Origin of the sequence: Paraburkholderia sp. RL18-085-BIA-A (assembly GCF_046027075.1) — a bacterium.
Taxonomy (GTDB): Bacteria; Pseudomonadota; Gammaproteobacteria; order Burkholderiales; family Burkholderiaceae; genus Paraburkholderia.
Genome location: NZ_JARESU010000021.1, coordinates 1 through 57,671, shown reverse-complemented (window position 1 = coordinate 57,671; position 57,671 = coordinate 1). Strand labels below are relative to the sequence as shown.

The following is a 57,671-nucleotide window of genomic DNA, read 5'->3' as shown; positions in this document are numbered from 1 at the left end:
CACAGTTGCAGGAAACGCTCGATACGCGCCGACGAGTGCTCCGGACCCTGGCCTTCGTAGCCGTGCGGCAGCAGCATCGTCAGACCCGAGACGCGGCCCCACTTCACTTCGCCCGACGAGATGAACTGGTCGATCACGACTTGCGCGCCGTTCACGAAGTCGCCGAACTGCGCTTCCCATGCGACGAACGTATTCGGTTCAGCGGTCGAGTAACCGTATTCGAAGCCCAGCACCGCTTCTTCCGACAGCACCGAGTCGATCACCGTGAACTTCGCCTGACCTTCGGCGATGTTCTGCAGCGGCACGTAGGTGCCGTCGTTCCAGCGCTCACGGTTCTGATCGTGCAGCACCGCGTGGCGGTGCGTGAACGTGCCGCGGCCCGAGTCCTGACCGGTCAGGCGCACGGCATAGCCGGACGCGACCAGCGACGCGAATGCCAGGTGTTCGCCCATGCCCCAGTCGAGCTTCGCTTCGCCACGGCCCATCGCGCGACGGTCGTTGATGACGCGCTCGACCAGCGGGTGAACCTTGAAGTTTTCCGGGATCGTGGTGATGCGCTCAGCAAGGCGCTTCAGTTCCGCGAGCGGCACGGCCGTGTCTGCTGCGTCGGTCCACTTGCGGTTCAGGAACGGCACCCAGTCCACCGCGTACTTGCTCTTGTAGTTCGAGAGCACCGGATCGACCGTGTGATGGCCTTCGTCCATTGCCTTGCGGTAGGCCTTGACGTATTCGTCCGCGTCGTCGGCCTTGATCACGCCCTGTTGCACCAGCTTTTCAGCGTACAGCGCGCGCGTGCCGGGGTGCTTCGCAATCGTCTTGTACATCAGCGGCTGCGTGACAGCCGGCGTGTCCTGCTCGTTGTGGCCCAGCTTGCGGAAGCAGACGATGTCGACGACGACGTCCTTGTGGAACTGCATCCGGAAGTCGATTGCCATCTGCGTAGCCAGAACGACCGCTTCGGGATCGTCACCGTTCACGTGCAGCACCGGCGCTTCGATCATCTTGACGACGTCCGAGCAGTACAACGTGGAGCGCGAGTCGCGCGGGTCCGACGTCGTGAAGCCGATCTGGTTGTTGATGACGATGTGCAGCGTGCCGTGCGTGCCGTAACCGCGCGTTTGCGCGAGGTTTAGCGTTTCCATCACGACGCCCTGGCCTGCGAAGGCCGCGTCGCCGTGGATCTGCACCGGCAGCACTTGCAGGCCGCTATCGTCGCCGCGACGGTCCATACGGGCCTTCGCCGAACCTTCGACCACCGGGTTGACGATTTCGAGGTGCGACGGGTTGAACGCGAGCGACAGGTGAACCGGGCCGCCATCGGTCGAGACGTCCGACGAGAAACCCTTGTGGTACTTCACGTCGCCGGCCGGCAGATCGTCGACGTGCTTGCCTTCGAATTCGGCGAACAGGTCGGCCGGCATCTTGCCGAGCGTATTGACCAGCACGTTCAGACGGCCACGGTGAGCCATTGCGATGACGATTTCCTGAACGCCGCGTGCGCCGCCATGACGCACGACTTCGTCCATCGACGCGATGAAGCTTTCGCCGCCTTCGAGCGAGAAGCGCTTCTGACCGACGTACTTGGTGTGCAGGAAGCGCTCGAGGCCTTCAGCGGCCGTCAGCCGGTTCAGAATGTGCTTCTTCTTGTCGTTGCTGAAGTTCGGCGTCGAACGGATTGATTCGAGCCGCTCCTTCCACCAGCGCTTCTGTTCCGGATCGCTGATGTACATGTACTCGGCGCCGATCTGGCCGCAGTACGTGTCGCGCAATGCCTTGACGATCTCGCGCAGCGTGGCCCGTTCGAATCCGAAATACAGATTCGTTGCGCTGAACTCCTGGTCCATGTCGGCTTCGGTGAAGTCGTAGAACGCGGGTTCGAGTTCGGGAATAGCGGGACGTTCGCGGCGCTTCAGAGGATCGAGATTGGCCCATTGCGAGCCGAGGAAACGATATGCGCCGATGAGGGACTGGACATAAACCTGCTTGCGGGCAGTAGCGAGATCTTCGCCGCCGGCAGCCGTGCGCGGGATGAAGGCGTTTGCCTTGGCCCGTTGAGCAAACGATTCGACGATCGGGCCATGGGCCACGTCGTTGGCATTGCTGCCATCCGATGCAGGAACGTTCTGCAATGCGTCGAAATAGCTGCGCCAGTTCTCGGGCACTGACGCCGGATTATCGAGATACGCTTCGTACATTTCTTCTACGTACGGAGCATTGCCGCCGAACAGGTAAGAGTTCGACTGGAATTGCTTCATCATTTTTACGCTCACCTTTCTTCGAGTTTCTCGAGAAATAGCGGGTTACAGAACCTTCCGCGACACGGCCTGACCGTTTAGCGGATTGCGCGAATCAAGTCTTGCTTGGAAGGACCTAAAACTTTGCACCCGGGGAGCATAGCACAGAACGGATACTGCAGATAGCAGGCGAAATGGCGCTCGAGCCCGTTGCGACGGGCTTTCGCCGCTCTTTTCAGGACGCGCAACACACTTCTGTGAAAAACGCGAACGGACGAATGATGAACCACCGGGCACGGCCACCGCGTGCAGCGTTCCCAAAGCCCAGAAACAGCAAAAGCCACCCGAAGGTGGCTTCTGCTTGGCTTCTGTTTGCAGCGTGCTACGGCAGCTCGCCGCGAACTACGTCAGGCCGCTGCCTGCTTAGTCCACCGCGCCCTTGCGGCTTGCGCTACGGCGCTCGTGTTCCTTCAGGTAACGCTTGCGCAGACGGATCGACTGCGGCGTAACTTCGACCAGCTCGTCGTCGTCGATGAACTCGACCGCGTATTCCAGCGACATCTGGATCGGGGGCACGAGACGCACGGCTTCGTCGGTACCCGACGAACGCACGTTGGTCAGCTGCTTGCCCTTGATCGGGTTCACGACCAGGTCGTTGTCGCGGCTGTGGATGCCGATGATCATGCCTTCGTACAGCGGCTCACCCGGCGACACGAACATGCGGCCGCGATCCTGCAGCTTCCACAATGCGTATGCAACCGCTGCGCCATCGTCCTGCGAAATCAGCACGCCATTGCGGCGCTCGCCGACCGCGCCTTCCTTGACCGGCTGGTACGAGTCGAACGTGTGGCTCATCAGGCCCGTGCCGCGCGTGAGCGTCAGGAACTCCGACTGGAAGCCGATCAGGCCACGCGCCGAGATACGGTACTCGAGACGCGTGCGGCCACGGCCGTCCGATGCCATGTCGAGCATTTCGCCCTTGCGGCGGCCCAGCTCTTCCATCACGCCGCCTTGATGGCCGTCTTCCATGTCGACGGTCAGGTTTTCGTACGGCTCGTGCTTCACGCCATCGACTTCCGTCATCACCACGCGCGGACGCGATACGGCCAACTCATAACCTTCGCGGCGCATGTTTTCCACGAGAATGGTCAGGTGCAGTTCGCCGCGGCCCGCCACTTCGAACGTGGTTTCGTCGCCGGTTTCCTTCACACGCAGCGCGACGTTGTGGTTCAGTTCCTTCATCAGGCGGTCACGAATCTGACGGCTCGTGACGAACTTGCCTTCGCGGCCAGCCAGCGGCGACGAATTGACGAGGAAGTTCATCGTCAGCGTGGGTTCGTCGACGGTGATCATCGGCAGCGCGTCCGGTTGCTCCGGTGCGCAGATGGTCACGCCGATACCGATTTCCTCGATACCATTGATCAGCACGATGTCGCCGGCTTCAGCCGAGTCGACCTGTACGCGCTCGAGACCCTTGAACGACAGCACCTGGTTGATCTTGCGATTCAGGATCGCGCCGTCCGGGCCCGAACGCACGGCGACAGCCATGCCCGGCTTGATACGGCCACGCGTGATGCGGCCCACGCCGATACGGCCGACGTACGACGAGTAGTCCAGCGAGGTGATCTGCAGCTGCAGCGGCGCATCCGGATCGGCCGGGCGAACCGGCACGTGCTGAAGCACGGCTTCGAACAGCGGGCGCATGTCGCCTTCGCGCACGTCCGAGGTCAGGCCGGCGTAGCCGTTCAGGCCCGACGCATAGACGATCGGGAAGTCGAGCTGTTCGTCGGTTGCGCCCAGCTTGTCGAACAGGTCGAACGTCTGGTTGATCACCCAGTCGATTCGCGCGCCCGGACGGTCCACCTTGTTGATCACGACGATCGGCTTCAAGCCGAGCGCCAGCGCCTTCTTGGTCACGAAGCGCGTTTGCGGCATCGGCCCTTCGACGGCGTCGACCAGCAGCAGCACCGAGTCGACCATCGACAGCACGCGCTCCACTTCGCCGCCAAAGTCGGCGTGGCCCGGGGTGTCGACGATGTTGATGTGGGTGCCTTCGTACTCGACCGCGCAATTCTTCGAAAGGATCGTGATGCCGCGTTCCTTTTCGATGTCGTTCGAGTCCATCACGCGCTCGGCGATCTGCTGGTTGTCACGGAACGTGGCGGTCTGGCGGAGGAGCTGGTCGACGAGCGTAGTCTTGCCGTGGTCGACGTGGGCAATGATGGCGATGTTGCGTAGGGCGCGAGTCATAGGAAACCTGGAGACAGTTGGAGTGCGCCGCTTGCTTACCGCTTGCTTATGCCGGTTACGTTACTGGTACCAACCACGACAAGCCCAAAGCGCACTTTTGGGAACCCAACATTGTAGCATGCCGGGATGAAGCTTTCTGGGTATTCCCTGATAGACCGTACGCCGCTCCTGTCGCCACGCGCCTGTTTGCAGCCCGAATCCGCCCGCGTAGCCTACGCAAGATCGCACCCTATTATCTGTCGATAAGCAGAAAGATCCTTGCCTGAGCTGTAATAACGCTTGCCGCGTCAATCAACCGCACCCTATAATCATGCCTAGTCAACCATTGCATTCGCACGAGAATCATGTCGGAGCCGTCCCCTACCCCAACGTCGGATCCCCGCGAGTATCAGTTAGGTGAAAGCGTCGGCTACCTGATCTCGCGAGTGAAATCGACCCTCTCAAATCTCGTCACGCAGCGGAGCATGGCCGAACTGGGCATCACCAGTCAGCAGGGCAGCATCCTGTTCATGGTGGCGAGCGGAAAGTGCCTGCTAGCCGCCGAACTGGCACGTGAATACGGGATCGATGCGAGCGCGGTCACGCGGTTGATCGACCGACTCGAGAAGCGCGGCCTGCTGACCCGGGTGCGCAGCAATGAAGACCGGCGCGTCGTGCGCCTCGCGCTGACTCCGGAAGGCGAGGCGGTCGCAGCCAGGATGCCGGCGATTTTCAACGGCGTGCTGGACAGCCTGCTGGGCGGCTTCACCCCCGAGGAAGTGGGCTTCCTGAAGAGCATGCTGCGCCGCGTACTCGTCAATGCCGGCGAACAAACGGGGCTAACCCGTGATGCAGCAAGCAATCTCGACAGCAAATCGTAAGAAATTGCTTGCTGGGTCCATCATTACATTCCACTCAAAGAGTCGAGCGATGAAATCCCTTTCCCTGTCCGCGCCCGTGCTTCCGAGCCGGGCCGCTGTCGCCGCCGCGGTGACGGCGCTCGCCCTCGCGGGGTGCGCGAACTACTTCGGCGTGAAGAGCGACAAGCAGATATCGTCGCCGACGCAGTACGAATCCGCGCAGAGTCTGCCCGGCGAAGGCGGTCAATGGCCGTCGCTCGACTGGGCCAACGAGTTCGGCGATCCGCAACTGCCCAAGCTGATCGCCGAAGCGCTCGACGGCAGCCCGTCGATCGCGCAGGCGCAGGCGCGGCTCGCGAAGGCGTCATCGTATATCGAGACTTCGCGCGCGGCGTTGTTCCCAAAAGTCAACGCCAGCTATTCGTGGACTCGCGAGATATTCTCCGAGAACTCGATCTACCCGCCTCCGTTTGGCGGCACCTGGTATAACGAGAACAACGTACTCGCGAGCGCGTCGTGGGATCTCGACCTGTGGGGCAAGAACCGCCAGCGCCTCGGCCAGGCCGTGTCGCAGGAAAGAGCTGCGCAAGCCGACATGCAGCAGGCGCGCGTGACGCTCGCCGCGTCCGTGGCAAGCACCTACAACCAGCTCGCGCAGCTGTATGCGTTCCGTGAAATCGCCGAGCACGAAATCGCCAACCGCCAGGACGTCGGCCGCATCACCGACGGCCGCGTGACGGCCGGCCTCGACACCAACGTCGAGCGGCAAACCGCGGCCGGCAACATCGCGACCAGCCAGTCGAACCTGACCGACCTCGACGGCCAGATCACCGTCGTGCGCTACCAGTTGGGCGCGCTGCTCGGCAAGGGCCCGGATCGTGGCCTGGAAATCGCCAAGCCGACGCTGACCGGCGGCGAACCGGTGGCGCTGCCGAACAATATTCCGGCCGACCTCGTCGCACGGCGCGCGGATATCGTCGCTGCGCGCTGGCAGGTCGAAGCTGCGATGCACGACGTGAAGGAAGCGAAAGCGGAGTTCTTCCCGGACGTCAACCTCGCAGCCGGCTTCGGTTTCGACGCATTCGGCTGGGGCCGCTTCCTCACCGCGTCAAGCCGTCAGATCCAGTTCGGCCCGGCGATCCACCTGCCGATTTTCGACGCCGGCGCGCTGCGCTCGCAGTTGAAGGGCCGCTATGCCGACTTCGACCTGGACGTGGCGAACTACAACCAGACGCTGATCAGCGCTCTCCAGGACGTCTCGACGCAAGTTGCGTCGATCCGTTCGATCGACCGGCAAGAGGGCGACGCACAACGCGCGCTCGACGCGTCGAGCAAGGCATATCAGCTGGCGGTGATCCGCTATAAGGCCGGCCTGTCGCCGCAGTTGCAGGTGCTAACCGCCGACGATAACCGCCTCGCCGCCGAACAGACGGTGACGAGCTTGAAGATGCGCCGCCGCAATATGCAGATCGGCCTCATCAAGGCGCTGGGCGGCGGTTTCGATGCAACGCAGACCGGCCTCGTGGTGCCGACCGACGCCCCGGCGTCGGCCCCCGCCGCAACCGCCGCTGCGAACTGACCCGTGCGCAGCGCTGCCCGCCCGACCACCCGCGCCAACGCATCCAAATCCGAATAAACGACGACGTTCAAGAGAATCCGGAGCACATCAATGAGCACCCCCCAGCAGCCCGCGGCTAACCCACAGCCGTCGCAACCGGCGAACAACGGCAAACGCAAGCGCATGATGACGCTACTCGTCATCGTGATCCTGATCGCGGCCGTCGCCTACGGCCTGTACTACTTCCTCGTCGCGCGCTTCCATGAAGACACCGACGACGCCTACGTGAGCGGCAACGTCGTGCAGATCACGCCGCAAGTCACAGGCACCGTGATCGCGGTGAACGCGGACGACACGCAAGTCGTCAAGGCGGGCGATCCGCTCGTCGTGCTCGATCCGGCCGACGCCCGCGTCGCGCTGGAACAGGCCGAGGCGAATCTCGCGCAAACGGTGCGCCAGGTGCGCGGCCTGTTCGCCGACGACAACCAGTACCAGGCGCAAGTCGAACTGCGTCAGTCCGATTTGTCGCGCGCGCAGGACGACCTGAAGCGCCGCCTGACGGTCGCGCAAACCGGCGCGGTGTCGCAGGAAGAAATCTCGCACGCTCGCGACGCAGTGAAGAGCGCGCAAGCCGCCGTCGACGCCGCCAAGCAGCAACTCGCGTCGAACCGCGCGCTGACCGCCAACACCACGATCGCGAACCATCCGAACGTGCAGGCCGCCGCCGCGAAGGTCCGCGACGCGTACCTGAACCACGCGCGTAATGTCCTGCCGGCGCCCGTGACCGGCTACGTCGCCAAGCGCTCGGTGCAGGTCGGCCAGCGCGTGTCGCCGGGCACCCCGCTGATGGCGATCGTGCCGCTTCACGACGTGTGGGTCGACGCCAATTTCAAGGAAGTGCAACTCAAACATATGCGCATCGGCCAGCCGGTGGAACTGACGGCCGACGTGTACGGTTCGTCGGTGCCGTATCACGGCAAGGTGGTCGGCTTCTCGGCAGGTACGGGTTCGGCGTTCTCGCTGCTGCCCGCTCAGAACGCCACCGGCAACTGGATCAAGGTGGTGCAGCGTCTGCCGGTGCGTATTGCGCTCGATCCGCAGGAGCTTGACAAGCACCCGCTGCGCATCGGCTTGTCGATGCAAGCCGACGTGAACATCAAGGACGAAAACGGCGGCCAGCTCGGCCAGGCGCCGAACACCGCCTACCAGACCAACGTCTTCGATAAATACGGCGATGAAGCCGACGCGGAAATCGCTCGCATCATCGCGGAAAACGCCGGCCCGAACGGCGGCTCGCAGAAGTCGGTGCAGACCGGCGCGACGAAGTCCGGCGCGAAAAGCTGATACAGGCCGAACGACGATTCATAGAAGGCTTCCTTAATGGCTCAGGTTCAGGCGCAAGTCCCTCATCCGCCGCTCGAGGGTGCGCAACTGGTGATCGGCACCATCGCGGTGTCGCTCGCCGTGTTCATGAACGTGCTCGACACGTCGATCGCGAACGTGTCGATCCCGTCGATTTCCGGCGACCTCGGCGTGTCGGCCGACCAGGGCACATGGGTGATCACCTCGTTCGCGGTCGCGAACGCAATCTCCGTGCCGCTGACCGGCTGGCTCACCGACCGCATCGGCCAGGTGCGCCTGTTCATGGCGTCGATCGTGCTGTTCGTGATCTCGTCATGGATGTGCGGCCTCGCGCCGACGCTGCCGTTCCTGCTGGCTTCACGCGTGTTGCAAGGCGCGGTGGCCGGCCCGATGATTCCGCTGTCGCAAACGCTGCTGCTCGCCAGCTATCCCCGCGCGAAGGCGCCGATGGCGTTATCGATGTGGGCGATGACCACGCTGATCGCACCGGTGGCCGGTCCGATTCTCGGCGGCTGGATCTCGGACAACATCTCGTGGCCGTGGATTTTCTACGTCAACATCCCGGTCGGCGCGATCGCCGCCGTGGCGACGTGGATGATCTTCCGCAATCGCGATTCGATGATCAGAAAAGCGCCGATCGACGGCGTCGGCCTTGGCCTGCTGATCGTCTGGGTCGGCTCGTTGCAGGTGATGCTCGACAAGGGCAAGGACCTCGACTGGTTCTCGTCGACGACCGTCGTCGTCCTGGCGCTGGTCTCGGTGATCGCGCTTGCGTTCTTCATCGTGTGGGAATTGACGGCCGAGCATCCGGTGGTGGACCTGTCGCTGTTTAGCCGACGCAATTTCACGGGCGGCACCATCGCGCTGTCGATAGGCTACGGGCTCTACTTCGGCAATCTCGTGTTGCTGCCGTTGTGGCTGCAAACCGATATCGGCTACACAGCGACCGAAGCCGGTCTGGTGATGGCGCCCGTCGGCCTGTTCGCCGTCCTGCTGTCGCCGATCACAGGCAAGATTTTGCCGCGCACCGACCCACGCTATATCGCGACGCTGTCGTTCCTCGTGTTCGCGTTGTGTTTCTGGATGCGCTCGCGTTATACGACCGGGGTCGACACCTATTCGCTGCTGATGCCCACCTTGATCCAGGGGATCGGCATGGCCGGGTTTTTCATCCCGCTCGTATCGATCACGCTGTCGGGGTTGCCGGGCAACCGGATTCCGGCGGCGTCGGGCTTGTCGAATTTCGTGCGGATCATGTGCGGCGGTATCGGCACCTCGGTCTTCCAGACCGCGTGGGATCACCGCACGATCATGCATCACGCGCAACTGGCCGAGCAGGCCAATGCGTACAACCCTGTGTTCGATCAATCGATTCGCCAGATGGGCGCGGCGGGGTTCAGTCAGCCGCAGGCCTATGGTCTGTTCAACACGATGGCCACGCAGCAGGCCGCGCAGTTGGGCGTGAACGATCTGTTCTTTGTGTCCGCGGGGATTTTCGTCGCGCTGATCGCGCTGATCTGGATCACACGGCCGGAACGCGCCGGTGGCGATGCGGGTGCGGCGGCTGCGGCCGCGCATTGAGGCACCGCTTCAGTCCGACGAACCGTGCGATATGAAAAAAGGCGGGACCGTTCGATAGCGGTCCCGCCTTTTTTCGTCCGAGTGTCGAGGCTGAGGGCGCGTTGGCGAATGCGTGGCCGCCCTCGCGCCTTGGCCTGAGATATTGAGGCGAGCGATCTAGCTCGCCGTCGTCACCACCAGGCGCTCGGGCGCGAGCACGCCCTCGCCTTGCTTCGCGACACCCAGCAGGCGGCCTTGCCCGGCATACACCCTGACACGCGGCGCATTCACGGCGTCGCCGGGAATGTCCAGTTCGGAGAGCTTCAGACGCTGGCCATGCAGAAAGCGACGCGTCTGTTCTTCGTTCAACCGCACGAGCGGGAACGTCGACAGCAACGCGTCCACCGGTTGCAGCCACGCATCGCGTTCGCTCTCGTTTGCGTCGGACAACGCGTCGAGCGTCACCGAATTCGCGAGCGTCAACGCGCCGACGCCGGTGCGCCGCAGCGCGACCAGATGCGCGCCGCACCCCAGCGCTTCGCCGATATCCTCGGCCAGCGTGCGCACATACGTGCCCTTGCTGCACGTCACGCGAAACGTCACGTCCGGCAGCGCGCAGGCGAGCAATTCAAGCTCGTGAATCGTCACTTGACGCCCTTCCCGCTCGACCGTCTGGCCCGCGCGTGCGTATTCGTACAATGGCTTGCCGTCGCGCTTGAGCGCCGAATACATCGGCGGAACCTGAACGATATCGCCAAGGAACTGCGGCAACACGGCCTGCACCGCCGTCTCGTCGCACCTTACGTCGCGCGTGTCGAGCGCTTCGCCTTCGGCGTCGCCGGTGGTCGTGCGAATGCCGAGGCGCATGGTGGCCTCGTAGGTCTTGTCGGCTTCGAGCAGGTCTTGCGAAAACTTCGTGGCTTCGCCGAAACACAGCGGCAGCAGGCCGGTCGCCAGCGGATCGAGGGTGCCGGTGTGGCCCGCCTTCTTTGCCAGATAGAGACGCTTCGCGCGAATCAGCGCGTCGTTGCTCGACAGTCCGAGCGGCTTGTCGAGTAGCAGCACGCCGTCGAGCGCGCGACGCGGCACGCGGGGGCGTTGAGGTGCGGTCATGTCAGAAAGGCGAGAGACGTCAAGGAATACGGGAAACAGCACGGGACGCAGCGCAACGCGGCATTGCGGCAAGCGCCACAGCTCACGGCGCTCAATCTTCTTTCGCGCGATTGGCGTTCGCCTCGTCGATCAGACGCGACATTTCAACAGCCCGTTCGATCGTTTTGTCGTAGTGGAAATGTAGCGTCGGCACCGTATGGATATGCAGCCGCTTGAACAACTGATTGTGCAGATGGCCCGCTGCATGCATGAGCGCGTCGAGCGTTTGCTGCGGATCGCCGGTCAGCGTCGTGAAATAGACTTTCGCGTGAGCGTAGTCCGGCGTCAACTCGACGCTCTGAATCGTGACGATGCCGATGCGCGGGTCTTTGACCTCGCGCAGCAACTCGGACAGATCGCGCTGGATCTGATCGGCGATCTGCACGTTGCGATTGGGAGAAGAACGTTTCTTAGGCATGGTGTTGTGTGATCCGCTCTGACGGATGCAAAAAATGGTTCGCGCGAGCCATGGCTCGTCATGCGGGCGGCCGGCAAGCAGCGCGGTTTGGCAGAAGCTGACCGCGGGCTTGTTCGCGGGCGCCCAACCCGTGGGTGCGAACCGGTTGGCCCAAAAACAACGGGCGGAGCGGGCGTTGAAGCCCGCTCCGCCCGTTGAGCCGTGCCGCGTGAATTACAGCGAACGCGCGACTTCGGTGACCTCGAAGACCTCGAACTGATCGCCTTCGACGATATCGTTGAAGTTCTTGATCGACATACCGCATTCGAAGCCCTGACGGACTTCCTTCACGTCGTCCTTGAAGCGCTTGAGCGAATCGAGCTCGCCCGTGAAGATGACGACGTTGTTGCGCAGCACGCGCACCGACGACGAGCGCTTGACGAAACCGTCCGTGACCATACAGCCTGCCACCGCGCCGATCTTCGGCACCTTGAAGACCTGACGCACTTCGACCGTACCCGTCACGACTTCGCGCTTCTCCGGCGCCAGCATGCCCGACATCGCCGCCTTCACGTCATCCACTGCGTCGTAGATGATGTTGTAGTAGCGGATATCGACGCCGTTGGCTTCCGCCAGCTTGCGAGCCTGCGCATCCGCGCGGGTGTTGAAGCCGATGATGACCGCCTTCGAAGCCGTTGCCAGGTTGACGTCGGATTCGCTGATGCCGCCCACGGCGCCGTGCACGATCTGCACGCGCACTTCGTCGGTCGACAGCTTGAGCAGCGACTGCACCAAAGCTTCCTGCGAACCTTGCACGTCGGCCTTGACGATGAGCGGCATGTACTGCACTTCGCCTTCGCCCATCTGTTCCAGCATGTTCTCGAGCTTCGCGGCCTGTTGCTTGGCCAGCTTGACGTCGCGGAACTTGCCTTGACGGAACAGCGCGACTTCACGCGCCTTGCGGTCGTCCGGCATGACGATGACTTCTTCGCCTGCTTGCGGGACTTCCGACAGACCCTGGATTTCGACCGGGATCGACGGACCGGCGGACTTGGTCGGCTTGCCGGTCTCGTCGAGCATGGCTCTCACACGACCGTAAGCGCTACCTGCCAGCACCACGTCGCCGCGGTTCAGCGTGCCCGACTGGACCAGGATCGTTGCAACTGGACCCTTACCCTTGTCGAGCTTGGCTTCGATGACGAGACCCTTGGCCGGTGCGTCGACCGGAGCCTTCAGTTCCAGCACTTCGGCTTGCAGCAACACGTTTTCGAGCAGATCGTCGATGCCCGCGCCGGTCTTGGCCGACACCGACACGAACGGCGAATCGCCACCGTACTCTTCCGGCACGACGCCTTCCGCGACGAGTTCCTGCTTCACGCGCTCCGGATTCGCATCCGGCTTGTCGATCTTGTTGATCGCGACGACCAGCGGCACGCCGCCTGCCTTCGCATGCGCAATCGCTTCCTTCGTCTGCGGCATCACGCCGTCGTCGGCGGCGACCACCAGAATCACGATGTCAGTTGCCTTCGCACCGCGGGCACGCATGGCCGTAAAGGCTTCGTGACCCGGCGTGTCGAGGAACGTGATCACGCCACGCGGCGTTTCGACGTGGTAAGCGCCGATGTGCTGCGTAATGCCGCCCGCTTCGCCCGCTGCGACCTTCGCCCGGCGGATGTAGTCGAGCAGCGAAGTCTTGCCGTGGTCGACGTGACCCATGACCGTGACGACCGGCGGACGCGGCAGTGCTTCCGCATCGGACGCTTCGCCTTCGACCAGCATCGCTTCCGGATCGTCCAGCTTGGCCGCAACCGCGTGGTGGCCCAGTTCCTCGACGATGATCATCGCCGTTTCCTGGTCCAGCATCTGGTTGATCGTGACCATCTGGCCGAGCTTCATCATCGACTTGATGACTTCCGAAGCCTTCACCGCCATCTTGTGCGCCAGATCGGCGACGGTAATGGTTTCCGGCACGTGCACTTCACGCACGATCGGTTCGGTCGGCGCCTGGAACGTGGTGCTTTGATCCTGATGCTTGCCGCGGCCCTTCGGGCCACCGCGCCAGCCACGATCGACCCCGCCGCTCGTATCGCCGCGCGTCTTGATGCCGCGGCGCTTCGCTGCGTCATCCTGCCAGCCGCCCTTGCCGCCGCCCGGCTTCTTCTTGTCGCCGACGGACGGCGTGGTGGTGGCAGCCGGAGCTGCAGCAGCCGGCTTGCGGGCTGCCGCCGGACGCGCCGCTGCTTCACCAGCCGGACGTGCCGGCTTGTGCAGCGTGCCCTTGGCTTCCGCAGCCTTGGCCGGCTCGGCGGGCTTCGGTGCCGGTTCCGGCGCCTTCACCTGCGCCTTGCGCGGCGTACTCATCATTTCGCGAATGGCGCGCGCTTCGGCTTCCGCCGCAGCACGGCGCTTGGCGATTTCTTCCTGCTCGGCACGCGCTTTCTCGGCAGCCTGACGCGCTGCGTCTTCTGCCTTCTTCGCGGCTTCGCGTTGCGCAGCACGTTCAGCCGCTGCGCGTTCGTCGTCCTGCTCGCTTTCCTTGGCGACCACTGGCTCCGCCGCCTTGGCAGGCGCCGGCTCGGCCTTCGCGGCCACCGCCTGCGCAGCTTGCACCGTCTGCTGGGCATTCTCGCGGGCTGCCGCTTCGGCCGCAGCCGCAGCGCGCTTTTTCGCCGCTTCTTCTTCAGCGCGACGACGCTCGGCTTCAGCAGCCTGCTCGCGCGCCTGACGCTCGGCTTCTTCGCGTTCCAGTTGTTCCTGGCGCGCTTTCAGCTCCTGAGCCTGCTTCTCGAGCAGTTCGGCTTCGTGGCGTGCTTCCTCTTCACGGCGCTGCAACTCCAGGTCGTCGACCTCGGCGCCTTCAGCCGCATGATTCGATGCATCCCCGCCTTCAGCGGAGGTTTCGTCGCGGCGGACGAAAGTACGCTTCTTGCGCACCTCGACCTGAATGGTGCGAGCTTTGCCCGTCGCATCGGACTGCTTGATTTCCGATGTATGCCGGCGCGTCAGCGTGATCTTGCGCTTGTCGGCATCGTTCGAGCCATGCGACTTGCGCAAGTGGTCGAGCAGACGCGCCTTGTCCGCCTCGGACAGGTTGTCGTCTTCGCTCGCTTTCTGGACGCCCGCCGCCTGCAGCTGCTCGAGCAGCACGCCTGCAGGCATTTTCAGTTCCGCGGCAAATTGGGCTACGTTGTTACTCGCCATTCATTCCTCTTAATGCAAGGACCGATTCCTTGCGGTTAGCATCGGGTCATGCGGCCTGACGGCCGCGTTCAATTTAGTGCGCCATGGTCATTTCTCACTGGAACCAGTGTTCACGTGCTTTCATGATCAACGCCTTAGCGGCATCCTCTTCCATTCCGGTCATCTCGACCAGTTCATCCACGGCCAGCTCGGCGAGTTCGTCGCGCGTCTGGACCTGGTGTTCGGCCAGCTTCGCGAGCAGGTCGGCGTCCATGCCGTCCAGGCTCTTCAGGTCGAGCGCCACATTTTCGACCTTTTCTTCATTCGCGATTGCCAACGTCAACAGCGCGTCGCGCGAGCGATTACGCAGTTCGTGAACGGTGTCTTCGTCGAATGCTTCGATTTCGAGCATTTCGTTGAGCGGCACATAAGCGATCTCTTCGAGGCTCGTGAAGCCTTCGTCGATCAGGATGTCGGCGACTTCTTCGTCGACATCGAGACGCGCCATGAACAGGTCACGCAGTACACCGCGCTCCTGATTCTGCTTTTGCGCAGATTCGTCCGGCGTCATGATGTTGATCTGCCAGCCGGTGAGTTCGCTGGCAAGACGCACGTTCTGGCCGCTGCGGCCGATCGCGACCGCCAGTTCGTTTTCGTCTACGACGACGTCCATCGAGTGCTTTTCTTCATCGACGACGATCGACTGGACGGCTGCCGGCGCGAGCGCGCCGATCACGAACTGTGCGGGATCCTCCGACCATAGCACGATGTCGACGTTTTCGCCACCGAGCTCGTTACGCACCGCCTGCACGCGCGAACCGCGAATGCCGACGCAGGTGCCGATCGGATCAATGCGCTTGTCGTACGCGACCACGCCGATCTTCGCGCGCACGCCCGGATCGCGGGCGGCCGCCTTGATTTCGAGCAGACCCTGTTCGATTTCCGGCACTTCCATCTCGAACAGTTTCATCAGGAATTCGGGCGCCGTGCGCGACAGCTCGATCTGCGGACCGCGCGCGGTGCGATCGACCTTCGCGATGTAGGCGCGCACGCGATCGCCCACGCGCAGGTTTTCCTTCGGAATCAGCTGGTCGCGGCGCAGCAGCGCTTCGACACGGCCGGTTTCGACGATGAAGTTGCCCTTGTCGAGACGCTTCACCGAGCCGGTCATGATGTGCTCGCCGCGCTCGAGGAAGTCGTTCAGGATCTGCTCGCGCTCGGCGTCGCGCACCTTCTGCAGGATCACCTGCTTGGCGGCCTGCGCGCCGATACGGCCGAATTCGATCGACGGCACCGGTTCTTCGATGAACTCGTCGAGCTGGATTTCGGGCTTCTGCTCGCGGGCTTCGAACAGCAGGATTTCCTGATCCGGCTCCTGCAAACCGGCTTCGTCCGGCACCACTTTCCAGCGGCGAAACGTTTCGTGCTCGCCGCTTTCACGGTCGATATGGACGCGGATGTCCGCATCTTCTTCGAAGAGTTTCTTGGAGGCCGAAGCGAGAGCCGCTTCGAGCGCGGCAAATACCACGTCTTTGTCGACATTCTTCTCGCGTGCCAGCGCATCCACCAGCATCAACACTTCGCGACTCATTGTTTGCGGCTCCTAAAGTCAACTTTCGGAACGAGGCGTGCTTTGTCCATGTCCGCGAGCGTGAAATCGAGCATCGCGGCGCCTTCCTTCCCTTCAAATTCCAGACCGATCGTTTCGCCTTGCGGAGCATGCAGGATGCCCCGGTACGATTTCCGTCCGTCCAATGGCTTTTTCAATGTGATTACCACTTCGCTGCCTGCGAAGCGTTCGAAATCCGCCAGTTTTTTCAGCGGGCGGTCGAGACCCGGCGACGACACTTCAAGCCGCTCGTATTCGATATTTTCGACCGTCAGAACGTGCTGGAGCTGACGCGTGACTTTCTCGCAGTCTTCGATCGCGATGCCGGCCGGCTGGTCGATATAGATACACAACATGCCGCGCCCGGTGCGCTCGAGATCGACGAGCTCGTAGCCGAGTCCCACGACCGTGGTTTCAATCAGTTCCGTCAGTTGCACAGTGCCCTCTTAGATGTTCGCGCAGCGAGCCTGCCGCCTGTTTTGCAAACAACCAATGCGGGCCGCGCGCCAAGCCGGCGCACGTTAGTGCGAACCCGAGATGCCGAACCACGATGAACTGAGCGGCAAAAAAAAATGGGCTAAACGCCCATCATCTTATTACCGGTGGTCGCACCTGAGCCGCATGTGAAAAGCCGCACGCCCAGCGACTTCGCGATTGTAGCCATTTTTCGGGACAAACGCAAACCGCAGAACCCGTGCGAAGCGCATTTCCGCTTGATTTCATGGGAATCTTTCGACAATTTGGGGGCGTTTCAGGCCTTTTGCAAGGCGGCCTTCCCCGCTGAAGCCGACGTTCGGCAAGCACGGACGAATAAGCCCTGCCCCATTTTTGCGTACACCGCGGTTGATGCGTTGTCTGAAACGCGCGGCGAGCGTCGATCGATTCGGACGGCGACCGTGAAACCGTTAAAGAACGATTCGCGGCCGCTGTCATGCGCGGCTAAGCTCGCGGCTTACCGCCCCCGCGAACGGCCACGCGGCGCGCCGCCGCCACGATTGGCGCCGCCCGGGTTGGCATTGCCGCCGCCCGCGCGATTGGCGTTGCCGCCGCGGTTGCCGCCGGGTCCGCGATTGCCGCCCGGATTTGCACCGCTGCCACCGGCACGCTTGCCGCCGGCGGCGCGATTGCCGTTAGGGGGCGGCGCGCGATTGCCGTCGACCTCACGGCCACCCCGCGGGCCACCCGTGCCGCCGCCCAGCGCGCTGCCGAAACCACCGGCGCCGCGGCCCGCGCCACGATTGCCGTAGCCGCCGCCGAGACCCGCGCCCGAGCCCGCGCCGCCGCCGAAGCCACCGCCCGCCGCGCCGCGCCGGCCCTGGCCGCGCGGTTGCTGCTCGAAACGGCTATGCGACATCAACACGGGTTCACGGCCGATGAAACCCATCGAGGTTTGCATCGGGTCCGGCTGCTTGCGCTCCGGCGCCGAACTGCGGCCGCCGCGCTCTTCCGCCGGCGCCTTCAGGCCGACCGAGGCCATCAGCGCACGCACCTGATTGTCCTCGAGCTCTTCCCAACGGCCGCGTTTCAGACCCTTGGGCAGCGAGATCGGGCCGTGACGCGTGCGGATCAGGCGGCTGACCATCAGGCCGGCTGCCTCGAACATACGACGAACTTCGCGGTTACGCCCTTCGGCAAGCGCGACGTGATACCAGTGGTTGGTGCCTTCGCCACCGCCGTCGCGGATGCGCAGGAAGTTCGCCGGACCATCGTCCAGCTCGACGCCGTGCAGCAGCTTCTGACGCATACCTTCGGCCAGTTCGCCGACCACGCGCACTGCATATTCACGCTCGACGCTGTAACGCGGGTGCATGAAGCGGTTCGCCAGATCGCCCGACGTGGTCAGCATCAGCAGACCTTCGGTATTGAAGTCGAGGCGGCCGACCGCGAGCCATTTGGCGGTTTTCATCGGCGGCAGGTTATCGAACACCGACGGACGGCCTTCCGGATCCGCGTGACTGACGATTTCGCCGGTCGGTTTGTGATACAGCAGCACGCGCGGAGGCTTGTTGGCCAGCTTGCGCTTGACCGGCTTGCCGTTGATGCGGACCTGGTCGGTCGGCATGATGCGCTGGCCAATGTGAGCCGGCTCTCCATTCACAGAAACCCGTCCGGCGACGATCAGTTCTTCCATGTCACGGCGCGAACCCATGCCCGCTTCGGCCAGCACCTTGTGCAGTTTCGGCGCGTCGTCGTCGGCCGCGAGCACGCGCTTGGGCGCAACCGGCTTGCCACGACGCAGCATCGGCGCGCGCACGCCACCGGTGGCGCTGTTGTCCGCGTCGAACGCGGGCGAGGTCACGTACGAGAACAGATCGTCCTGGCCCGCGTCGGGGGCCGCCGCCGCTTCGCCGCCCCGGCGATTCTGCTGGCGCTGACCGCCTTCGCGCGGCTGGCGCTCACGCTGACCTTCACGTTGACCTTCGCGCGGCGCGGCGTCGCGTTGACCACCCTCCCGCTTCGCGCCGCCCGCCTGGGCGTTGCGTCGCGAGCCCTGGCTCTTGGCACCCGCTTCCTTGCGCGGCATGCGCACTTGCGCGACCACCTCGCCGTCCGGCGGCGCCTCGGTGGCGACCGGCGCGCCTTGCGCGGGCGCCCCTTCGGCGCCCTTCGCCTTCGCCCCGGCGCGGCGCCGCGCGATCAGGCTGCGCGGTCCGCGACGCAGGCCGCGGCGCGGACGGTCTTCGCCGTCTGCTTCCGCGCTCTGTGCCGGGCGCTCGCCCTCGCCTGCCGACGCTTGCGTGGTGCGCGCTTCGTCGGCCCGCGCCGACGGCACGGCGCGCTCGGATTCGGACGAATCGGTGTCGTGGGTATGTGTCAAAACAACCTCAAAATGTCAGGTCGCGCACGCCCGTTGCGGGCGTGGCAAAAAAGTTCGGTTACGTCAGGCGCTGCGCGACTCGGGTTCGTCGTCGGTCAGCACGCCTGCGTCCTGTGCGGCATCGCGACGATCTTCAGGATCGCCGTGCGCCGCCGTGGTCGGGTTCGGCTCGGCGGCGCGCTCCGTATTGCGGAGTACGCCCGAGTCGTGCGCGGGTATTGCCGGATCGGCCTGGGAGACCGGATCGTGGTTCTGTGCGGATCCGGCGATACCGGCCCGCGATGCTGCATGTGCCGTTTCGGCATGTTCTTGCGCGGCCGGCGCGTCCGGCTGCGACTCCACCGCCGGAGCGGCTTCGGCGGCGTTGCCGGCTGCTTCGGCTTCGCGCAACTCGGCCACCGTTGCGTCTGCTACAGGCGCTTGGGCTGGCTGCACCGATTCCGCGTGCTCGCCAACCTCGGCCTCGCCTTGTTCGCCCACCGCCGGCTCCTGCACGGCCTCGCCAGCCTCGCTATCGGCAAACTCGATCGCATGCTGGCCGAGCAGATCCGCGTTCAACTGCGCCGACGGATCGGCCAGCGGCGGCAACTCGTCGAGCGCGGTCAGTCCCAGATCGTCGAGGAATTGCCGCGTGGTCGCATACAACGCCGGACGGCCTGGCACATCACGATGACCGATCACTTCGATCCAGCTTCGATCTTCGAGCTGCTTGACGACCTGAGTATTCACCGTCACGCCGCGAATCTCTTCGATATCGCCACGCGTCACCGGCTGCCGGTAGGCAATGATCGCGAGCGTTTCGAGCACCGCGCGCGAATATTTCGGCGGCTTCTCAGGATGCAAACGATCCAGATACGAACGCATCGCGGGCTTGCTTTGAAACCGCCAGCCCGACGCCAGCCCGACCAGCTCCACACCGCGCCCAGACCAGTCCTGCTTGAGGTCTTCGAGCAAAGTCCGAACGGTGTCTGCCGACACGCCGTCGGCAAAGAGCTTGCGCAACTCGCCGAGCTTTAACGGCTCCTGCGCGCAGATCAAGGCAGTCTCGAGGACGATCTTCGCCTCTTGGGTATTCATGCAGCTAGGTCAGACCCTGTGGTCAAAGAACCGGATCAAACAGACGATGTGGAACTGAAGACGCGCTCGCCCGATTCTGATCGGTCATATTGATGGGAGCACGCACCGGGGGGAGGCGAAACAGACTATCGAGCCAAACCCAGCCGGACGGAGCAGCGATATTCCTGAAAAGGAATCGCGTGACTGAGCGCCATATTACGCAAAAACAATCAGTGCGTAAAGACGAAATCCCCGGCGCATTTTCTGGCAGCGCTTCAGCCGGCGAAGCTGAGCGGAAAAACGGGGGAAAACCCGCGAAAAATCCGCCCTTTTACTAGGCATTTTCAGTTGCCCGACCCGCTATTTCTCCGTCAGACTCATTAACAGGTCCCGTGACGCGCCAGGAACCGCTGCAGACGCTCCACACCTGCGTCGAGCCGCGCCGTGTCGCACGCGTAGCACCAGCGCACGAAACCTTCGCCCTGCGCACCGAACGCACTGCCGGGCGCCACGCCCAGCCCCACTTCGCGCACCAGCGCCTTGCATAGCTCGAGGCTGCGCGACGCGCCCGGCATCGAGAAAAACAGGTACATCGCGCCGGGCGGCGCCTTGACGTCGACACCCGGCACGGCGGATAGCGCGCGCACCAGATGGTCGCGCGACGCCTTCAGGTCGTGCACCAGTTCCCGGGTGAAGCGCTCGCCCTGCTCAACGGCCGCAATGCCCGCCTGCTGAACAAACGAAGGCGCGCACGAGGTGTTGTACTCGACCAGCTTGGCCAGATCGTCCATCAATTCGGACGGCGCAACGATCCAGCCAAGCCGCCAGCCGGTCATCAGCCACGCCTTCGAGAACGAGTTCACGCAGATCACACGCTCGTTGCGCGCGGCGAGATCGAGGAACGACGGTGCCGTACGCGCCTGCGCGCTGCTCGCCGCCGAGTTAGCCGACTCGGCGTCCCCATAGAAGAGACGCTCGTAGACTTCGTCGGCGACGATCCAGATGCCGTGGCGCCGGCAATGAGCGAGCACGGTGCGCTGGTCTTCACGGCTCATCACCCAGCCGGTCGGATTGTTCGGCGAGTTGATCAGCAGCATTTTCGTGTTGGGTGTCAGCGCCGCCAGCAACTGCTCGACGTCGAACTGCCAGCCGCGCTCGCCATAGTCCAGCGCGACCGTCTCGACATGCGCGCCAAGAATCTTGGGAATCTCAACCAGATTCGGCCACAGCGGGGTCACCGCGACGACTCGATCGCCAGCGCCCACGACCAGTTGCGCCGCAAGCATCAACGCATTGACGCCGGCGCTCGTGACCGCGACGTGGTCCGGCGAGGTGGCGCCGTGCAGTTCGCTGACGTAGTTCGCGAGTACCGCGCGCAACGGCGCGATTCCCAGGTTATGCGTGTAGAACGTCGCGCCGGCGGCCAGCGCGGAGCTGGCGGCGTCGCGAATGAAAGCCGGCGTGACCCGGTCGGATTCGCCGAACCAGAACGGCAGCACGTTGTCGACGCCGAAACCGGCGTTGGCGACTTCACGAATTTGCGAAGGACGCAGCGCGCGCACAGCGTCGCGCGCATTCGGGATGGACGGCACAGACAGATCCAATTCGCTCATCGAGACTTCCGGACGGAGAAATATAAAGGGTGATACTCAGGGAAGGCGATAGTTTAGCCCGACGCATCTCTTGAAAGCAGCGAGGCCGGCAGCCGGCCCGGCACCGAGGAAAGGACAGCTACCGCACGGTTTGCGTGCGCGGCGACGCTCGCCTCGCCGGGTAGATTTTCGACATCCGTTACGGCTCAGGACCTGGAGACGCGTTTCACCGCGCAGCCGAAACTAGCTCAGGTCCTCCGCCCGCGCTGGCAATTGACGGATCAAGCCCCACACCGCCTCCGCCGCGGGCGACAGCGAGCGATCGCGCCGCCGCACAAGTTCGACCGTGCGCTCCGCACGCGGCACGAGCGGTCGCGCCACCATCGAAGCGCCAGCCGGCAGCGGCAACGCCAGCCACGGCAGCACGCTCACCCCGACGCCCGCCTCGACGAGCCCAAAAACAGTCGCAGAATGCCCCAGCTCCTGCACCACCGTGGCGCTCACCCCGTATTCCTGCATCGCGGCGTCGATGATCGGCCGGCTGCCCGACGCGTAATCGAGCAGTACGAGCTGCTGGCCTTCGAGGTCCGTCCACGCCACCTGCTCAAGCGCCGCCAAGGGGTGGTCGTCACGCGAGACGAGGCAGAACGAGTCAGTCATGAGCGCTTCGTTGAGCAGGTCGTCGGCGGAAAGCGGGCCGATGACCACGCCGAAATCGACCTCGCCGGACTTGACCTTGCGCACCACGTCGCTCTGCACGTCGTCGCGCAGGCCCAGTGCAATGTACGGGAATTGCCGCCCGCACGACGCCACCACGCGCGGCATCAGCCGGCACGCGACAGTCGGACTGGCGGCCACCACCACGCGCCCGCGCCGCTGCTCGCCGATTTCGCGGATTTCGCGCAGCGCGTCGTCGAGATCCGACAAAAGACGCGACACGCTCGACACGAGGTTGCCGCCCACATCGGTGAGTTGTACGTCACGCGTGGTGCGATCGATCAGCTTGAGGCCGATTTCGCCCTCGAGTTCGCGCACACAGCGGCTCACTGCCGATTGCGTCAGGCCGATTTCATCGCCGGCCCGGCTGAAGCTTTGCAGGCGGGCGACCTCGATGAAAACCCTGAGTTGACGCAGCGTTACATTCATTTATCAGCCTCATCAATAACGCCATTTGATGCGAATTGTAAGGCCAAAAAGCCGCCGCGCCCCTTATGGGGATTTTCGCTGCAATGCAGCAATGCGGCGCAAACGCACGTTGGTCGGGCCTCGGTGCACAAGATTGGTGATTGTCCCGATTTGCGAGATAGGTTTTTTGGATTCTTATACGCCCCTAGCTAGCGCCCGCGCTGGCCCGCCGTCACAGGGCTTTGAGGCAGTCGGAATCAACTTGGCACACTTCCTGCATTTACATGCACACAGGATCGGCGCCATGACTGCTGGCTCAATAGCAGACCGTGGCAAGCCCGACCCCCTTGGCACTCGCCTATCGAGTGCATGGAGAGTGCGCGGCGCGGGGCAGCGCACCGGAGTTAGCTTCGCTGAGGTGAAACATGATGCTGTTCGACGATTTGAGAGACAACGAGTGGGCGCTGGTCGAGGCTTTGTTCTGTGCTGAACCGGCACGGAGCGAACGGCGCGGTCGGCCGCGCGTGGAAGCGCGCGCGGTTGTCAACGCTGTGCTTTGGGTGCTGTCGACCGGCGAAGGCTGGTCGAAACTGCCGGGCCGTTACCCGTCGCCGCCGACTTGCCGCCGTCGCTTCGACGAATGGCAAGCCGATGGTACGCTCGCCGAAATAGTTAAGCGACTCGGCACGAGCGGCCGTGAAATCTCGCTGCGCGGCCGGATCGGCGCAACCGCTGCCAAACCGCCGGCACCGCCGAGCCGTGACCGCCTGCGCGGCGCGTTCTGGACCAATCCGGAATCGTGGCGCGCGCCGGTCAAGATGGCCTGACGCCAGCGCCGTTTCACCTCCGGGCGCCTGCGGGCGCCCGGCATGCATCTGGGCCGCCCGACCGCATGTCGGCATCCGCTGGCCCCGCTATGGGCACCGCCACCGGGCGCGCCCAATCCTGTCGTCCCTACCCTGTGCCTGGCCATACGCAAGGCCAGTCGCCCCAAGAGCAGCGCGCGGGCAGGCGATGAAACATCCATTTACTATTACTTACAGCGTGCTTTCGCGCCCCGGCATACCTTTATACGTATGCAAACAGGCCTTGAGTCGAATGGGCTTGACGGGAGCTCCGCATGAAACCAATGTCACTGCTTCTGTGCGGCATTGTGATTTCATCAATGGCCGCACCAACGCTTGCACAACAGCGCCCACAGGCTTGGAACTGGCGGCCGGATCGTTCGGCGGCACTCGAAGCCTGGCAGCAAAGCGAAACGCGCAACCGCGATTTCACGCCTCCGGCGCCGCGCGGAGACTTGCGCGGGGATATTGCCAGTAACGTACGGGCGCGGCCTGATACGCCTCGAGAAGATGGGGGGCGCCATCGTTAAAACGAGTGGTTGCCGGAGATCCGATCGCCTGATGTCGGTGGCCGCAGGCGGTGTAGTCGGCTCCGGTGTAGTCGGCCCTCCTGCGTCGGTTGATCCCCATATTTGGCGGACATCGGCTCTATCGGCAGAGCCTTGAATCATGCTCGGCAATACCATTTTGAATAATCAGGGAACCACACCGCGCCGGACCAGTCTCATTTAACGCCATTAGCACAGCGTGGCAGTAGTAATTCCGGTACGCCCGTATCCTCGCGATACGGGCTTTTTTTTCGCGCAAGCACCCGTTAGGACGCCAGCCGGCGGTCCGTTTCCATAAATGAAGAGAGCGAAAACACCACATGCCGCCAGGCAGCGGGGCAACCCGCGTCACGCGCCCCGCGGCTTAAGATCGGACTTCGAGAGCAGCGGTGGAGCGCGCCTCGAACGGGGCGACGACGTAGTCGTTCATCCGCTGTGCAGTCCAGCTGAGGAGGCGTTCGTCATGTGCGAGCCGCGCGAACTCGGCTTTTCCCCGCTCGGTGAGCACAGCGATGTCGACAGGTGCATGAAAGCCCGGTGCCGGAGCGACGGTGCGCTGGCGAACGGTGTCCATCAGGCCCAGCGCGCGAAGATATTGGAAAACGCCCGGCCTTCTGGCCCATGGGACCTGACGATATTGCGCCCGCCGCAGCGCTTCAAGTACCGCTTCGTTGGAATACGTGGTCATCTCACTTCTTTCTTAAAGTGCAGCTATGACACATCTATGCCCAACGCGTCACCGCGCCACCAGTGACGCGCGTAGCACCCGCCCTTGGCTGGAAACTGGCCGCACTTCATACAGCCGATTCCGCCAGGTGCTGCCTGGTCTCGTTTCGGAACCCCCGTCGAACGGCATGGTAGCGTTCTGTCCAAGAGCCGGCGATGCAACCGCTGCGGCGCGATAGCAGGCCCGTAGATTTGTCCCGAAAGACATACGTTACCCCATTTAAATTGATTCTATTCACTTTATTAGCGCTTTTTTTTGCAGCAATCGTGCGATGGAAGAGCGCCCGTCGCCCCCTCATCCTGCTCACGGTCGTCCTGTTCTGGCTGCTGGCCACCGGCTGGCTGACCGCGCCGTTGCTGGATCTCGTGCAGCCGCGAGAGCCGAGCACCGCGTCCGCCACCTTTGCGCCGCGCACCGCGATCATCCTGCTGGGCGGCGGCACAATTTATGACCGCGACAACATGCTCGTGCCGCCACGCGACGTCCTCGCCCGCATCAAGATGAGCGCGGACAACTATGCCGCCTGCAAACGAACGGAAGCCACATGTCAGGTTATCGTAAGCGGCGGTAATCCACAGCGGCATGACGCGACCGAGGCCGACACCTATCTGCCCTACCTGTTGCGCCAGCGCGTGCCGCGCGCGGACATCGTGCTGGAAAACAGCAGCCGCACGACGTATGAAAACGCGCGCAATGTCTCGGCCATCCTGTCGCAATCGCATTACGACGCCCTGATACTCGTCACCTCCGCCTACCACATGCGGCGCGCGTTGCTCGACTTTCACTGTTTCGGCGTTGCGCCGCAGCCGCTCATTTCGAGCGCGCGGCACGCACGTCTCGGTGTACTGCCGCGCTATGTCAATCTCGTGAACGCAGAGATCGCTCTACATGAACTCGGGGGGATCGCGCAATTTCATCTATATCGCGCAATTGGATGGTTCTGAAAATCCCAGGCATCAGTCGGCGGGATTTTTGTTCCGACACGCGAATGCTTGATGCGTATGGAATTGCCCCGTTTCGCGACCCAGCGCAAACGAAAAGGACGAGTTGTAACAAATCGTTAAGGAAGTTACAAAACCGTCTGCTGGAGCGGAGATTGCTGGCTAGAATGCATTGTCTTTCCACTGGACAGGCAATATTCGAATCCACAACCAACTGCGGAGGTAACGATGAAAAAAGTGTCCGTGGCAATCCTGGTTTCCCTCACTGCCATCACAGGCGCGGCTTACGCGCAGGACAACGGCATCACCATGAGCACCGATCCGGCCAAGGCCGCCGACGTCGAACAGCGCGCGCAGGATTTGCAGAACCGCCAGCAAGCCATGCAAAGCGCGCCAGCGCCCGAGAAACATCACAAGACGGCTCCGCATCATCACAAGAAGGCCGACGCTTCGAGTTCGTAAGCGCAGCCCGGGGCGCGCGCCGCACCCTCGCCGCCAAGACGTACAACCGAAGCCGGCACTGCCGGCTTCGGCTTTTTTGCTGTCTAATGGACTTCCAGGAGCACGCGCAAAAGACCCGCGAGCACGCGCCGCAACGCGCGGCGGAGAGCCGGCGCCAGATCTCGAAGCGCGGCGTGAACTTTGCCCCGCCGGCCCGCGCCCGGCGTTCGGCGCCCGGCTGTCGGTGTGCTAAAGTCGCGCACCAACCGGCACCCGGCCGGAATCCCCTAACCCGTGCGCACCCTGGTGCGGAGGACAGCATGAGCAACATCCAGCTAGACATCGAATGGACCGAAGCAGCATCTCGCAAGATTGAAAAACTGATGCCGCGCGGCGGTCAGGAAGCGTTCCTCGCGCTGCCGCCCGTCGAGTGCCTGCCGATGGAAGGCGACGTGCTATTTCTCGGCCCGGACGGCAAGCAGCAACCGTTTATCGTCGCGGAACGCCAGTACCATCACGACGGCGATGCCGACTGGACCATCATCCTGATCCTCGACGTCCCGCAAGCCACCCACTAAAATAAACGGCGAGTGAAGCGCGAGCCGGCACCGGCCATGCACGTCACTCGCCCTTATGCGGCTCGCCTGAGTCTGAGTCTGACCGCTCAGGCGATCTTCGACACGACGCGAATTTCCGCGTGTTCGACCCAATCCGCCACTACCTTCCTGTAAGCCGCGATGTGCGCGGATTTCGCGTGCGCCGCGAGCGCCTCCTGACTTTCCCACCGCTCGACGAACACAAACCGGCGTGGCTCCTGCACGTCGCGATGCAGGTCGTACTGAAGCGCGCCCGGCTCCTTGCGCGTCGGCCCGACAATACCTTCGAGCGCCTGACGCAACTGCTCCTCATAGCCCGGCTTGGCCACCGAGATTGCCACCACCGCGATTTCCGACATGCTTGCCCTCCCGTTCACGAAAAACAGCAGCATACCCGCCGTCCAGCCAACCTGCTGGCGAGCGCCCAATGTGCGCCTGGCAACACATGGCGAAACATGGCAAAACGTGCGTAACGTCTGAGCACCGTCCGCGCCTGGAGTTTGGCGGGCGGCCACTTGCCGCCCTGCTACGCTCGCCTTCATGCAGGCAACTGATTGCGATTGAGAATCGGTCTCACACCCGGTACGCACGCGCGAACCTCTGGCGCAAGTTCGCGCGACGCCGTGCCGGACAGGCCCTCGGCGACCGGTTTGCTTAGCCAGTTGGCCAGTTCAGAGTTTGTGATTACCCGCACATTCATGCGAATTGCAAACTGCTAGACTGGTCTTGATTTTTTGACTAATTCCGCCGGAGTCCAGCATGGCTGGCATCGCTCTCCGCGTTCCTGGGCATCACCGGATTCGCCCTGCAGACGCGCGGGCCGTGCATCCATTGCGCGCCGAATCGATTTGCGCGCCCCTTCATCCGCTAGCCGCGAAGTCTCCATGTCTACTCTCGTGCCCGCATCTATGCCATCCGTCAGCGAATTGACCCTGAGCGGCCTGCTTCCGCATCTGGTGCGCGGCGAGTCCGGCTGGACCGCGACGTGGCGCGCGCTGACTTTGCACAGCGTGTTCCAGCCGGTGGTGTCGGTCACGCATCAATGCGTGGTCGGCTACGAGGGGCTGCTGCGCGCGTTCGATCCGGTCGGTCTGCCGGTGTCGCCCGAAGTGCTCTTTTCCGGCACCCGCTCGGCCGCCGATGCGCGCGAACTCGACCGCATCGCCCGCTGCCTGCATGTGGCGAATTTCATGGAGCAGGGCATCACCACCGGCTGGCTGTTCCTGAACACGCGCCCGCAGGTGTTCGAAACCGGCTGGCCGCAACGCGCTTTCATCGACGAACTGTCCGCGCATTTCGGGCTGCCGCAGGAGCGCATCGTGATCGAGGTGCTGGAGCAGCCCGCCGACGACGAGTCCGCGGTCGCCAGCATGCTCGCCGCGTCGCAGCCGCGCGACTTCCTGATCGCGATCGACGACTTCGGCACCGGCTTTTCGAATTTCGACCGGGTGTGGCGGTTTCGCCCCGACATCGTCAAGCTCGACCGCTCGCTGGTGGCGCGCGCAGGCAAGCGCGAGGGCGACGATTCGATGATCAGCCACCTGATCGCGATGCTCCATCAATCCGGCACGCTGGTGCTGGCCGAGGGCGTCGAGACCGATGAGGAACTGATGATCCTGATGGAGGCCGACGTCGATTTCGTGCAGGGTTTCTGGCTTGGCCAGCCGAAGGGTTCGGTGCAGGCGGCATGCACGCAGGTGCCGGCGCTGATCGAGTCGATCTGGAGCAAGTTCGCCGACTACGAACGCGCGCACGCCGGCCACCAGCGGCTCGGCTTCGAAGGATTCGCGGAGGCGGTGCTGAGTGCCGCCGACACCTTCAAGGCAACCGGCGATCTGCGTCAGGCCGCGCAAAAAATGTGGCATCTGCGCGAAGCGCGCCGGGTGTTCATCACCGACGGCCTGGGTGAGCAGACCCAGCCGTCGGTGACGGCCGCGTCGGTGCCGCCGACGCCGCTGCGGCTCGCCCCGCTCTACTCCGAGACGCGCAGCAACTGGTCGCGGCGCGCCTATTTCAAGCATGCGCTCGCCGCGCCGGGACGCGTCGCGATGATGGGGCCGCATTATTCGCTCGCGGATGGTCAGGACTGCTACACCGCGGCCATCGCGTTCGAACGTGACGGCACGCATGTGCTGTGCGTCGATTTCGTGCCGGCCGCATCGAACACGGATGCGCGTCCCGCCGGCCGCGGCGGCAAGCGTTAAGCGCTAGTCGTCCACCCGGCCACGGCCGGTTTTGATCTCACTGCGTTTGGCCTTGCTCTCGAGACGCCGCCGGTTCGACGCGCGCGTCGGCCGGGTCGCGACACGCTGCTTGCGCGTCACGCTGACGCTTTCGATCAGTTCGTCGAGCCGCGCCAGCGCTGCCGCGCGGTTCATCTCCTGGGTCCGATGCTCCTGCGCCTTGATGATCACCACGCCGTCGCGCGTGAGCCGGTGATCGGACAGCGCGAGCAAGCGCATCTTCAGCACTTCCGGCAGCGACGAAGCGTGCACGTCGAAACGCAGATGAATCGCGCTCGAAACCTTGTTGACGTTCTGGCCGCCCGCTCCCTGCGCGCGCACGGCGGTCAATTCGATTTCGTTCGGCGGGATCGGATAACGGGATGTCATGAGGCTGGTTTGGGGCTAGGAGACGTCAGTGTACACAGCGCGATGGGCAGCGCTTGACGCCGGCTACGCATCATCGGCTATCGGGCGCGGCGGTCGATGGGAAAAACTATTTGCATCGCTACGGCGGGTTCATCAATACTGCCCTCTTCGCTTACAGCGTAAATTCATATGAAGCTTCGTCCGGGATTCGTCGCCGAACTGGCCGTCAATTTTCTGCTGCCGTGGCTCGCTTACCGGCTCGCATTGCCGCATCTCGGCGAGACCGGCGCGCTGATCGCTTCCGCCGTGCCGCCGATCGTCTGGAGCCTGGTCGAACTGGCGCGCTTTCGCCGCGTCGACGCGCTCAGCGTGATGGTGGTGGCCGGCATTGTGCTGTCGGTCGCGGCTATGGCGCTGGGCGGCAGTCCACGGGTGCTGCTGTTGCGCGAGTCGCTGGTGTCCGGCGCGATCGGCGTGGTGTTTCTGCTGTCGCTGCCGATGCGCCGTCCGCTCATCTTCTATCTCGCGCGCGCCACCGTCGCCCGCGAAATGGAAGGTGGCGCCGCGCATTTCGAAGCGCTGTGGCGTGAGCGGCCGGGCCTCGCCTCCTCGATGCGGCTGATGACGCTGGTCTGGGGCGCCGGCCTGACCTGCGAAACCGCGGTGCGCGCGTGGATGGCGCTCACGTGGCCGATCGAGCGCTTCCTGGTGGTGTCGCCGTTCATCGGCTATGGCATCTACGGGGCCCTCGCGCTGTGGACGCTGTGGTATCGGAAGACGATGCGCCATCGCGTCGATGCGCGTGTGCAGGCTGATGGGATCGTGGGTTAAGCACAAAGGCACTACGCCCGCCACCACCCCACTACCCAGCGCGCCGCCACGCCTCCGCGATCCGCGCGGCAAGACCCGAATCACGCTGAGTCGGCGTCGCGATCGCCTGCGCCAGCACACCGCGCGCGCCTATGACCTCCACCCGCTCGCGCGCTCGCGTGATCGCCGTGTACACGAGTTCGCGCGACAAGACCCTGCTGAACGCAGATGGCAGCATCAACACCGCGTGCTCGAACTCCGAGCCTTGCGACTTGTGAACCGTCAATGCGAAAGCGGTGTCGTGAGGCGGCAGCGCTGCCGGCGACACCGCCCGCAGACTGCCGTCGCCGGTCCGGAAATACACCCGCAGCGCACCGCTCGCGCCGGGCAGCGCGATACCGATGTCGCCGTTGAAAAGACCCAGCGCGTAATCGTTGCGCGTCACCATCACCGGACGCCCCGCGAACCATTGCGCGCCCACCGCCAACGTCACACCGGCCGCTCGCCGCACCTGCGCGGCCATCGTCGCATTCACCTGATCGACGCCACGAGGTCCGGAACGGGTCGCGCACAAGATGCGGAAGCGGTTCAACGCGTCGAACAGCGGCAACGGGTCCGGCGTGTCGGCTGCGAGCGCCGCGACGAGCGCGTCGGCATAAGGCGCGAAGCCTTCGGCAAGCCGCGCGACGGTGCGCTCGGCAAGCGTCGCGTGCGTGTCTTCGTACAGCGCCGCCGGGCAGGCTTCGGCGGGGTCGGCCTGCAGGACTTCGAGCGCCGCGCTCGCCGAGCCGCCGCGGATTGCGAGCGACAATCGGCCGATAGGCGACTCGAGACCGAACCGGTAGTTGCGCTCGAGCCAGACGACCCGGTCGGCGAGCGGGCCCTGAGCATGGGCTGCCGACGCCGCTGCAGGAGCCCGCGACGAAGATGATCGCGACGCGCTCGTCTCATCGACCGGCTCGGTGCTGCCGAATAGGTCGCCCGCGGGTGGTCGATCGAACTCGTCCGGCTGCGCGGCATGCGCGAACAGGTCATCGGGCGACGAATCGAAATTGTCCGGCGCTTCGAACGGCGCGAAAAAATCTGCCGGCGTTTCGTCGAAGTCCGGCGACTCGCGCGGCAAGGCCTGCGCGAGCCGCGCCTCTTCGATGCCGAGCGCCCGCGCGATCCGTTGCACGCCGGCCGACGTGAAGGCGGGCCTGGCGCTGAGTTCGGCAAACACCGCGCCGGCTTCGACGGCGGCGAGCTGGTCCTTGTCGCCGAGCATCACGAGACGCGTTTGCGGTGCGATCGCATCGAGCAGATGCGCGGCCATCGCGACGTCGATCATCGACGCCTCGTCGATCACGACTACATCGTAAGGAAGCGGATTGTCGCGATGATGACGGAAACGCCCTCCCGGCCCGGAGCCGAGCAGACGATGCAACGTGTACGAAGTCTGCGGCAAACGCGCGGCGAGTTCGGGCGGCAAAGCGCCGGCGCGCGCGAGCAGCGCTTCCTGCATTCGTTGCGCGGCTTTGCCGGTGGGCGCCGCGAGGGCGATCCGCAAATCCGCGCGGGAGTCGAGCAGGCAGGCCAGCACGCCGACCACGGTGGTGGTCTTGCCGGTGCCCGGCCCTCCGCTGACGATCGTGAGGCGCCCCGACAGCGCCATGACGGCCGCGACACGTTGCCAGTCGACCTCGTCGTCTTTCGGCGGACCGAAGTAGTGCAGTACGCGCGCGCGGAGTGTTGGAGCGTCAGCGTCGATATCGGCACCCTCCGATGTATCGCACTCGCGAGCATGCGCGACCAGCGCGCGGGCCAGACGCCGCTCGTAGTCGTAGTACCGCGCCAGATACAACCTGCCCTGCCCGTCGATCACCAGCGGCCGCAACGCCGCCGCACTCGGTGAGCCATCGCTCGCCATGCCGCTCGCCAGCAACGCCGCGCGCACCTCGGCGCTCGATGCCTCGAAGCGTCGCGCCAGCACGGCAAGCGGCACGCACACATGGCCCTCGGCCGTCGCGCGACTCGCGGCAAACGCGCCTCGCGCCGCCCACTTCACCGCTTCGGCCGACGCCCCGGTGCGCCGCGCCAGCGTACCGATGCGGCGCGCGAAACCTTCGGCGAGCGCGAGACTGAAATCGGCCGGCGCGGGCAGGTTCACGCCGATGTCGTCGAGTTCGGGTGGCGCCGAGAGGCCTTGTTCAAAGGTGCTCATGCGACGCCTCCGATCATCGCCGCGTCGAGCAGCGCCACCAGTTCGAACGCGGGCCGCCGCATATGCACGCCTGCCGGGCCATCGGCATCGCCCCAGGCGGGACGCACGCCGCGCACGAACAGATACAGATAGCCGCCGATGTGCGTGTCATACGCGTAATCGCGCACCCGCGTTTTCAGGTAGCGATGCAGCGCGACCGTATAAAGCAGCGCCTGCAGGTGATACGCGTGGCTCGCCATCGCCGCTTCGAGCGGCGCCGCCGCGTAGTCGGCGGCACTCTCGCCCAGATGGTTCGACTTCCAGTCGACGATCCAGAAGCGTCCATCGTGCTCGACGATCATGTCGATAAATCCTTTGACGAAGCCGCGCAACACGCCGGGTTCCAGCGCGACGTCGGGATAGCCGTATTCGATCAGCAGCTCGCGCAACGCGGGGAAATCGAGCGACGGCGCTGCGAACAGAAACTCGAGTTCGTTCAGGCGCCGATGCGGATCGAGCCGCGCGAGCGTCATGCCAGGCACGAGTTCCGTGGCGACGACGTCGGCAAGCAGGTTGTGCATCATCGCGGGCAGACGCGCGGCGAGTTCGGGCACGGCGGGCGCCGGCCGCTCGCGCAGCGCGCCACGGATCGCATCGGTCCATGTGCGCGGATCGGTGAAATCCGCGAGCTCGAACATGCGGTGCAAGCAGTCGCCGGCGGCCGCGCCGCGCGGAAACGCGAGGATGTCGTCCTCCGCATGCGACGGTGTTTGCGGCGCGGGCGCGGCCACAGACGCGGACCCGAGCGCATCGGCGATCTCATCGTGATCGGGCCGCACGTCTTCCACCGGCGAGCGCGCCTCCTCGGCTTTGCCGCCGGCCGCAATCAGGCCGCTGAAGCTCGCCATGCGCCACTGATCGCGCAACGGCCTGCGATTGGCGCGCGCCTGCATCTGCGCGCCATGATCCTGAAGGTTTTCCAACGGCGTGCGGCGCGCCACTTGCGGCAGCGCCCGCAGCGTGACCGGGCCGCCCGCGAGCGCCTGCCAGCGCGCGGACAACGCGGCTTCGTCGGGCGGCTCGGCGAGCCAGTCGTCGAAGCTATGTCCGCCGCCGCCCACCAGCCAGTTCAGCACGCTGCGGCGCGACTCTTTGGTCGAGCGCGACGACAGATACGTGCCTGCGACCAGATAGCAGCGATACACCGCGCGAGTCAGCGCCACATACACGAGCCGCGCCCGCTCCGCAGCCTGCTCGCGCACCGCGTAACGCGACGCGCGCTCGGCCTCTTCGTCGTCGCAACCGTAATGGAGCACCGCCTCGCCGGTTGCGTCGTGGTATTCGCGCGCATCGGGCAAGCCGGACGACGGCGGCTCGCGCAAGCCGCCGTCGTTCAGAAACGGACAGAACACCACCGCGTACTCGAGCCCCTTCGACTTGTGCACGGTAACGATCTGCACGAGGTTGCGGTCCGACTCGAGCCGCAACTGCGCGTCCTCGCCGCCGCCCTGCGCGCGTTGCGCGGCGAGCCAGCGCAAGGTCGGCGCGATGCCCGGCTGCGTCGCGGCACGCGCCTGCACGAGTTCGGCGAGATGGTTCACGTTGGTCAAACGGCGCTCCCCGTCCGGTCCGGCGACGAGCCGCTGCGCGACCCGCAACTCGCGCATCAGCGTGCGCCACATCACCGCGAAACCGCGCTCGTGCCAGAGCGTGCGATAGCGCGAAAAACGCTCGACCCAGCCCATCGCGTCGGCCGCGTGCGCGGGGTCGTCGGCGGACGAAGGCGCGTCGGCGGACTGCTCCAGACGCCACAGCGCGGCGGCGTCGAGACCGAGCCAGTCGGTTGCCAGCGCCGCGCGCAGACGGCGCAGATCGCCGGGTGTATCGACGGCGGCCAGCACGCGCTCGATCTGCTCGGCGTCGAGTGTCGCGAACACCGACGCCTGCGCCAGCTCCACGCTGCCCACCCCCCACGCCGCCAGCACGCGTTTGATCAAACTGCCCTGCTTGTGCGTTTGCACCAGCACCGCGATGTTGCCCGGCGCGAGCGGCGCGTCGCCGATCGTCACCGCGCCTTCGCGCGCGCCGCGCAGCAGCCGCACGATCTCGGCGGCGCATGCTTCGCTCGCTTCGCGCTGCGCGTCGCGCTTGGTCAGCGCGGCGTCGCCTTGCGGCAGGCTCCAGATGCGGAAATCGCCGGCGTCCGCGCCCGGGTCGGAGAACGGCGGACGGCGCCGCTCGCCCGCGCGCACCGGCTGATAGTCGAGCCCCTCGAGCACGAACGCGTCGCGATTGGCCTCGAACAGCCGGTTGCAAGCCTCGACGATCGGCGCGGTCGAGCGCTGATTGACCGCCAGCGTGTAGCGCGCGGATGCCGCCGCGCGCGCCGCCAGATAGGTGTGCAGATCCGCAGCGCGAAAACTGTAGATTGCCTGCTTCGGATCGCCGACCAGAAAGAGCGGCCCAGCCGGCGCGAAGATGCGGCTGAAGATCGCGAACTGCAGCGGGTCGGTATCCTGAAACTCGTCGATCAGCGCGGCCGGATAACGCGTGCGCAAAGCATCGGCAAGCCACGGATGAGCGGCAAGCGCGCGATACAGGTTCGACAGCAGATCGTCGAACGACACCACCCGGCGCGTGCGCTTGCGCGCGACGAGTTCGGCCGGAGCGTAGTCGAGCCACGTTTGCACGAGTTCGAGCCAGCGCGTGCGCTGCGCGGCCTCGGCCACGACCACGGCGGCCGCGAGCGCCTCGGCGTGTTCGAAGAACGGATGCTCCGGCGCTTCGAACTTGACCTTGGTGGCCTTCTTCAATGCCGACACGGTCAGCCTCAACGCGGCCTTCGGCGGCGGCGCGTGACAATCGCCCTGCGCGAAGTAGTCGGTCCACGCGGCGATCGCGGCGCTCACGTGTTCGGGCTTGTGCGTGGTCTTGCTCAACCGCTCCTGCACCTGCGCGAGCAGACCGACGATCGCATCGCGCTGCGCCTGCCACAGCCCGAACGCGGCATCGAAATCCGCTTGCGGATCGGCGCTGCCGCCGCTTGCTTCGAGCGCGCCCCAGCGCAACTGCGCCAACGGCTTTTTCAGACGCCGCGCGAGTTGCTCGTCGAGTGAAGCGGGACCGGCGCGTTTAGCCACCAGCCACGCGGCGAACGCGGGATGCGCATGGGCCACGGGCTCCACCTGCTCGCGCCAGAAATCGGCGGCCATCTCGAAGCGCAAGGCGGCGTCGTCGGCTTCCATTTCGAACGCGAACGGCATCGCGGCAGCGAACGGCGCTTCCTGCAACGCGCGCTGACAGAACGCATGAATCGTGTGAATCGCCGCCTGATCGAACGTGCGCAGCGCACGGCGCACCACCTTCAGGGCGTCCTCGCGTTCGATGCCGCGCTGCGGCGCAAGCGTCGTTTCAAAGAGACGCTGGATGAACGGGTCGCCGCCGTCGTCGTCCATCTCGATCGCGCGATGCAGTTCCGCCAGACGCCCGCGAATGCGCTCGTGCAATTCCGCGGTCGCCGCCTTCGTGAATGTGACGACCAGGATCTGATCTGCGTTCAGATTCTTTTCGAGCAGCAGCCGCACGTACAGCGCGCAAATGTTCCAGGTCTTGCCGGTCCCCGCCGACGCCTCGATCTGATTGACACCGTCGAGCGAACACGCAAAGACGTCGAGTTCGTCCGCGACCAGCGCGGCACTGCGCACGGCGCCGCTCATGAAGCGCTCCGCAGATGCTTGACGAGCGGCTTGAACACGATCGACGCCAGACTGCCGAACGGTTCGTCGAGCGTGAGCGGCGTGCCGCGCAGTGCGATGCGCAACGCGGAGTCGTCGGATTCGCTGCGCACGCGGTCGTTGATCCACACGCCCTGCGCCGCCGAATCGCTTTCGCTGACCCGCGTCCATGCGCTCTTCGGGAAGAAGCGCAGTGGCAGCATGCGCCCGGCCTTGAACAGCGCGGCGAGCGGCGCGAGTTCGTCGAGCGGCGCGGCAACCGCCGTCAATTCAAAGCTCTCGCCGCTGCCGTGCCACACAGTGCGGCGCGGGCCGTCCGGCCGCGCGGCGCAATAGACCAGATGCGCGAGCCAGGCCGACAGGTAGTCGCGCGCGGTCGCTTTGGCGTAACGAAAAATCACTTGTCCCGTTCCGGTCAGCAAATTCAATGTGCCGTGCAGTTGCAGCGGCGTTTCGGCGGCCTGACGCAGCGCCGCGTCGTGCGGACCGAACAGCGTGCCGGCGATATCCGCGCTGTCGGGCCAGCGCGGTGCGATGTCGAGCACGAACGGCAAACGCTCGACACCCGAGGCCACTTCGCGGCGCACGCTCGCGGCGAGCTGGCGCAATGCGCCGAGTTCGCGCGCGCGCCAGACCGCGCCCGTCGCGCCGCCCGGCAACTCGGGACTCGCGGCGGCAACGCGGCGCACGCGCTCGGACATCACCGCGTCATCTTCTTCGGCATCGGTGTCGAGCAACACGGGCAGCAGACGATCGGCCAATGCATCGCGCCCCGCATAGTCCAGTTCGAAGGGCTCGGTGTCGAGCAATTCGCCCTGCGCATCCGACAACACGATGCCGAGGCGATCGCGCAACAGCGCCCGCGCCGGATGACGCCAGAAGCGCACGAATTCGTCGAACGCGACCGGCGACGCGTCTTCCGCCGGCAACGGCTGGTCGAAGAACGATGCGGCGGCGGGATGCTGCGGCGCGGCCAGCAGCGTCGCCAGTTCCGCGCGATCGGCGTCGTAGCTGAACAATTCGCGCTGCGCCGAGAAGTAGTCCGACGCGAACGCCTGCAGCGGATGCTCGACGATGAACGCGTGACGCGCATGCTCCACCTCGGCGGGACTCGCGTGATCGCCCGCCGAAACCTGCGCGAGGTAGTCGAGCAGCTCGTCGACCAGCGCGGCCGGCGGCAGCGGCGCGTTATCGCGAATGCTGCGGCCCGTGTAGCCGATGAAAAGGCGGTCGCTCGCGGCCAGCAGCAGATCGAGAAACAGATTGCGCTCATCATCGCGCCGCTGGCGGTCGCCGGCTTTGCCGAACGCGGCCATCAGGTCGAACTCGTCGGCGCGCGCGAGACTCGGCAACACGCCGTCGTCCATGCCGAGCAGGCACACGATCCGATACGGCAAACCGCGCAAGCTGGTGAGCGACGAAAACGTCACGCTGCCCCAGGGCACGCCGCCGCGCGCCGGGTCGTCGAGCGCCTCGGTGAGCGCGCCGCGCACCACCGCGGCGGGCAACGTGATGTTTTCGGCGCCAGCCTGCATCGCGTCGCTCATCTTGTCGACCGCGTCGCGAACGGCGGCGAGTGTCTCGGCAAACTCGACGCCGCCGTCGAAACACTGCGCAAGCGTTTCGAGCAGCAGACGCGACCATTCGGCCGGTGTCTGTTCGATCGCGCAGCGCGCCGCGAAGGTGTCGATGTCGTCAACGAATCGCGACAGACGGCCGAGCAGTTCGGCGTCCGAGCCGTCCGCGCCTTCGACCGGCAACCACGCATCGACCGGCTCGCCGCCGTCGGGCATCGCGTAGCCGAGGTAAAGACGCGTGAGCGCATCCGCGAAAGTGTGTCGGGCAATCGGCACATGTTCGCCCGTCGGTTCGAGCGGCGCGAGCCCGCGCCGCGCGCCGGCTGACGCGAGCCATTCCTGCGCGGCTTCGAGCGAATTCGCGTCGATGCCGTAACGCACGGCGATCGCGTCGACCCGCAGCCATTCGATCAGGTCCGGCGCGCCCACGCTGCGTTCGGGCAACGCGAGCCAGTCGAGCAGCAGACGCGCGACCGGATTGGCCTGCGACGGCGGCAAGCCGGTGATCCGATATGGAATGCGGCGCGTGTCGCCGGCGGGCGTGGTGCCGAACACCGCGTCGATCAGCGGACCGGCCGCCGCGAGATCGGAGACGGCGACCAGCACGTCGGAAGGCTGCAGATCGTCAAACTCGTCGAACCAGCCCAGCAGGCGGTCGTGCAGCACTTCGAGCTGCCGCGACAGGCTATGGCATACGTGAACCTCGATGCCTCGCTCGACCGGCAGTTCATCGGCATCGGTTTCCATGCGCAGATCGAGGATGCCGTTCTGCACGGCGGCCAGCCAGCTCGGCTCCGGGTTCTCCGTGAAATCACCGGTCTCGCTGGACGCGGCGCTTTCGGTCAGCTCATGCAGCATGTGCAACTGCGCCTGCGTCTGACGGCCCCATTCGGCGAGCAACGGATGACCCACTTCCTGATAGTCGAGTTGCCCGGCGGCGTCGAGCGCCTGCACACGCCCCTCGCTGACGACGTCGAACCAGAACTCGCGGCACGGGTTCATCACGTACAGACGCACGTCGACCCAGCGCGACAGCGCACGCAGCAACGCGACGTGCAACGGCGGCATGGTCGGCAACGCGAACACGCTGACCGCTTCGGGCCACTGAGCTTTCGAAATCGCCTCGAGGTCGAGCGTGCCGATTTCCTCCAGGAAGCGATAGGCCGGCGGCAATGCGGCGGCGGGCGTTTGCGGATTTCCCGCGACGTCCGCCACTTCAGCGAGCACTGCGCGCCACAGCGCCGCCTGCCAGCGTTCGTCCTCGCGCGCCGCCTCGCTCGCGCCAACGAGACGCGGACCGGTGTCGTGCGCCGCGCCGCTCGCGAAGATCGACCCGCCCTTCTGCCATTGCAGCAGCCATTCCGGGCGATACGTCAGATAGTGGTCGAGCACGGTCGCCACGCGCCGCGCCAACTCATAGCGCATGGATGCGTCCGCTGCGTCGAGATAGGTGCGCAGACGCGGCGATGCATTCCAAGGCAGCGCCTCGTCCGCTTCGCCCAGCAGCCGGTAGCAACGCCACACAAGGCGGTCCGGCGCGAACGGCGAATGCCTCGGCACCTCGATCACACGACCGATCTGCGCCCACAGCCATTGCGCGAGATAGCCGAAATCGACGTTCGCGCAAATGCCCTGGCGCGCGGCGATATCGAGTTCGAGCCGCCGCCGCACCGCCGCGCTGGGGACGATCACCGGCTGCGCGGTCCACGGATCGGACGGCGCTTGGGCCAGGTCGTCGAGCAAGGCGCCGACCAGCGTTTCGTAACGGTTCGAATAGAAGAGCTGGAGCATGGATTCCGGATGAGGCGCGCGGCGCGAACGCAACCTGCGAGCCGCGTCAGACAGTGAAGCGACAGCATAACAAACGCGCTCCCAGGGCATAACCTGGCCGAACGGATGAGGTCAGATCGCACACAAAATCAGTTAGACTCGACGGCAGTTTGGGTCCGTCCCTTCAACCGCGGTTTGCTCAATGAATGGAAGTCAGGTAGTCGATGCGCTATTCGGTTGAGATAAAAAAATTCCTTTATAGCCAGTACTTTTATGGCGGACTGCGCATCGCGGTCGGCGTGTCGCTACCGGCGTTACTGTGCCTGATCGTGTTTCACGATCGCGAACTGGGCTTCACGATCGCCACCGGCGCGCTCGGCGCGTGCGTCGTCGACATGCCGGGGCCGCTCAAGTACAAGCACAACGAGATGCTGGCCTGCACGGTGATCGGCTTTCTGTCCGCGCTCGCCACCGGCCTCGCCACGGTGAACCCGGTCGCGCTGTGGTGCACGGTCGTGCCGCTCACTTTCCTGCTGTCGCTGATCGTCGTGTACGGCAACCGCTGGCCGCAGATCAGCTTCGCCACGCTGTTCATGATGATCATGACGCTGGAGGAGCACTTCACGCCGATGCAGGCGCTCGTCAACGCGTCGTGGATTCTGCTGGGCGGTCTCTGGTACACCTACTGGTCGACATTCGTCAGCCGCTGGATGCTGCATCGTATCGAGCAGCAGGCACTGGCCGAAAGCGTGTTCGCGTGCGCCGAGTATCTGCTCGCGCGCGCGGCGTTCTACGATCTCGACAACGATCTGGACGAGTGCTATCGCGTGCTGGTCGACAAGCAGATCACCGCGGTGGAACGTCAGGACGCCGCACGCGACATCGTGCTGCGCAATCTGCCCAAGCTCAAGCGCGGCAAGCTCGAACCCCGCCGCGCGATGCTGTTCAATCTGTTCATCAACACCGTCGATCTGCACGAGCTGTTCGTCGGCGCACACACGGATTACTCGCTGGTGCGCACCACGTTCGGCGGCTCCGACCTGCTGGTGTTCTATCGCGACCTGATTCGCAAGGCCGCCGAGGATCTCGAGGAGATCGGGCTCGCGGTGCTGCAGAATCACGCGCCACGCAAACGCGTGAACGTCAAGGCGGAATTGCGCGCGATCGAGTTCGAAATCGAACTGATGCGCAAGCAGGAGATGCCGGCCCAGAACCCTGAGGCTTATTCGGCGGTGTCGTCCAGCTTCCGCCGCATCTGGAGCGCCACGCGGCTGATCGACAAGATGCGCAAGAGCCTGTCGAGCGACCCCAGCGAGACCGAAACCGAATTGCGCATCGACCAGGCGCTCAACCGCTTCGTGTCGAGCCGCCGCGTACCGTTCGGGCAGATCCTCTCGAACCTGACGATGGCCTCGCCGAGCTTCCGTCACGCGTTGCGCGTGACGATCGCGGTCGCCGTGGGCTTCTGGCTCGGCCGTCTGCTGCCGCTCACCAATGCGTACTGGATCGTGATGACCACCGTCATCATCCTGAAGCCCGGCTATTCGCTCACCAAGCAGCGCAACGGGCAGCGGATCGTCGGCACGTTGATCGGCTGCGCGGCGAGCATCGCGTTGATCATCTTCGTCAAGGAACCGCACATTGTGATGGTGGCGATGTTCGCGTCGATGGTAATGAGCTACAGCCTGCTGCTGTTCAACTACACGGCGAGCGTGGTGTTCACTTCGTCGTACGTGCTGTTGCTGTTTCACCTGCTGGCGCCGGGCAGCATGCGCATCATCGGCGAACGCGCGATCGACACCGTGGTGGGCTGCGCGATCGCGATCGCGGCAAGTCACCTGTTCCCGTACTGGGAATACCGTTTGATGGGCAAGCTCGTCAACACCATGATCAATGCGACGCGGCAGTATCTGGAAGCGAGCTGGTGGTGGAGCGGCAAGCCGGCCGCCGCGGTGGTGGCGGTGGTGACAGAAGCCGGCGCGCGTGCCCCGGCCGCGGCGATGGCCGATCCGGCAATCGGGTTCGGGGGAGCCGCGCTGGCGAGAGCTGGCGGTGGTGGCGGCGACGGTGTCCAGGTCGGCGCGGCGGGCAGCAACGGCACGATCCAGCCGATCGCGGATGTCAACGCAGGCGCAAGCGCCCCGATGGTCACCATTACGACCACGAAACCCGCGGCCGGCGCGTCCGCTGCCGCTGTGGCGGCCGCCACGGCGCTCGACCGCGACTACCGCTACCGGCTCGCGCGCAAGAACGTCCACGTGGCGTTCGCCAATCTGGGCCAGGCGTTCCAACGGATGATGCTCGAACCGAAGTCCGCGCAGATGTTCGTGCCTGAACTGAACGGCCTGCTGGTGCGCAGCCACGTGCTCGCTTCGCAGATCACCGCGGTCGCGCCGTTGCTGCGCACTTCCGCGCAGCAACAACAGCACGCCGACGATGTATCGCTACAGCCGCTGCAACGCGCGCTGAGCGTCGTGCGCGACAATCTGACCGAAGCGGAAGCCGGCACCCCGCTGCCCGCCGACCATGCCGAGCAGATCAAACTGTTGAGCCGCGAGCTTGATGCGATGGTGGTCGAAACGGAGAAGTCGCCGGAGTATTCGGCGGATGCGGTGCACGACATGAAACTGCTCGCCCATCAGTGCAAGCAGATGCTGGCTGCGGCGGCGTTGATCCGTAAGGATGCGAGTGTGATTCGGTTGCCGGAGGAGTGAGGTGAAGCGGAAGCGCTGGGGGACGGGCGGCGCTCTGTTGTGTGGGTGAGAGCTGCGTGTTGTGCGGCGGCGCGCGTTCGTCGGCGCGGCTTTTAAGAAGAGCCAGTGCAACGCTTCACGCCGACGCGCCCGCGCCGGGTTACTGCGCCACGCCGCTTGCGGGCTTCACGGCCGTCGCCGCTGCCGCAGCTTCGGATGAAATCGACGGCGCCTTCGCGTTCTGGCTTTCGAACTCGTGCTTTTCGCGGATCGCGTTGTAGAACAGCGTGGCAATCACCACCAGGATCGCCACCACGATGAAGACGGCTATACCAAAGGTCGGGTTCTTCTTGCGCGGCGGTTTGTTCATGAGGCGGGCTCGGTTCGCGAAGCAGTTCGCGAATGGTGTTTGGGAAGGCGGCATTCTACGCCCGGGTGGCTTGCACATGGCTTGCAGTGGTGGGGCGGCGGTGGGTGGCAAGTGCTGCGGCGGCCGGCGCGTGGTTCCCGTGACTCGCGTTGTTGCTTCATGCGGCGGGTTAGCCCGAGCGGTTTGTCTGGACCGGAGCGCCGGAGCATATGACCTGCGAATCGCGGCGCGGCCGTCGCGTTATCCAATGCAGCGGGCGCCGCACCTGACAGCAGAGAGTCGCGCTGGATTGCGCCACGCCGCTAAGTCACCGCCGAAGGCCGCACCGGCAGTGCCGTCGAATACTTGATCTGCTCCATCGCAAAGCTCGAACTCACGTCGTACAGCGGCACGGCGGCGATCAGCAGTTTATAAACGCGATCGTAGTCATCGATATCGGACACCACCACGCGCAGCAGGTAATCGGTCTCGCCGCTCATCCGGTACACCTCCACCACTTCCGGAATGTCCTGCACGGCGCGCGTGAAGGTTTGCGCCCACGCCTCGGTATGCTGGTTGGTGCGCACCGCGACGAACACCGTCGTGCCCACGCCGAGCTTGCGCGCGTCGCACAGCGCCACCTGCGCGCGAATCACGCCCGCGTCTTTCAGACGCTGCAGCCGCTTCCAGCAAGGCGTTTGCGACAGATTCACACGCTGCGCCAACTCGGCGATCGGCATGGTCGCGTCTTCCTGCAGCAGTTCGAGCAGCTTCCGGTCGATGATATCCATTCCCATCCTGCCATCCCTATAGGAAATTATTCTACTTTTCAGGCTTCAAGGGGAATTATATGGAAACTCTTTCTCCCGTCAAACGGGTATAAATATCGGTGTCCAAAAACAACCGATAAGCAGCGATGCCGCTGCGCCAAGACCATGAGCCAAGGCCTCCGCGCAACCTCGTTCGACCGTCTCTCCGAGTCTCATTCGCCGTTCGCACAAGCAGCCCAAACGTCCGCCGACGCTCAATCGCACCGGCCCTCCTCGAGCGGCCGTGAGGGCGAGAGCCGCCATGCGCCGCTCGCTCGCCTGTGCGACACGCTGGATGCGATCTTTGAAGCCTGCATGCACTTTCCCGAGCCGTCGGACTCGACCTTCTTCGCCCGCAGCATGCGCATCGCGCTGGCCGAGGCGGCCGCCAACCCGGCGTTTCTCGCGCCGGCGCAGTGCGAAGGCTCGACCGAAACATACCGCCGCCACCTGCTCGCCGCCGATCCGCGCGGCCGCTACGCGGTCGCCGCGCTGGTGTGGCACTCGCGCCAGGCGAGCCCCGTGCACGCGCATCACACGTGGTGCGGCTACGCGGTGCTTGAGGGAAAGTTGACCGAAACGGTCTTCGAATGGAACGGCACGCAGCATTGCGCAAGCGCCACGCGCACGCAGACGCGCCGCCAGGGCGCGGTGTCGTTCGTGCGCGGCGGGCGCGGCGGGATTCATCGGCTGGGCAATAGCAGTGACGCGCCCGCAATCTCATTGCATATTTACGGCGTGCCGGGCGCGCAGATCGCGACGCATGTGAACGACATCGTTCGCGCGGCCGACGCAACGGCGCTAGTCTGAACGGGTTCGTCGCAGCGGCGCATGCCGCGGATTTTCAGGCACGCCGCCCGGTCACCCCTTCCCCCCGCCTTCCCCCGCCGTCGGAATCTGCGGCGGAATCGGCGCGGTCTGCCCGGTCGGCGGCGGCGCCGGACGCGGCTCGTGCGACACATCGCGCGCCACCGAAAGCGGCGCATGCGCGGCCCGGGCCGCCGCCCCTACCTCGGCCGGGCGGATCACCTGCTCGTGCGGATGCGCGATGAACCCGGACATCTCGTCATCCTGCAAGGGCTGCCCCTCGTTATCCTTCGACGACGTGTAGACACGCATCTGCGGCACCGGAATCTCAATCCCCGCTTCGTCCATTTTGAGTTTGAGCCGCAGATTGAACGCGCGCGCCACGCTCCATTGCTGCAACGGCCGAGTCTTGATCTGCCCTTTCACGACCATCCAGTTCGGATCGAAGCGGTCCAGCCCCCACACTTCGATCGGCCCGAGCATCTCGCGCCGGTAACGGAAATCGGCCATCAGATCCGCGCCGACCTCGCGAATCAGTTGCGTGATCTGATCGACGTCGGTGGAGAACGCCATCCGCACTTCGAATACCGCATAGGCAAAGTCGCGCGACAGGTTCTTGACGATCTTGATCTGCGAGAACGGGATCGCGTGAATCGCGCCCTGGCCGTCGCGCAGACGCACGGTGCGGATCGACAGATGCTCGACCGTGCCCGCATGGCCGCCGTCCACGTCGATCCAGTCGCCGACCGAAATCGTATCTTCGATGATGATGAACAGGCCGGTGATCAGGTCGGTCACGAGCGACTGCGCGCCGAAACCGATCGCGAGACCGATCACACCGGCGCCCGCCAGCAGCGGCGTCACGTTGATGCCGAGATTGGCCGCCGTCACGATGCCGGCGATCGTCATGATCGACACCAGCAGCACGTTGCGCACGAGCGGCAGCATCGTGCGGGCGCGCATGCTCGGGCTGCGCGCCTTGTTGCGCGGACTGCCCGGATTGAGTGCTTCGGTAATTGCCGTATCGACCAGAATCCACAGCAGCCACGCAATGAACACGGTGGCGACGATCGCCGTCACCGCATGCGCGATTCCGCGCGCCGCGACGTTCTTCTCGACCATCGCCGCAAGCGACACGCCCCACAGACGCGCCGCGAGCTCGAAGAAGAACAGCCAGATGAAGAGCGTGAGCAGCGTGCCGAAAAAGCGCAGCAGGCGGCTCAGATACGGCGAGCGGCGACGGGCGCGCGCACTTCGAGGACGCGTCATGCGCAGCACGATGGCCGACAGGAAAAACGCCAGCACCAGCATCAACGCGGTCACGACTGAAATCTGCAGCACGTTTTCGCTGGAACCGGAGCCGCCGAGCGTGGCGACCACCGACGCCGTGGCCAGCACCAGCACGGGCACGTGCCAGAGCGCGGCGAGCAGGTCGAACGCATCGGTCGCGGCCTTGTGGTGGTTGCGATGCTCGTACGGCCGGTTGCGGATCAGATGCGCGACCGGCCGGCGAAACGCCAGCGCGAAGTAGCCGGTCAGCACCGCGGCCGTCATGTTGGCCACCGTCGAAATCAGCGCGGCGAGGTTCGAGCCGAGCTGTTGGGCGACGTCGTAATTGACGGCCGCGTCGCCGAGCGCGCCGCAGACGCCGACCGCGAACAGCACGCTGCGCGCGTGATCGATCAGCAGGCGCACCGCGATGCGCCGATGCCCCGATCCGAACAGCGAGAACATGATCAGACAGATCGCGGAAAACACCGCGCCCGCGACGATCGCATAGGCGACCACCATGCCGAGCGTGCGGCCGAGCGCGTCGGGCATCGCGCGCACGAACAGCAGCGCCGCGACGAAGGCGATGATCCACGGGCCGACGCGGCGCAGCGCGAAGATCAGCAGTTCGCGCGTGGTGGGATTCGGATGGAGCCCCATGACGATGCCGAAGCGCCGGTGCAGCCGGTGTTGCAAATAGATCAGCGCGCCGGCGCACGCGCCCCAGCCGGCCAGCATCGCCAGCATCGAGAGCAGAACGCTGCCGAAGCTCTCACGCCCCTGGCTCGAGATGATCGTGTAGAGCTCGTTGGCGGCAGCATTGAGGCGGCCACCCCAATAGCGCACGGGCGTGCGGCCCTGGTGCACGTCGGATTCGAACGACGCGATGCCCGAGGCGATCGCGCCGAGCAGGCCGGGGCTCGGCTGTGCGGGCGCGGCTGCGGCCGGCGCGACGTTGTGCGACGCGTCGCGCAGTTTCTTGAGCTGGCTGACGAGCGCGCTGCGCTGGCGGTCGTTGTCGAGCGTGGCGATCACGCTGTCGAGCGAGCGCGTCAGCTCCGCCTGGCTCGCCGGCGACGGCGCGGACGCCGCGTCGGCCGCCGACGCGCCCGATGCGGCGGACGCGGGTGTCGCCGTCACCGTCGCACTGTTGATCAGGCTTTGCAAAGCCGGGATGACCGGCGTGCTGGTCGGGGCGCCGGCGGCCTGCGCTTGCGCGGGAATCCAGCTCACGCACAGGAGCAGCGCGACGCAGAACGCGGCGACCGATGCGCCGAAACGCGCGCGCACACTGGCGCGCTCGCCGGGGACCGTCCGGTCTGAGGAAAAATGAAGAGCGGCGCGAGTCGCCGGCTGGCCGCCGTTGGACGGCGTAGCCTCTGACTCACGCCGCGACGGGCATGGCTGCATGGCAATCCGCAGGAAAACGGGAGACGCCAGTGTAGCCGCAGTTTTATCGGGCGCGACCGAACATGCGTAACCGAATGTTAGGGCACTTGCGCCGGACGGCGAAAGCGCTGAAGCGGCGAAGCGGCGAAGCGGCGAAGCGGCGAAGCGGCGAAGCGGCACTGTAACGCCGCCGTCTCACCGTGTGCTTGTCAAAGATCAGCTGATCAACGCAGTTGCATTCCCGCGCATCCACGCCGCCAACCCGCGGCGCGAGCCCGCGTCAGCCTCAATAAGCCACCGTCGCGATCTGGCGAACGAAGCGGCCCTGCTCCAACTCATCGACGAATGCGATCGCGTAGTCCTCAGCGGAGATACGGCTATTGCCTTCGGCGTCGGCCAGCAACGTGTTCGCGCCCGTGCGGAACGTGCCGGTGCGCTCGCCCGGCGCGATCAGCGCGGCCGGCGCAAAGAAGGTCCAGTCGAGATCGGCGACACCGCGGTAGTAGTCGAATGCATCGCGATGCGCGAGCGCGATCGGCTTGTACGCGTCCGGAAACCCGTCCGTATCGACCAGTTGCTTGCCCGGCGCGACTTCGAGCGAACCCGCGCCGCCCACCACGACGAGGCGCTTCAGCCCGGCCGCGCGCACGCCTTCGACGAGCGCATGAGTCGCTTTGCTCAGCGTCGCGAGGTCGTCCTGCGGCGGCGCATAGGCGCTCGCCACCACGTCATGACCGCGCAGCGCGGCGCCGACGCTCGCGGCGTCGAGCAGATCGGCGTGTGCCGCCGTCAGGTTCGCGACGTCAGCCGGCACCCGCGCCGGATTGCGCGCGAGCGCCGTCACCTGATGCCCGCGACGGGCCGCTTCCGCGGCGATCCGCGAACCGACCATGCCGGTCGCGCCAAACAAGGCGATCTTCAGTTGCTGGCTCATTTCACTACTCCTGCGATTAATTTATATGTAACTATATTGATTACATATATGGCGAAAAGAAAAGAGGCCGAAGCCCCATCCGTTTTCAGGCGTGCGATTTGCGGCCGCTGAACACGCGCCTTCCCATGCTGCTTTGCTGCTGCGTCATGCTTGCGAACGCCGCTTGCGCATCCGCTGCTGCTTCTCCGCACGCACCACGTCCGCCGTGGCGTCGGCCAGCGTGCGTGCGCCGAGCGATGCCTCCATGGCCCGCTGCGCTTCGGCGATGATCCCGCGCAGCACGCCCTGAATATTGCGCCCGACCATGCACGCCGGATTCGGCTCCTCGCGGTGCAGCGCGAACAACTGCGCATCATCCACCGCGCGATACACGTCGAGCAAGCTGATCTGCTCCGGCGCGCGCGCCAGCAGCGCGCCGCCGCCCGAGCCGAGCTGCGACGTAGTGAGACCCGCCTCGGCCAGCATGGTGAGCAGCCGCCGGATCAGCGCGGGATTGGTGTTCACGCTGCCCGCGATCATCTCCGACGAAAGCGGCACGCCCTCCTGCAGCGACAACAGCGCGAGCACATGCACCGCAAATGCAAACCGGCTACTCGTATTCACAGCGAACCCGTCCGGCAACGACAATATGTAACTATGGTAATTACATTTAATCCAGCTGTCAAACCGTCAAACGACTGCCGGGACCGGCGTGTCTGTCACTTGTCCATCTGCTTTTGCGCGTCGGCGGAATCGGCCGACGACGAAGCGGAAGCGTTCGCCGACGACGCCGAGTTCTGCGCCGACCACTCCTGCAGCTTGTGCCCCGCCGCTTCGAGGCTCTGACCGGTGAGCGACGCGGCCTTGCCGAGCTGCGCATTGGCCGAGCTCGCCGCGTTTTGCAGATTGGCCTGCGCGGTCGAAGCGAGCGCATTGGGGTCGATCGTGATCGACGGCGCGGACGCGGATTCGAGGTTCTGCTGCGCGGCGGCTTTGGTCGCGTCGACCTGCTGGCCGACATAGCTCGCCGCCTGATCGAGCTTCTGGCCGGCGGCCTGGGCGGCGTCGTTGAGCTTGCCGGCCACCTGCCCCGCCGACGCGTCGTTCTTCTGGCACGCAGCTAGCCCACCGAATACGAAAACCACGAACGCCGCGCGGCGCAGCAACGAAGAATGAACGGATGAAGTCATATCTGAATGTGAGCCGCGTCGAGCGGCCTGGTGTGCGAAAACGCGCTCATGATACGCCGTTGCTGCACATGCCCGCGTTGACGGCCACCTGAAACCGCATTCGGGGCAAGCGCCGCCACTTTCATGGCGGGTCGATTGCGATCCGTCGCGGTTCTGTCAAACGCGATGGAGTAGACTGCTTGGGCGCCTATGAGCGTCGATGAACGTCAAGCTGGATTCAGTGTGTTCCGTTGATCAACTGGAGGCATTCGATGGCGGCAAAGAAGATTCTGTTCCTCACCGGCGACTTCGCCGAGGATTACGAAACAATGGTGCCGTTTCAGGCGCTGCAGGCAGTCGGCCATATCGTCGACGCGGTCTGTCCGGACAAGAAAGCGGGTGATCGTGTAAAAACCGCGATCCACGATTTCGAAGGCGATCAGACCTACACCGAAAAACCCGGGCATCAGTTCACGCTCAATGCCTCGTTCGACGACGCCGATCCGCGCCAGTACGACGCGCTCGCGATCGCCGGCGGCCGCGCGCCGGAATATCTGCGGCTCAATCCCAAAGTGATCGACGTGGTACGGCAATTCGCGGAAGCGGGCAAGCCGATCGCCGCCGTCTGTCACGGCGCGCAACTGCTGGCCGCCGCCGACGTGATTCGCGGCAAGCGCATTTCCGCGTACCCCGCGTGTGCGCCTGAAGTGAAACTGGCGGGCGGCGAATACGCCGACATCCCGGTCGACGCCGCGGTCACCGACGCCAATTTCGTCACCGCCCCCGCATGGCCCGCGCACCCTGAATGGCTGCGCCAGTTCCTCGTGCTGCTCGGCACGCGGATCGAACTCTGAGCTACCGCCGACGGGTTCGACGGCGAGCGCCAAGCCCTCACGGCCACCAGCGCTCGCCTGATTGAAATATAAGAATCCGCATTTGAGATTTGTCCGATAGTTCGCAGCGGACCATCTTCCTATAGTCGTGGCTGACTTGGGAGTGTGCTTCGATGGAACTGACCGACTGGATTGTCATTCTCGCCATCGCATTGCTGGCGATTGCTTTTTTCTGCGCGCGCACGCGGGCCAACTGGTCGCAAGACAACCGCGCGCGGCGTCTGACCGGCACGCGCATGCTGGTACAGGCTGCGTGCTCGCTGTGGGCGGCGCTGCTGATCGTCGTGCGCGGCCTGTTCGCAATCGACGGCCTGCCTGGCGTGCAGGCCGCACCGGTCGAACTACTGACGGGCGTCGCGATTCTGATTGCCTGCGGCTGTTACTGGTCGATTCGCGGCAGCAAGCTGCTCAAACCTCGCCGCCTCTTCGCCACGCAATGAGCGGCGCATGTTGACCGGCGCGCGCGTTTGACGGAATTACCGCATGCCGATGCCGGGCCCGGCATCGGCGGAAAGCGTGGACGGGTCGGCAATCGCACGCTCACGGCCTGGCTGGTTCGTGCGAGCGTCGCGCTCGGTTGCAAGCAAGGCAACCCCGGCGGTTTCCTCGGCCCGCGCCTGCGCTTCGGGCAGCGACAGATAAAACGTCGTGCCCTGCCCTTCTTTCGATTCCGCCCACACGCGTCCGCCGTGCCGCTCCACCATCCGGCGCACGAGCGCAAGGCCGATGCCCTCTCCCGCCGTCGCATTGCCGTGCAGTCGCTGGAACGCGTTGAAGAGCCGCGGCAGAGCAACCGCCGGAATCCCCAAACCGTTGTCGCGCACATAGAAGATGCGTAACGAATGCACACCCGGCGGCGCCGGCGTCGTGCCGATTTCGATTCTGCCCGCCCGCGCCGGGTCCAGATAGTTCACCGCGTTCCCCACCAGGTTCGCAAACACCTGTTCGAGCGCGGTCGCGTCCCCCCAGACCGCGGGCAAGTCATCAACGATGACTTGAGCGCGCCGCGCCCGAATCGAGCCTTGCATTGCATCGACCACGCGCTGTACGACATCGCCCACCTCGACCTTCTGCCGGCGGTACTCGATACGCCCCACCCGCGACAGCCGCAGCAGCGCGTCGATGATGTGCGACGCGCGCAAGACGGCCGTCTGCAGATAGTGCAGCGCCTCGCCGATATCCTCGTCGATCACCCGCTCGATCCGCTGGCGCGGGCCAGCGGCGAGCGACGACTCGCGCACCGCCACGCGCAGTTCGTCGCCTGCGCGGGTCAGCTCTTTCGAGAAGCCTTGCAGGTTCACCAGCGGCGCCCGCAGATCGTGCGACACGCTGTAAATGAACATCTCGTTGTCCTGGGTCTGCTGCCGCAAGGTCTCGTTGATCCGCGCCAGTTCGCCGGCGCGCCGCGCGAGATCCGCACGGAAGCGCGCCTCGATGCGCTCGGCTTCGAGCAGGCGCCGACTCGTCTCGTGCAAGGTCAGATCGAGGCGGGCGATTTCATCGCGTCCTGGGCTGAACGGCGCGAGCGGCTCGTTGCTCGCGAGACGCCCGGCATTGTCGGACAGGCGCGCGAGCCGCCCGCGCACGCCGCGCGTGAACAGCCAGACGGCCAGCGCGACGAACAGCAACGAGCCGACCGCAGCCGCGATGATCAAACTCTGCTGTCGTTCGCGCGCGACACTGGCGGCAGTCGAGCGCAGCGTGTCGAGGCGGCGTTCTTCGGCCTCGAACGCCACCACCTCCTGACGGAAACGATCGAGCACGTCGGCCCGGCCCAGGTCGCTGAAACGGTCGAGAACATCGTGCCGCCGCCCTGAGCGCAGCAAGTCCTGAATCCGGTCCGACCATTGGCGGTACGCCTGCACGGCCTGGCGCATCTGCACCACGCGCTCGACCTGGGCCGGATTGTCGGCGACCAGTTCGGCCAGACGATCGATGCGCCGGTCGACATCCACCCACACCGCCACCGGCGTGGCGAAGTGCGCGTTGTCGGCGAGCACCGCGCCGCGCAGCGCCACCGATTCGCTCAGCACCGGATCGACCACCGCGGCGGTCTGGCGCAGCACGTCGCCGCTATGGAGGGCCCAGCGCTCCGCTTGCGCAGCGTCGGACTGCGCATCGACCAGCCCGGACAGCAGCGCCAGTTCGAAGACGGCCGGAATCGCGATCAGCAGCAGGCCTTTAGTGGTCAGTCTCATGCGTGCGCATTGGAGGTCGTGGGCCGGCGAATCGGGCGGAAAAGTCGGCCCATTATGTCGGCGTTTGCGAAAGAAGACAAAGATGGTTGGCCATCGCCGGCGAGCCGCGTGGCGAACGCACGCTACACGTCAGGGTTTTGAATGAAATGTAATTAAAATCGAATATTGTGCCCTTATCTGGATCACATCTGCCACGCGCGGTCCAGTATGCACTTTAATTGTGCTTTTCATGCACCGCGACATGCAGCCGACGATAACGCCCCTCATCCATGGGCGCGCCCAAATCCCATCCCGGTGCCTGTTTGCACCTGCTCGACGCCTGTCGGCACAAGTTTGGCCCACTTCTTGCATTCATTGCCCGCTTTTTTGGCATAAGCGGGACACATCGATGGAAAGTCTGAAAGCCGGCACCGATACGCTCTTTCTTTTATTGGGCGCCGCCATGGTGCTGGCCATGCATGCGGGGTTCGCTTTTCTCGAACTCGGCACGGTCCGCCAGAAGAATCAGGTCAATGCACTCGTCAAAATCCTGGTGGATTTCTCGGTCTCGACGATCGCGTATTTCTTCATCGGCTACACGATCGCGTACGGCGTGCAGTTCTTCGGCAGCGCCGAGTCGCTCGCCGCGCATAACGGCTATGCGCTGGTGCGTTTCTTCTTCCTGCTGACCTTCGCCGCCGCGATTCCGGCGATCGTCTCGGGCGGCATCGCGGAGCGCTCGAAATTCAACCCGCAACTGTTTGCCACTTTCGTGCTGGTCGGCTTTATCTATCCGTTCTTCGAAGGGATCGCGTGGAACGGCCGCTTCGGCCTCCAGGCCTGGCTCACGCAGGCGTTCGGCGCGCCGTTTCACGACTTCGCCGGCTCGGTGGTGGTGCACGCGTTCGGCGGCTGGATCGCGTTGCCGGCCGTGCTGCTGCTGGGCGCACGCCACGGCCGCTATCACCGCGACGGCGGCATCGCCGCGCATCCCCCGTCGAATATTCCGTTTCTCGCGCTCGGCGCATGGGTGCTGACCGTCGGCTGGTTCGGCTTCAACGTGATGAGCGCGCAAACGGTCGACAAGATCAGCGGTCTCGTCGCGGTCAATTCGCTGATGGCGATGGTCGGCGGCACGCTGACCGCCTGGTTCTCCGGCCGCAACGACCCCGGCTTCACTTATAACGGTCCGCTGGCCGGCCTGGTGGCGGTGTGCGCCGGCTCGGATCTGATGCACCCGCTCGGCGCGCTGGTCACGGGCGGCATCGCGGGTGCGCTGTTCGTCTATATGTTCACGTGCGTGCAGAACCGCTGGCGCATCGACGACGTGCTCGGCGTGTGGCCGCTGCATGGCCTGTGCGGCGCATGGGGCGGCATCGCGGCGGGGATCTTCGGGCTGCGCGCACTCGGCGGGATGGGCGGCGTGTCGCTCGGCTCGCAACTGCTCGGCACGCTCGGCGGCATCGTGGTGGCGACGCTCGGCGGTACGCTCGTGTACGGGGTGATTCGCCTGACGGTCGGTCTGCGGCTCGACCAGGAAGAGGAGTACAACGGCGCGGATCTGTCGATCCACAGGATTTCGGCGACTTCGGAGTAATGGAGAGGCGTCGGGTCGCGCCTGCTCCGCGCGAGTGTGCCACCCGCACGCCAGTCCCAGTGCACGTACCCAGCCGCGGTGAGCCCGCCGGATTCGAGCGGGCCGCGCGCGGCGCACAGTCAAAGTCCAATCAGGTGGCGCGTGTGCCACTTTGACGGAACATCACGAAGCCGATGCGCTCGCCACGGCCACCGCCCGGCCCGTAGCGCGTGGACCTGTCCCCACATGCTCCAGTGGATGTTAGACTTTCGCGCTGGAGATGGCATTCTCCCTCAACCGCCCTCGGGGCTGATGATGCCTGCTACGCCCGGATGACTACGGACGCGGCATTGCGTCGACCGTACAGCCCGGTTTGTCCACCCCGGTTCTGCCAGGTTTGCTCCCATGTATTGGTCCTTTCTCGCTGTCGCCATTGGCGGCGCGCTCGGCTCGCTGTTTCGCTGGTTTCTCGGTCTCCGGCTGAACGCGCTTTTTAGCGGCTTGCCGCTCGGCACGCTCGCCGCCAACGTGATCGCCGGCTATGTGATCGGCGTCGCGGTCGCGGGATTTGCGCGCGCGCCGCAACTCGCGCCGGAATGGCGGCTCTTCGTGATTACGGGTCTGATGGGCGGCCTGTCGACCTTCTCCACTTTCTCGGCGGAAGTCGTGCAGCGCCTGCAGGACGGACGGCTCGGCTGGGCAGCGGGCGAGATCGTCATTCATGTCGGCGCATCGCTGGTGATGACGATTCTGGGTATCGCGACCGTCTCGTTGTTTGCGCGCTGAAATGAAAAGGTGGGTATCCGGCAACAACCAGGTTTGCGGCAAAACGTCCTTGAGTGTGCTGAAACACCGTTACCCAATAGACGCGTTCGAGGAATTAACGTCTGCAGCAATTGGTTCGCGAATGTGCTCGAAGCCCTTTCTAGCAAACACAAGTCCGCAGCAATGCCGTCACGGATCCGAAGGTGGGCCACGTCGGTAATCTCCGGCTTCAAAGCACATGCGTTCAATGCCAACCGGGAGCAGACAATTTACCGGATTCGCCCCCCCCAAAGAAGATGTCCCGAAACTGCCGTGTAGCTAACGAGCGCCAAGGCGGATATATATCGCCTGATATTGTTGGGGATGGTCTCTTGCGGCAACAATGATTTGAATGCGATGGCCATTTCCGTCTCCTACCTCGAACCGAGCGAACGTCATGCGAACCAGCTTCGTCAGGAAGCGTTGCTACCACGAACTGCCGCTTGCCTTGCGCGCCATCGGTGTCTTCCTGTTCGAAATTGAACTCGAGACTCTACGACTTCCTTGAGGTATTCCCAACATCGAGGAAGCTTCTCGAGTTGGTCCCGCGTGCCGGGAGGAACATCTACCACCATTAGAACGCTGATAGCACTCACCCAGCGCGGCGGTTTTTCTCGAAGGATAACGTCAACAGCACCACGAAGAGACTCAAGCGATTGCGCAACTCGAAGTGTCCAATCGGCGTGTTGCGGTTTTTGCCTCCAATGCTTTTCTGATTTGCATTAATCCATTCGCGGTCGTATTGGAGTAGTGCCCTGTACGTCCGGCTCGCGTCCTTGGGAGCAGCACTAAGGTTTTTTGCGGCCGCAGCCGCTCGCATCCAATCCGACCGAAGCAACCGTCCTGTACCCGTTCCCCTACCTCGAAACTTTTTTGACCACGAGCCGCTTGTCGTCGACGCGAAAGCGGAAGTTCGTACCACACTCGCACTTCGCAAGACCCCTTTCTACGCTCTCCCAAGGTATATACCCAACAAAGAAATCTTTGCTATGCTCCCCGTTGGCGTCCGGACAAACAACCTTGAATGAAGGATTGGACGAACGCCAATTCCTGAAACCCGATTCAAGAAACAGCTGAAACAACACGTGCGCCAACGTAGGGGCCGCGGCCTGTCCTCGGCAAAGCAATGGAATAAAGAAATCCCTAGCGTCCTGTCCCCGTCGGAAAAGGCCCACCCAACGTAAATAGGATTCACCAAAGGAGCCGATAATATCGGTCGAAAGTTCGTCTAGTCGACAAGCCCCTCCGTCATACAGATATCCAACGTCGCGCAGGGCAGTCTTTTAGCGCTCTCGCAAATTCCAGAAAAACGATGGACGCACCTGCCTCAGAATCTCGTAAGACCTCTTTGCAATACGATTTATCGCATTTAGTTGCGGTGCCGTCGGTGCGCTGACCACACCTTCTCTGTGTGCGTTATCCCTGCATGACGAGACACGATTCGCTCGCCACTCGCTGTCCCGTAGCAATTCGAACTCAATGGCTTACAGACCAGGTATGTAGCGGCATGGACATTGTTCGACCACGCCGGCAACTCTGTTCAAGGCACGATGCTTTTTCCCCGGTTGAACCCGGCCTAAAGTGTAGGACTTTAATCTCGCATCAATACCATCAATGCAAATCGGTACACCTTCAACTCCAGCAACGTTCGAGGCAAGTTCAACGTCGGTGCGCCAATGGCTTTCCGTCATTGCTGTAGCTGTGAGCGCGTTCGCGTTCGTGACGGCCGAGTTCTTGCCTGTCGGATTGCTGCCGCAAATAGCACACGACCTTGGCGTGTCGACCGGCGTCGCAGGTCTTATGGTCACCACGCCTGGCGTCACGGCTGCAATATTCGCGCCGACGCTCATAGTCAGCGCTGGGCGCATGGACCGCCGGTACGTTTTCCTGCTTCTCACAGCCGTGCTTCTGATTGCGAACGTCGTGTGTGCGGTCGCAACGAGTCTTCCTGTCATGCTTGTCGGACGGGCCTTACTTGGCGCGGCGTTGGGTGGCTTCTGGACTCTGGCGACTGCTGCTGCCCCGCGGCTCGTGCAGGCAAAGGATGCGGCGAAGGCGACTGCCACGATTCTGGCCGGCGTTACCTTTGCAACGGTTATCGGCGTGCCGCTCGGAACGTTTATCGCGTCGTTTGCATCCTGGCGTTTGTCGTTCGCTGCCACCGCGGGTCTGGTGTCGCTCGCATTGCTGGCGCAAGCGTTGCTGGTGCCTTCGTTGCCGTCAGCATCGGCATTGCGTATTGCCGATTTCAAGCAACTGCTTCGCCGGCCTCACACGAGGTTAAGCATGATGATGGTCGCGCTCGTCTTTGGAGCGCATTTCTCGACCTATACGTATATTGCACCGCTGCTTGAACACGATTTCTCGTTGAGTGCCATCACGCTGTTGCTTTTCGGATTTGGCCTTATCGGCTTCTTCTCTAATGCGTTGATGTCAATGGTGGTCCCGGACCACCTCAAAAAGTCTGTCGCCGCGATGGTATTGCTGCTGCTAGGCGCGCTGTCTTCAATGCTGCTGCTTGAACATTCAACCATCGGCGAGACGACGGGGATGCTGCTTTGGGGAATCGCGTTTGGGGCGCTCCCACTTTGCTTTAGCGTATGGATTCAGCGGAGCACGGCCGATTTGCCCGAAGCGGGTTCGGCCATGTTCGTCAGCATTATCCAAGTGGCGATTGCCGTGGGTTCGGCAGTGGGGGGCACCATTGTCGACCGCGCGGGAGTCCACGCTGACTTCACGCTGGGACTTGGACTCGCTCTGCTCGGCTTGGTGACACTGCAACGGCTCGCTACATTGGAACGACCGACCAAGGCATCCTCTTTTAATCCCGCCTGCGACGCGTCGCCTGACTGACGCAACTCCAGTCGAGGAACTCTATTAAAGAAAATTGAGATGCTATCGTCGCCCCTGCTCGGACTTCGTCCCCACGTTGCCTGGCTTCGCTGTTACCACGACCGATTACGCGCAGGCATCCACGGTTTCCGACCGACCTCACTCATTTCCCAGTTGCATTTGATTGTCTCCAGGGGAATTCGCCCGCGCCTGTGAAAGCGCGGGTTTTTTCCGAAATTGTCCTAAACCTATAGCAAACCCCACTCGCGAGCGGCGGTCTCGCTCACTTTTCTGACTTACTTAGTAGTAAGCGCCCAGTGCCCGTGGCGACGTTCGTAGGCATTGGCGCTGGAGTGCCAGTGAACGATCTGAGTAACCTGGCCGAGAGAGCCTCATAAACCGGTTTGCTTCGCTATGCCGCGAGGCGATGCTCGTAGTACGGCCTGTGCCTGTCGTCGAGAATTGCGTACATTGCCTCCATGTCCGACGCTTGCGGA

General features: G+C 64.4%; 41 protein-coding genes, 1 pseudogene and 1 riboswitch (1 of these 43 running past the window's edge). Of the genes and pseudogenes, 18 read left to right on the top strand and 24 right to left on the bottom strand.

The genetic code is table 11. The features are described 5' to 3' along the window. Positions 1–2,258 carry the 5' portion of a 2-oxoglutarate dehydrogenase E1 component gene (locus tag P0D89_RS16840; RefSeq protein WP_408361231.1) on the bottom strand. The gene continues 604 nt to the left of window position 1, outside the view, so the window shows 2,258 of its 2,862 coding nt (coding positions 1–2,258); it begins with the start codon at positions 2,256–2,258; its stop codon lies beyond the left edge, outside the window. Between the two features lie 399 nt (positions 2,259–2,657). Next, positions 2,658–4,484: a translational GTPase TypA gene (typA, locus tag P0D89_RS16835; RefSeq protein ID WP_408361233.1), complete on the bottom strand. Its 1,827-nt coding sequence runs from the start codon at positions 4,482–4,484 to the stop codon at positions 2,658–2,660. Between the two features lie 344 nt (positions 4,485–4,828). Here typA and P0D89_RS16830 point away from each other — a divergent pair, with 344 nt between their 5' ends. The 4 genes from P0D89_RS16830 to P0D89_RS16815 all read left to right on the top strand — a co-directional run bounded on the left by P0D89_RS16830 (position 4,829) and on the right by P0D89_RS16815 (position 9,824). Beyond that, positions 4,829–5,344 (top strand): MarR family winged helix-turn-helix transcriptional regulator, encoded by a 516-nt coding sequence (locus P0D89_RS16830; protein WP_408361235.1) that lies wholly within the window; start codon positions 4,829–4,831, stop codon positions 5,342–5,344. A 49-nt stretch (positions 5,345–5,393) separates the two neighbouring features. Then, positions 5,394–6,902 carry an efflux transporter outer membrane subunit gene (locus tag P0D89_RS16825; protein WP_408361237.1) on the top strand — a complete coding sequence of 503 codons (1,509 nt, stop codon included), beginning with the start codon at positions 5,394–5,396 and terminating at the stop codon, positions 6,900–6,902. 90 nt (positions 6,903–6,992) lie between these two features. Next, entirely contained in the window at positions 6,993–8,225 is a 1,233-nt protein-coding gene (locus P0D89_RS16820) for an EmrA/EmrK family multidrug efflux transporter periplasmic adaptor subunit (RefSeq protein WP_408361239.1), read from the top strand. 36 nt (positions 8,226–8,261) lie between these two features. Further along, positions 8,262–9,824 (top strand): DHA2 family efflux MFS transporter permease subunit, encoded by a 1,563-nt coding sequence (locus P0D89_RS16815; protein ID WP_408361241.1) that lies wholly within the window; start codon positions 8,262–8,264, stop codon positions 9,822–9,824. 156 nt (positions 9,825–9,980) lie between these two features. On the opposite strand, the gene truB is transcribed toward P0D89_RS16815, so the two are convergent. From truB to P0D89_RS16770, 9 genes are all read right to left on the bottom strand, one after another. Next, positions 9,981–10,916, bottom strand: a complete 936-nt coding sequence (gene truB, locus P0D89_RS16810; RefSeq protein WP_408361243.1) for a tRNA pseudouridine(55) synthase TruB — start codon at positions 10,914–10,916, stop codon at positions 9,981–9,983. Between the two features lie 91 nt (positions 10,917–11,007). Beyond that, positions 11,008–11,373, bottom strand: a complete 366-nt coding sequence (rbfA, locus tag P0D89_RS16805; RefSeq protein ID WP_408361245.1) for a 30S ribosome-binding factor RbfA — start codon at positions 11,371–11,373, stop codon at positions 11,008–11,010. A gap of 213 nt (positions 11,374–11,586) precedes the next feature. Then, positions 11,587–14,553: a translation initiation factor IF-2 gene (gene infB, locus P0D89_RS16800; RefSeq protein ID WP_408361247.1), complete on the bottom strand. Its 2,967-nt coding sequence runs from the start codon at positions 14,551–14,553 to the stop codon at positions 11,587–11,589. Positions 14,554–14,647: 94 nt separating this feature from the next. Continuing rightward, positions 14,648–16,123 carry a transcription termination factor NusA gene (gene nusA / locus P0D89_RS16795; RefSeq protein ID WP_149675287.1) on the bottom strand — a complete coding sequence of 492 codons (1,476 nt, stop codon included), beginning with the start codon at positions 16,121–16,123 and terminating at the stop codon, positions 14,648–14,650. Beyond that, on the bottom strand, positions 16,120–16,578 hold the full coding sequence (gene rimP, locus P0D89_RS16790; RefSeq protein ID WP_102634599.1) for a ribosome maturation factor RimP: 459 nt from the start codon (positions 16,576–16,578) through the stop codon (positions 16,120–16,122). The genes nusA and rimP overlap by 4 nt, the downstream gene beginning before the upstream one ends. Positions 16,579–17,093: 515 nt before the next feature. Then, positions 17,094–18,959 carry a 23S rRNA pseudouridine(2605) synthase RluB gene (gene rluB, locus P0D89_RS16785; protein WP_408376922.1) on the bottom strand — a complete coding sequence of 622 codons (1,866 nt, stop codon included), beginning with the start codon at positions 18,957–18,959 and terminating at the stop codon, positions 17,094–17,096. A 63-nt stretch (positions 18,960–19,022) separates the two neighbouring features. Further along, the gene (gene scpB, locus P0D89_RS16780) at positions 19,023–20,036 is read right to left on the bottom strand and encodes an SMC-Scp complex subunit ScpB (RefSeq protein ID WP_408365081.1); all 1,014 of its coding nucleotides are present in this window, start codon (positions 20,034–20,036) and stop codon (positions 19,023–19,025) included. Between the two features lie 359 nt (positions 20,037–20,395). Continuing rightward, positions 20,396–21,628 (bottom strand): pyridoxal phosphate-dependent aminotransferase, encoded by a 1,233-nt coding sequence (locus P0D89_RS16775; RefSeq protein ID WP_408365083.1) that lies wholly within the window; start codon positions 21,626–21,628, stop codon positions 20,396–20,398. A 222-nt stretch (positions 21,629–21,850) separates the two neighbouring features. After that, positions 21,851–22,753 (bottom strand): LysR family transcriptional regulator, encoded by a 903-nt coding sequence (locus tag P0D89_RS16770; RefSeq protein ID WP_408365085.1) that lies wholly within the window; start codon positions 22,751–22,753, stop codon positions 21,851–21,853. A gap of 407 nt (positions 22,754–23,160) precedes the next feature. Here P0D89_RS16770 and P0D89_RS16765 point away from each other — a divergent pair. Further along, a pseudogene (locus P0D89_RS16765) lies at positions 23,161–23,556 on the top strand (transposase); the annotation flags it as partial. A 296-nt stretch (positions 23,557–23,852) separates the two neighbouring features. Further along, positions 23,853–24,107, top strand: coding sequence for a hypothetical protein (locus P0D89_RS16760; protein WP_408365087.1), 255 nt, complete (start codon positions 23,853–23,855; stop codon positions 24,105–24,107). Between the two features lie 382 nt (positions 24,108–24,489). On the opposite strand, the gene P0D89_RS16755 is transcribed toward P0D89_RS16760, so the two are convergent. Further along, complete coding sequence (locus tag P0D89_RS16755; protein WP_408365089.1) at positions 24,490–24,813, bottom strand: hypothetical protein; 324 nt, start codon at positions 24,811–24,813, stop codon at positions 24,490–24,492. Between the two features lie 194 nt (positions 24,814–25,007). Here P0D89_RS16755 and P0D89_RS16750 point away from each other — a divergent pair, with 194 nt between their 5' ends. The 3 genes from P0D89_RS16750 (at position 25,008) to P0D89_RS16740 (ending at position 26,812) form a co-directional block, all read left to right on the top strand. Continuing rightward, positions 25,008–25,796 carry a YdcF family protein gene (locus tag P0D89_RS16750; RefSeq protein WP_408365091.1) on the top strand — a complete coding sequence of 263 codons (789 nt, stop codon included), beginning with the start codon at positions 25,008–25,010 and terminating at the stop codon, positions 25,794–25,796. 225 nt (positions 25,797–26,021) lie between these two features. After that, the gene (locus tag P0D89_RS16745; RefSeq protein WP_408365093.1) at positions 26,022–26,255 is read left to right on the top strand and encodes a hypothetical protein; all 234 of its coding nucleotides are present in this window, start codon (positions 26,022–26,024) and stop codon (positions 26,253–26,255) included. Positions 26,256–26,554: 299 nt separating this feature from the next. Further along, positions 26,555–26,812 (top strand): hypothetical protein, encoded by a 258-nt coding sequence (locus tag P0D89_RS16740; RefSeq protein WP_007182306.1) that lies wholly within the window; start codon positions 26,555–26,557, stop codon positions 26,810–26,812. 86 nt (positions 26,813–26,898) lie between these two features. Here the strand turns inward: P0D89_RS16740 and P0D89_RS16735 are convergent, their stop codons facing one another. Further along, positions 26,899–27,189: a putative quinol monooxygenase gene (locus P0D89_RS16735; protein ID WP_408365095.1), complete on the bottom strand. Its 291-nt coding sequence runs from the start codon at positions 27,187–27,189 to the stop codon at positions 26,899–26,901. A gap of 549 nt (positions 27,190–27,738) precedes the next feature. Between P0D89_RS16735 and P0D89_RS16730 the strand changes: the two genes are divergently transcribed. Beyond that, positions 27,739–29,034, top strand: a complete 1,296-nt coding sequence (locus P0D89_RS16730) for an EAL domain-containing protein (RefSeq protein WP_408365134.1) — start codon at positions 27,739–27,741, stop codon at positions 29,032–29,034. A 3-nt stretch (positions 29,035–29,037) separates the two neighbouring features. On the opposite strand, the gene arfB is transcribed toward P0D89_RS16730, so the two are convergent. Then, positions 29,038–29,442: an alternative ribosome rescue aminoacyl-tRNA hydrolase ArfB gene (gene arfB, locus P0D89_RS16725; RefSeq protein WP_149675297.1), complete on the bottom strand. Its 405-nt coding sequence runs from the start codon at positions 29,440–29,442 to the stop codon at positions 29,038–29,040. A 168-nt stretch (positions 29,443–29,610) separates the two neighbouring features. Here arfB and P0D89_RS16720 point away from each other — a divergent pair, with 168 nt between their 5' ends. Further along, entirely contained in the window at positions 29,611–30,252 is a 642-nt protein-coding gene (locus P0D89_RS16720; protein ID WP_408365097.1) for a VC0807 family protein, read from the top strand. Between the two features lie 31 nt (positions 30,253–30,283). Here P0D89_RS16720 and P0D89_RS16715 read toward each other — a convergent pair whose 3' ends face one another. The 3 genes from P0D89_RS16715 to recC are packed head-to-tail and all read right to left on the bottom strand — an operon-like array spanning position 30,284 to position 39,515. Then, complete coding sequence (locus tag P0D89_RS16715; protein ID WP_408365099.1) at positions 30,284–32,434, bottom strand: AAA family ATPase; 2,151 nt, start codon at positions 32,432–32,434, stop codon at positions 30,284–30,286. Then, positions 32,431–36,129 carry an exodeoxyribonuclease V subunit beta gene (recB, locus tag P0D89_RS16710; RefSeq protein WP_408365101.1) on the bottom strand — a complete coding sequence of 1,233 codons (3,699 nt, stop codon included), beginning with the start codon at positions 36,127–36,129 and terminating at the stop codon, positions 32,431–32,433. Before recB ends, P0D89_RS16715 begins: the two co-directional genes overlap by 4 nt. After that, on the bottom strand, positions 36,126–39,515 hold the full coding sequence (recC, locus tag P0D89_RS16705; RefSeq protein WP_408365103.1) for an exodeoxyribonuclease V subunit gamma: 3,390 nt from the start codon (positions 39,513–39,515) through the stop codon (positions 36,126–36,128). The genes recB and recC overlap by 4 nt, the downstream gene beginning before the upstream one ends. A 203-nt stretch (positions 39,516–39,718) precedes the next feature. Here recC and P0D89_RS16700 point away from each other — a divergent pair, with 203 nt between their 5' ends. Then, the gene (locus P0D89_RS16700; RefSeq protein ID WP_408365105.1) at positions 39,719–42,208 is read left to right on the top strand and encodes an FUSC family protein; all 2,490 of its coding nucleotides are present in this window, start codon (positions 39,719–39,721) and stop codon (positions 42,206–42,208) included. A 139-nt stretch (positions 42,209–42,347) separates the two neighbouring features. On the opposite strand, the gene P0D89_RS16695 is transcribed toward P0D89_RS16700, so the two are convergent. Next, entirely contained in the window at positions 42,348–42,557 is a 210-nt protein-coding gene (locus P0D89_RS16695) for a hypothetical protein (RefSeq protein ID WP_408365107.1), read from the bottom strand. A gap of 302 nt (positions 42,558–42,859) precedes the next feature. After that, on the bottom strand, positions 42,860–43,333 hold the full coding sequence (locus tag P0D89_RS16690; protein ID WP_408365109.1) for an Lrp/AsnC family transcriptional regulator: 474 nt from the start codon (positions 43,331–43,333) through the stop codon (positions 42,860–42,862). A gap of 138 nt (positions 43,334–43,471) precedes the next feature. Here P0D89_RS16690 and P0D89_RS16685 point away from each other — a divergent pair, with 138 nt between their 5' ends. Next, positions 43,472–44,155 carry a cysteine dioxygenase family protein gene (locus P0D89_RS16685; RefSeq protein ID WP_408365111.1) on the top strand — a complete coding sequence of 228 codons (684 nt, stop codon included), beginning with the start codon at positions 43,472–43,474 and terminating at the stop codon, positions 44,153–44,155. 51 nt (positions 44,156–44,206) lie between these two features. On the opposite strand, the gene P0D89_RS16680 is transcribed toward P0D89_RS16685, so the two are convergent. From P0D89_RS16680 to P0D89_RS16665, 4 genes are all read right to left on the bottom strand, one after another. Beyond that, positions 44,207–46,831, bottom strand: a complete 2,625-nt coding sequence (locus tag P0D89_RS16680) for a mechanosensitive ion channel family protein (protein ID WP_408365113.1) — start codon at positions 46,829–46,831, stop codon at positions 44,207–44,209. 265 nt (positions 46,832–47,096) lie between these two features. Then, complete coding sequence (locus P0D89_RS16675) at positions 47,097–47,744, bottom strand: NAD(P)-dependent oxidoreductase (RefSeq protein ID WP_408365115.1); 648 nt, start codon at positions 47,742–47,744, stop codon at positions 47,097–47,099. Positions 47,745–47,888: 144 nt separating this feature from the next. Beyond that, positions 47,889–48,347 (bottom strand): Rrf2 family transcriptional regulator, encoded by a 459-nt coding sequence (locus P0D89_RS16670; RefSeq protein WP_408365117.1) that lies wholly within the window; start codon positions 48,345–48,347, stop codon positions 47,889–47,891. Positions 48,348–48,442: 95 nt separating this feature from the next. Then, entirely contained in the window at positions 48,443–48,913 is a 471-nt protein-coding gene (locus tag P0D89_RS16665) for a BCAL1086 family glycoprotein (protein ID WP_408365119.1), read from the bottom strand. 251 nt (positions 48,914–49,164) lie between these two features. Here P0D89_RS16665 and P0D89_RS16660 point away from each other — a divergent pair, with 251 nt between their 5' ends. Further along, on the top strand, positions 49,165–49,746 hold the full coding sequence (locus tag P0D89_RS16660; protein ID WP_408365121.1) for a DJ-1/PfpI family protein: 582 nt from the start codon (positions 49,165–49,167) through the stop codon (positions 49,744–49,746). A gap of 152 nt (positions 49,747–49,898) precedes the next feature. Then, complete coding sequence (locus P0D89_RS16655; RefSeq protein WP_408365123.1) at positions 49,899–50,225, top strand: hypothetical protein; 327 nt, start codon at positions 49,899–49,901, stop codon at positions 50,223–50,225. A 36-nt stretch (positions 50,226–50,261) separates the two neighbouring features. Here the strand turns inward: P0D89_RS16655 and P0D89_RS16650 are convergent, their stop codons facing one another. Further along, the gene (locus P0D89_RS16650; protein WP_408365125.1) at positions 50,262–51,983 is read right to left on the bottom strand and encodes a sensor histidine kinase; all 1,722 of its coding nucleotides are present in this window, start codon (positions 51,981–51,983) and stop codon (positions 50,262–50,264) included. Between the two features lie 388 nt (positions 51,984–52,371). On the opposite strand from P0D89_RS16650, the gene P0D89_RS16645 reads away from it, so the two are divergent. From P0D89_RS16645 to P0D89_RS16635, 3 genes are all read left to right on the top strand, one after another. After that, positions 52,372–53,559 carry an ammonium transporter gene (locus P0D89_RS16645; protein ID WP_408365127.1) on the top strand — a complete coding sequence of 396 codons (1,188 nt, stop codon included), beginning with the start codon at positions 52,372–52,374 and terminating at the stop codon, positions 53,557–53,559. Positions 53,560–53,805: 246 nt separating this feature from the next. After that, positions 53,806–53,867, top strand: a riboswitch (Fluoride riboswitch). A 76-nt stretch (positions 53,868–53,943) separates the two neighbouring features. Continuing rightward, on the top strand, positions 53,944–54,324 hold the full coding sequence (gene crcB, locus P0D89_RS16640) for a fluoride efflux transporter CrcB (protein WP_408365129.1): 381 nt from the start codon (positions 53,944–53,946) through the stop codon (positions 54,322–54,324). 1,632 nt (positions 54,325–55,956) lie between these two features. After that, complete coding sequence (locus tag P0D89_RS16635; protein WP_408365131.1) at positions 55,957–57,195, top strand: MFS transporter; 1,239 nt, start codon at positions 55,957–55,959, stop codon at positions 57,193–57,195. Positions 57,196–57,671 lie beyond the last annotated feature (476 nt).

Excerpts from the sequence above, each read along its gene's own strand:
- P0D89_RS16700 (WP_408365105.1), top strand. The coding sequence starts at position 39,719 with ATGCGCTATTCGGTTGAGATAAAAAAATTCCTTTATAGCCAGTACTTT.
- nusA (WP_149675287.1), bottom strand. The coding sequence starts at position 16,123 with ATGAGTCGCGAAGTGTTGATGCTGGTGGATGCGCTGGCACGCGAGAAG.
- arfB (WP_149675297.1), bottom strand. The coding sequence starts at position 29,442 with ATGACATCCCGTTATCCGATCCCGCCGAACGAAATCGAATTGACCGCC.
- P0D89_RS16690 (WP_408365109.1), bottom strand. The coding sequence starts at position 43,333 with ATGGGAATGGATATCATCGACCGGAAGCTGCTCGAACTGCTGCAGGAA.
- P0D89_RS16685 (WP_408365111.1), top strand. The coding sequence starts at position 43,472 with ATGAGCCAAGGCCTCCGCGCAACCTCGTTCGACCGTCTCTCCGAGTCT.
- P0D89_RS16660 (WP_408365121.1), top strand. The coding sequence starts at position 49,165 with ATGGCGGCAAAGAAGATTCTGTTCCTCACCGGCGACTTCGCCGAGGAT.
- P0D89_RS16755 (WP_408365089.1), bottom strand. The coding sequence starts at position 24,813 with ATGACCACGTATTCCAACGAAGCGGTACTTGAAGCGCTGCGGCGGGCG.
- recC (WP_408365103.1), bottom strand. The coding sequence starts at position 39,515 with ATGCTCCAGCTCTTCTATTCGAACCGTTACGAAACGCTGGTCGGCGCC.
- P0D89_RS16720 (WP_408365097.1), top strand. The coding sequence starts at position 29,611 with ATGAAGCTTCGTCCGGGATTCGTCGCCGAACTGGCCGTCAATTTTCTG.
- P0D89_RS16635 (WP_408365131.1), top strand. The coding sequence starts at position 55,957 with ATGCAAATCGGTACACCTTCAACTCCAGCAACGTTCGAGGCAAGTTCA.
- P0D89_RS16820 (WP_408361239.1), top strand. The coding sequence starts at position 6,993 with ATGAGCACCCCCCAGCAGCCCGCGGCTAACCCACAGCCGTCGCAACCG.
- P0D89_RS16825 (WP_408361237.1), top strand. The coding sequence starts at position 5,394 with ATGAAATCCCTTTCCCTGTCCGCGCCCGTGCTTCCGAGCCGGGCCGCT.
- P0D89_RS16695 (WP_408365107.1), bottom strand. The coding sequence starts at position 42,557 with ATGAACAAACCGCCGCGCAAGAAGAACCCGACCTTTGGTATAGCCGTC.
- P0D89_RS16650 (WP_408365125.1), bottom strand. The coding sequence starts at position 51,983 with ATGAGACTGACCACTAAAGGCCTGCTGCTGATCGCGATTCCGGCCGTC.
- P0D89_RS16655 (WP_408365123.1), top strand. The coding sequence starts at position 49,899 with ATGGAACTGACCGACTGGATTGTCATTCTCGCCATCGCATTGCTGGCG.
- rbfA (WP_408361245.1), bottom strand. The coding sequence starts at position 11,373 with ATGCCTAAGAAACGTTCTTCTCCCAATCGCAACGTGCAGATCGCCGAT.
- infB (WP_408361247.1), bottom strand. The coding sequence starts at position 14,553 with ATGGCGAGTAACAACGTAGCCCAATTTGCCGCGGAACTGAAAATGCCT.
- P0D89_RS16815 (WP_408361241.1), top strand. The coding sequence starts at position 8,262 with ATGGCTCAGGTTCAGGCGCAAGTCCCTCATCCGCCGCTCGAGGGTGCG.
- P0D89_RS16675 (WP_408365115.1), bottom strand. The coding sequence starts at position 47,744 with ATGAGCCAGCAACTGAAGATCGCCTTGTTTGGCGCGACCGGCATGGTC.
- scpB (WP_408365081.1), bottom strand. The coding sequence starts at position 20,036 with ATGAATACCCAAGAGGCGAAGATCGTCCTCGAGACTGCCTTGATCTGC.
- P0D89_RS16665 (WP_408365119.1), bottom strand. The coding sequence starts at position 48,913 with ATGACTTCATCCGTTCATTCTTCGTTGCTGCGCCGCGCGGCGTTCGTG.
- P0D89_RS16760 (WP_408365087.1), top strand. The coding sequence starts at position 23,853 with ATGAAACCAATGTCACTGCTTCTGTGCGGCATTGTGATTTCATCAATG.
- P0D89_RS16740 (WP_007182306.1), top strand. The coding sequence starts at position 26,555 with ATGAGCAACATCCAGCTAGACATCGAATGGACCGAAGCAGCATCTCGC.
- P0D89_RS16770 (WP_408365085.1), bottom strand. The coding sequence starts at position 22,753 with ATGAATGTAACGCTGCGTCAACTCAGGGTTTTCATCGAGGTCGCCCGC.
- P0D89_RS16680 (WP_408365113.1), bottom strand. The coding sequence starts at position 46,831 with ATGCAGCCATGCCCGTCGCGGCGTGAGTCAGAGGCTACGCCGTCCAAC.
- P0D89_RS16735 (WP_408365095.1), bottom strand. The coding sequence starts at position 27,189 with ATGTCGGAAATCGCGGTGGTGGCAATCTCGGTGGCCAAGCCGGGCTAT.
- recB (WP_408365101.1), bottom strand. The coding sequence starts at position 36,129 with ATGAGCGGCGCCGTGCGCAGTGCCGCGCTGGTCGCGGACGAACTCGAC.
- typA (WP_408361233.1), bottom strand. The coding sequence starts at position 4,484 with ATGACTCGCGCCCTACGCAACATCGCCATCATTGCCCACGTCGACCAC.
- P0D89_RS16730 (WP_408365134.1), top strand. The coding sequence starts at position 27,739 with ATGCCATCCGTCAGCGAATTGACCCTGAGCGGCCTGCTTCCGCATCTG.
- P0D89_RS16715 (WP_408365099.1), bottom strand. The coding sequence starts at position 32,434 with ATGAGCACCTTTGAACAAGGCCTCTCGGCGCCACCCGAACTCGACGAC.
- truB (WP_408361243.1), bottom strand. The coding sequence starts at position 10,916 with ATGACCGCACCTCAACGCCCCCGCGTGCCGCGTCGCGCGCTCGACGGC.
- P0D89_RS16775 (WP_408365083.1), bottom strand. The coding sequence starts at position 21,628 with ATGAGCGAATTGGATCTGTCTGTGCCGTCCATCCCGAATGCGCGCGAC.
- P0D89_RS16830 (WP_408361235.1), top strand. The coding sequence starts at position 4,829 with ATGTCGGAGCCGTCCCCTACCCCAACGTCGGATCCCCGCGAGTATCAG.
- crcB (WP_408365129.1), top strand. The coding sequence starts at position 53,944 with ATGTATTGGTCCTTTCTCGCTGTCGCCATTGGCGGCGCGCTCGGCTCG.
- P0D89_RS16645 (WP_408365127.1), top strand. The coding sequence starts at position 52,372 with ATGGAAAGTCTGAAAGCCGGCACCGATACGCTCTTTCTTTTATTGGGC.
- P0D89_RS16745 (WP_408365093.1), top strand. The coding sequence starts at position 26,022 with ATGAAAAAAGTGTCCGTGGCAATCCTGGTTTCCCTCACTGCCATCACA.
- P0D89_RS16750 (WP_408365091.1), top strand. The coding sequence starts at position 25,008 with ATGCAACCGCTGCGGCGCGATAGCAGGCCCGTAGATTTGTCCCGAAAG.